This window comes from Glaciimonas sp. PCH181 (genome assembly GCF_003056055.1).
Classification (GTDB): domain Bacteria; phylum Pseudomonadota; class Gammaproteobacteria; order Burkholderiales; family Burkholderiaceae_D; genus Glaciimonas.
On sequence record NZ_PYFP01000006.1, the window covers coordinates 173015 to 230685 of the forward strand.

General features: G+C 51.5%; 49 protein-coding genes and 1 pseudogene (2 of these 50 running past the window's edge). 12 read left to right on the forward strand and 38 right to left on the reverse strand.

Annotated elements, in window-relative coordinates; all coding sequences use genetic code 11:
• The 6 genes from prmC to C7W93_RS23930 all read left to right on the forward strand — a co-directional run.
• Nucleotides 1-554, forward strand: the 3' portion of a protein-coding gene (gene prmC, locus C7W93_RS23905; protein WP_108442839.1) for a peptide chain release factor N(5)-glutamine methyltransferase. 346 nt of this gene lie to the left of the window's left edge; 554 of the gene's 900 nt are visible here — the last part of the coding sequence; the start codon falls outside the window, past its left edge; it ends in the stop codon at nt 552-554.
• Nucleotides 555-895: 341 nt separating this feature from the next.
• Entirely contained in the window at nt 896-3250 is a 2355-nt protein-coding gene (locus tag C7W93_RS23910) for a Tex family protein (RefSeq protein WP_108442840.1), read from the forward strand.
• A gap of 281 nt (nt 3251-3531) precedes the next feature.
• Entirely contained in the window at nt 3532-4482 is a 951-nt protein-coding gene (gene ispB, locus C7W93_RS23915) for an octaprenyl diphosphate synthase (protein WP_108442926.1), read from the forward strand.
• Between the two features lie 209 nt (nt 4483-4691).
• Nucleotides 4692-5987: an HlyC/CorC family transporter gene (locus C7W93_RS23920; RefSeq protein ID WP_108442841.1), complete on the forward strand. Its 1296-nt coding sequence runs from the start codon at nt 4692-4694 to the stop codon at nt 5985-5987.
• A gap of 223 nt (nt 5988-6210) precedes the next feature.
• Nucleotides 6211-7935: a type IV-A pilus assembly ATPase PilB gene (gene pilB / locus C7W93_RS23925; protein WP_108442842.1), complete on the forward strand. Its 1725-nt coding sequence runs from the start codon at nt 6211-6213 to the stop codon at nt 7933-7935.
• A gap of 152 nt (nt 7936-8087) precedes the next feature.
• Nucleotides 8088-9329 (forward strand): type II secretion system F family protein, encoded by a 1242-nt coding sequence (locus C7W93_RS23930; protein ID WP_108442843.1) that lies wholly within the window; start codon nt 8088-8090, stop codon nt 9327-9329.
• Nucleotides 9330-9550: 221 nt separating this feature from the next.
• On the opposite strand, the gene proC is transcribed toward C7W93_RS23930, so the two are convergent.
• The 7 genes from proC to C7W93_RS23965 form a co-directional block, all read right to left on the reverse strand.
• Nucleotides 9551-10369: a pyrroline-5-carboxylate reductase gene (gene proC, locus C7W93_RS23935; protein ID WP_108442844.1), complete on the reverse strand. Its 819-nt coding sequence runs from the start codon at nt 10367-10369 to the stop codon at nt 9551-9553.
• A 3-nt stretch (nt 10370-10372) separates the two neighbouring features.
• Entirely contained in the window at nt 10373-11248 is an 876-nt protein-coding gene (locus tag C7W93_RS23940) for an IclR family transcriptional regulator (RefSeq protein WP_108442927.1), read from the reverse strand.
• Between the two features lie 55 nt (nt 11249-11303).
• Entirely contained in the window at nt 11304-12905 is a 1602-nt protein-coding gene (locus C7W93_RS23945) for an AMP-binding protein (protein ID WP_108442845.1), read from the reverse strand.
• Between the two features lie 57 nt (nt 12906-12962).
• Entirely contained in the window at nt 12963-14687 is a 1725-nt protein-coding gene (locus tag C7W93_RS23950; RefSeq protein WP_108442846.1) for an ABC transporter permease subunit, read from the reverse strand.
• Between the two features lie 11 nt (nt 14688-14698).
• Nucleotides 14699-15751 (reverse strand): ABC transporter ATP-binding protein, encoded by a 1053-nt coding sequence (locus C7W93_RS23955; protein ID WP_108442847.1) that lies wholly within the window; start codon nt 15749-15751, stop codon nt 14699-14701.
• A 12-nt stretch (nt 15752-15763) separates the two neighbouring features.
• Nucleotides 15764-16825 carry an ABC transporter substrate-binding protein gene (locus tag C7W93_RS23960; RefSeq protein ID WP_108442848.1) on the reverse strand — a complete coding sequence of 354 codons (1062 nt, stop codon included), beginning with the start codon at nt 16823-16825 and terminating at the stop codon, nt 15764-15766.
• Nucleotides 16826-16888: 63 nt separating this feature from the next.
• Nucleotides 16889-17659 carry an enoyl-CoA hydratase/isomerase family protein gene (locus tag C7W93_RS23965; protein ID WP_108442849.1) on the reverse strand — a complete coding sequence of 257 codons (771 nt, stop codon included), beginning with the start codon at nt 17657-17659 and terminating at the stop codon, nt 16889-16891.
• Nucleotides 17660-18094: 435 nt separating this feature from the next.
• Here C7W93_RS23965 and C7W93_RS23970 point away from each other — a divergent pair.
• The 5 genes and pseudogenes from C7W93_RS23970 to yacG all read left to right on the forward strand — a co-directional run.
• Nucleotides 18095-18538 (forward strand): annotated as a pseudogene (locus C7W93_RS23970) (phospholipase D-like domain-containing protein); the annotation flags it as partial.
• A 486-nt stretch (nt 18539-19024) separates the two neighbouring features.
• Complete coding sequence (locus tag C7W93_RS23975) at nt 19025-19921, forward strand: A24 family peptidase (protein WP_108442850.1); 897 nt, start codon at nt 19025-19027, stop codon at nt 19919-19921.
• A 5-nt stretch (nt 19922-19926) separates the two neighbouring features.
• A complete protein-coding gene (gene coaE, locus C7W93_RS23980) occupies nt 19927-20568 on the forward strand; it encodes a dephospho-CoA kinase (RefSeq protein WP_108442851.1) in 642 nt (213 codons plus the stop codon).
• A 215-nt stretch (nt 20569-20783) separates the two neighbouring features.
• Entirely contained in the window at nt 20784-21539 is a 756-nt protein-coding gene (gene zapD / locus C7W93_RS23985; protein WP_108442852.1) for a cell division protein ZapD, read from the forward strand.
• A gap of 18 nt (nt 21540-21557) precedes the next feature.
• The gene (gene yacG / locus C7W93_RS23990) at nt 21558-21743 is read left to right on the forward strand and encodes a DNA gyrase inhibitor YacG (protein WP_108442853.1); all 186 of its coding nucleotides are present in this window, start codon (nt 21558-21560) and stop codon (nt 21741-21743) included.
• A 69-nt stretch (nt 21744-21812) separates the two neighbouring features.
• On the opposite strand, the gene C7W93_RS23995 is transcribed toward yacG, so the two are convergent.
• The 5 genes from C7W93_RS23995 to C7W93_RS24015 form a co-directional block, all read right to left on the reverse strand.
• Nucleotides 21813-22259, reverse strand: coding sequence for an NUDIX domain-containing protein (locus tag C7W93_RS23995; RefSeq protein ID WP_108442854.1), 447 nt, complete (start codon nt 22257-22259; stop codon nt 21813-21815).
• A 2-nt stretch (nt 22260-22261) separates the two neighbouring features.
• On the reverse strand, nt 22262-23137 hold the full coding sequence (locus tag C7W93_RS24000) for an ATP-binding protein (protein WP_108442855.1): 876 nt from the start codon (nt 23135-23137) through the stop codon (nt 22262-22264).
• 99 nt (nt 23138-23236) lie between these two features.
• Entirely contained in the window at nt 23237-24475 is a 1239-nt protein-coding gene (argJ, locus tag C7W93_RS24005) for a bifunctional glutamate N-acetyltransferase/amino-acid acetyltransferase ArgJ (RefSeq protein WP_108442856.1), read from the reverse strand.
• A 283-nt stretch (nt 24476-24758) separates the two neighbouring features.
• The gene (gene secA, locus C7W93_RS24010; RefSeq protein WP_108442857.1) at nt 24759-27524 is read right to left on the reverse strand and encodes a preprotein translocase subunit SecA; all 2766 of its coding nucleotides are present in this window, start codon (nt 27522-27524) and stop codon (nt 24759-24761) included.
• A 296-nt stretch (nt 27525-27820) separates the two neighbouring features.
• On the reverse strand, nt 27821-28774 hold the full coding sequence (locus C7W93_RS24015; RefSeq protein WP_108442858.1) for a M23 family metallopeptidase: 954 nt from the start codon (nt 28772-28774) through the stop codon (nt 27821-27823).
• A 45-nt stretch (nt 28775-28819) separates the two neighbouring features.
• Here C7W93_RS24015 and C7W93_RS24020 point away from each other — a divergent pair, with 45 nt between their 5' ends.
• A complete protein-coding gene (locus C7W93_RS24020) occupies nt 28820-29335 on the forward strand; it encodes a hypothetical protein (protein WP_108442859.1) in 516 nt (171 codons plus the stop codon).
• A gap of 130 nt (nt 29336-29465) precedes the next feature.
• Here the strand turns inward: C7W93_RS24020 and lpxC are convergent, their stop codons facing one another.
• The 26 genes from lpxC to tyrS form a co-directional block, all read right to left on the reverse strand.
• Complete coding sequence (lpxC, locus tag C7W93_RS24025) at nt 29466-30401, reverse strand: UDP-3-O-acyl-N-acetylglucosamine deacetylase (protein WP_108442928.1); 936 nt, start codon at nt 30399-30401, stop codon at nt 29466-29468.
• Between the two features lie 350 nt (nt 30402-30751).
• Nucleotides 30752-31255 carry a peroxiredoxin gene (locus C7W93_RS24030; RefSeq protein ID WP_108442860.1) on the reverse strand — a complete coding sequence of 168 codons (504 nt, stop codon included), beginning with the start codon at nt 31253-31255 and terminating at the stop codon, nt 30752-30754.
• Nucleotides 31256-31591: 336 nt separating this feature from the next.
• Nucleotides 31592-32782, reverse strand: coding sequence for a cell division protein FtsZ (gene ftsZ / locus C7W93_RS24035; protein ID WP_108442861.1), 1191 nt, complete (start codon nt 32780-32782; stop codon nt 31592-31594).
• Between the two features lie 234 nt (nt 32783-33016).
• Entirely contained in the window at nt 33017-34249 is a 1233-nt protein-coding gene (gene ftsA, locus C7W93_RS24040; RefSeq protein ID WP_108442862.1) for a cell division protein FtsA, read from the reverse strand.
• Nucleotides 34250-34259: 10 nt separating this feature from the next.
• Nucleotides 34260-35027, reverse strand: a complete 768-nt coding sequence (locus C7W93_RS24045) for a cell division protein FtsQ/DivIB (protein ID WP_108442863.1) — start codon at nt 35025-35027, stop codon at nt 34260-34262.
• An 87-nt stretch (nt 35028-35114) separates the two neighbouring features.
• Complete coding sequence (locus C7W93_RS24050) at nt 35115-36101, reverse strand: D-alanine--D-alanine ligase (protein ID WP_108442864.1); 987 nt, start codon at nt 36099-36101, stop codon at nt 35115-35117.
• A gap of 84 nt (nt 36102-36185) precedes the next feature.
• Nucleotides 36186-37595, reverse strand: coding sequence for a UDP-N-acetylmuramate--L-alanine ligase (gene murC, locus C7W93_RS24055; protein ID WP_108442865.1), 1410 nt, complete (start codon nt 37593-37595; stop codon nt 36186-36188).
• Nucleotides 37592-38683: an undecaprenyldiphospho-muramoylpentapeptide beta-N-acetylglucosaminyltransferase gene (gene murG / locus C7W93_RS24060; protein WP_108442866.1), complete on the reverse strand. Its 1092-nt coding sequence runs from the start codon at nt 38681-38683 to the stop codon at nt 37592-37594. The genes murC and murG overlap by 4 nt, the downstream gene beginning before the upstream one ends.
• On the reverse strand, nt 38680-39930 hold the full coding sequence (gene ftsW / locus C7W93_RS24065) for a putative lipid II flippase FtsW (protein WP_108442867.1): 1251 nt from the start codon (nt 39928-39930) through the stop codon (nt 38680-38682). The genes murG and ftsW overlap by 4 nt, the downstream gene beginning before the upstream one ends.
• Nucleotides 39927-41495 carry a UDP-N-acetylmuramoyl-L-alanine--D-glutamate ligase gene (gene murD / locus C7W93_RS24070; protein ID WP_108442868.1) on the reverse strand — a complete coding sequence of 523 codons (1569 nt, stop codon included), beginning with the start codon at nt 41493-41495 and terminating at the stop codon, nt 39927-39929. The genes ftsW and murD overlap by 4 nt, the downstream gene beginning before the upstream one ends.
• 8 nt (nt 41496-41503) lie before the next feature.
• A complete protein-coding gene (mraY, locus tag C7W93_RS24075) occupies nt 41504-42673 on the reverse strand; it encodes a phospho-N-acetylmuramoyl-pentapeptide-transferase (protein WP_108442869.1) in 1170 nt (389 codons plus the stop codon).
• Nucleotides 42673-44118 (reverse strand): UDP-N-acetylmuramoyl-tripeptide--D-alanyl-D-alanine ligase, encoded by a 1446-nt coding sequence (gene murF, locus C7W93_RS24080; protein ID WP_108442870.1) that lies wholly within the window; start codon nt 44116-44118, stop codon nt 42673-42675. Before murF ends, mraY begins: the two co-directional genes overlap by 1 nt.
• Nucleotides 44115-45695 (reverse strand): UDP-N-acetylmuramoyl-L-alanyl-D-glutamate--2,6-diaminopimelate ligase, encoded by a 1581-nt coding sequence (locus C7W93_RS24085; RefSeq protein ID WP_108442871.1) that lies wholly within the window; start codon nt 45693-45695, stop codon nt 44115-44117. Before C7W93_RS24085 ends, murF begins: the two co-directional genes overlap by 4 nt.
• Entirely contained in the window at nt 45695-47458 is a 1764-nt protein-coding gene (locus tag C7W93_RS24090) for a penicillin-binding protein 2 (RefSeq protein WP_108442872.1), read from the reverse strand. The genes C7W93_RS24085 and C7W93_RS24090 overlap by 1 nt, the downstream gene beginning before the upstream one ends.
• Entirely contained in the window at nt 47455-47727 is a 273-nt protein-coding gene (gene ftsL, locus C7W93_RS24095) for a cell division protein FtsL (RefSeq protein WP_108442873.1), read from the reverse strand. Before ftsL ends, C7W93_RS24090 begins: the two co-directional genes overlap by 4 nt.
• Entirely contained in the window at nt 47724-48710 is a 987-nt protein-coding gene (gene rsmH / locus C7W93_RS24100) for a 16S rRNA (cytosine(1402)-N(4))-methyltransferase RsmH (protein ID WP_108442874.1), read from the reverse strand. The genes ftsL and rsmH overlap by 4 nt, the downstream gene beginning before the upstream one ends.
• Before the next feature lie 10 nt (nt 48711-48720).
• A complete protein-coding gene (gene mraZ / locus C7W93_RS24105) occupies nt 48721-49149 on the reverse strand; it encodes a division/cell wall cluster transcriptional repressor MraZ (RefSeq protein WP_108442875.1) in 429 nt (142 codons plus the stop codon).
• A 424-nt stretch (nt 49150-49573) separates the two neighbouring features.
• Nucleotides 49574-50116 (reverse strand): crossover junction endodeoxyribonuclease RuvC, encoded by a 543-nt coding sequence (gene ruvC / locus C7W93_RS24110; RefSeq protein WP_108442876.1) that lies wholly within the window; start codon nt 50114-50116, stop codon nt 49574-49576.
• Nucleotides 50117-50272: 156 nt separating this feature from the next.
• Nucleotides 50273-51838, reverse strand: a complete 1566-nt coding sequence (gene purH / locus C7W93_RS24115) for a bifunctional phosphoribosylaminoimidazolecarboxamide formyltransferase/IMP cyclohydrolase (protein ID WP_108442877.1) — start codon at nt 51836-51838, stop codon at nt 50273-50275.
• Nucleotides 51839-52046: 208 nt separating this feature from the next.
• The gene (locus C7W93_RS24120; RefSeq protein WP_108442878.1) at nt 52047-52280 is read right to left on the reverse strand and encodes a Fis family transcriptional regulator; all 234 of its coding nucleotides are present in this window, start codon (nt 52278-52280) and stop codon (nt 52047-52049) included.
• A 170-nt stretch (nt 52281-52450) separates the two neighbouring features.
• Nucleotides 52451-53464, reverse strand: a complete 1014-nt coding sequence (gene dusB / locus C7W93_RS24125; RefSeq protein ID WP_108442929.1) for a tRNA dihydrouridine synthase DusB — start codon at nt 53462-53464, stop codon at nt 52451-52453.
• Nucleotides 53465-53574: 110 nt separating this feature from the next.
• On the reverse strand, nt 53575-54846 hold the full coding sequence (locus C7W93_RS24130; RefSeq protein ID WP_108442879.1) for a GGDEF domain-containing protein: 1272 nt from the start codon (nt 54844-54846) through the stop codon (nt 53575-53577).
• Between the two features lie 167 nt (nt 54847-55013).
• The gene (locus C7W93_RS24135) at nt 55014-55664 is read right to left on the reverse strand and encodes a histidine phosphatase family protein (RefSeq protein WP_108442880.1); all 651 of its coding nucleotides are present in this window, start codon (nt 55662-55664) and stop codon (nt 55014-55016) included.
• A 128-nt stretch (nt 55665-55792) separates the two neighbouring features.
• A complete protein-coding gene (locus C7W93_RS24140) occupies nt 55793-56437 on the reverse strand; it encodes a YbhB/YbcL family Raf kinase inhibitor-like protein (RefSeq protein WP_108442881.1) in 645 nt (214 codons plus the stop codon).
• Nucleotides 56438-56487: 50 nt separating this feature from the next.
• Nucleotides 56488-56949 (reverse strand): D-aminoacyl-tRNA deacylase, encoded by a 462-nt coding sequence (gene dtd, locus C7W93_RS24145; RefSeq protein ID WP_108442882.1) that lies wholly within the window; start codon nt 56947-56949, stop codon nt 56488-56490.
• A 29-nt stretch (nt 56950-56978) separates the two neighbouring features.
• Nucleotides 56979-57671, reverse strand: the 3' portion of a protein-coding gene (gene tyrS, locus C7W93_RS24150; protein ID WP_108442883.1) for a tyrosine--tRNA ligase. Its footprint extends 594 nt past the window's final position; 693 of the gene's 1287 nt are visible here — the last part of the coding sequence; the start codon falls outside the window, past its right edge; it ends in the stop codon at nt 56979-56981.

Consider the following 57671-nt stretch of genomic DNA (forward strand, 5'->3'; position numbering starts at 1 on the left):
AACGACTACCGGCTGGCGATCCGCATCCGACAGTATTAGATTTGGGCACCGGTTCCGGCGCTATCGCCATCGCCATTGCCCATACGCGCCCTGATGCCATCGTGACCGCGATAGACGTCAGTGCCGCCGCGCTGATCGTTGCACGCCGCAATGCCGAACAACATTTGAGCGCCAACATCGCCAGCTTTACGCTGTTAGAAAGCGACTGGTACGCAGCGCTTGGTGAGCAGCGTTTCGATCTGATCGTCGCAAATCCGCCTTATATCGTCAAAGATGACCACCACTTGTCGCAAGGCGATCTGCGTTTTGAGCCGATAAACGCGCTTACCGATCACGCCGATGGATTGAGCGCATACCGCATCATTATCAACGGTGCTCTACAGCATTTAAGTGCAGGCGGCTGGCTGCTGATGGAGCATGGCTACGATCAAGCGCCAGCGGTGCAAAAACTGTTGCAAGCGCTGCCGTTTGAGGCGATCCAGAGTTGGCACGATTTGGCCGGGATAGAACGCGTCACGGGCGGCCGGTTTCAGCCTGCAGTGCACCTCAGTTGAAATATCGCACGGCAGAAAACGTCCTTTAACAATCGTTTTCATTTTGATACTTCTGCACCCAAACTATAGCAATAACACTAACTTTAGCCTTTGCAAAGGAGGCGAAAATGATCAAAATCGCATGCAATATAGGAGGCGCATCACTGCTCTCGCAACACAAGGCAATGAATATGTCTTTAAAAAGTGATTTTTAAATAATGAAAAATTATTCACTTTCGTCAAATCCTCTGCTTTTCCGCATACACCTTGGTTTTTTTAGCTTGTCAAGACTGGCGCAATTATCTGAACTGCGTATGATCGCCTTCTTGTCCAACGCCTGAATCTGATTCTCTAGACTCCCCATGCTGCCTTCGATCGAACAACGTCTCGCCCTTGAACTCGCTGCCAAACCGGCCCAAGTCGCTGCTGCTGTCGCCCTGCTGGATGAAGGCGCGACCGTCCCCTTTATCGCCCGTTATCGTAAAGAAGCCACCGGTGGCCTCGACGACATTCAGTTACGCCTGCTAGAAGAACGTTTGCGCTATCTGCGCGAACTGGAGGCGCGCCGTGCCGCGATTCTGAGTTCGATTGAAGAACAGGGCAAAATGACACCGGCATTGCTGAGTGCAATCTCGTTAGCGGAAGATAAAACCCGGCTCGAGGATTTGTATTTGCCTTACAAATTAAAACGCCGCACCAAAGCACAAATCGCCGCCGAAGCTGGGCTGACTGAATTGGCCGACGCATTGCTGGCAAACCCGGAGTTGGTGCCCGAAGAAGAGGCAGTGAAATACTTCAAGCCCGCTTTCAGTACCGACAACGGTGACAATCCGGGCGTGGCCGATGCCAAAGCTGCGCTCGATGGCGCTCGTCAAATCTTGATGGAACGCTTTGCCGAAGATGCCTCATTGCTGCAAGCATTGCGCGAATACTTGACCGAACACGCAGTCGTCGAATCAAAAGTAGTCGAAGGCAAGCAAGATGCAGGCGAAAAATTTGCCGATTATTTTGATTACTCTGAAACCATCGGTACCATTCCATCGCACCGCGCTCTGGCGTTATTCCGCGGTCGCCGCGAAGAAATGCTGAACGTCGTTTTGCGGCTTGATACTGAAGAAGAAAAGCCAAAATGGGACGCGCCGCACAATCCATGCGAAGGCCGTATTGCTGCCCGTTTCGGCATCAGCAACAAAAATCGCCCTGCCGATAAATGGTTGAGCGACACCGTGCGCTGGGCCTGGCGCGTCAAAGTCTTCATGCATCTGGAAACAGAATTGATGACCAATCTGCGCGAAAAAGCAGAAGTCGAGGCAATCCATGTTTTTGCCCTCAATCTGAAAGCGTTATTGCTAGCCGCACCAGCCGGACCGCGCGCCACGATGGGCCTTGATCCAGGCCTGCGCACCGGCGTTAAAGTCGCCATCGTCGATGCGACCGGCAAAGTAGTCGGGACCAGCACGATTTATCCGCATCAACCGCGTAACGACTGGGAAGGCTCGCTGCACACCTTGTCGCAACTCGCCGAAAAGCATAACGTGTCGCTGATTTCCATCGGCAACGGCACCGCCTCGCGTGAAACCGATAAGCTGGCGCAAGACCTGATCAAACTCCGCCCGGAACTGAAGTTGACCAAAATCGTTGTCTCGGAAGCCGGTGCATCGGTGTACTCAGCATCTGAATTTGCGTCGCGTGAATTGCCCGATATGGATGTATCGATCCGTGGCGCGGTGTCGATTGCGCGCCGTCTGCAAGATCCATTAGCCGAGCTGGTCAAAATCGATCCTAAATCCATCGGCGTCGGACAATATCAGCATGATGTGGGCCAAACGCAATTGGCGCGCTCGCTCGATGCCGTAGTCGAAGATTGCGTAAATGCGGTCGGTGTCGATGTAAATACAGCGTCTGCACCGTTATTGGCGCGGGTCTCTGGCCTGAACTCCAGCGTGGCCCAAAGTATCGTGACTTACCGCGACATGAAAGGGATGTTTACCTCCCGTGCCGGTCTGCGCGAAGTGCCCCGTTTGGGCGATAAAACCTTTGAACAAGCGGCTGGATTTTTGCGTGTCATGAACGGCAGTAATCCACTTGACGCGTCTGCCGTCCATCCAGAATCGTATCCGCTAGTCGAAAAAATTCTGGCCGACATCAAAAAAGATGTCAAAGGCGTCATCGGCGACGACAAACTGCTGAAATCGCTGAATCCTGCCAAATACGCCGATGAAAAATTCGGTATACCGACCATCAGCGACATTCTGAAAGAACTGGAAAAGCCGGGCCGCGATCCGCGCCCGGAATTCACCACGGCGACGTTTAAAGACGGCGTTGAAGAGATGCGCGATCTGCGTCCAGACATGATTTTGGAAGGCGTGGTCACCAACGTTGCCGCATTTGGCGCGTTTGTCGACATTGGCGTCCATCAAGACGGTTTAGTCCACATTTCCGCACTCTCCAATACCTTCGTCAAAGACCCGCATAGCGTAGTCAAAGCGGGCCAGGTCGTAAAGGTCAAAGTGTTGGAAGTCGATGAAAAGCGCAAACGGATCGCGCTGACCATGCGTCTGGAAGATAGCGCGCCAGTCGCAGGCAGCAAGCCGGAGCAACGCGGCGATCGTAACGATGCCAAACGCCTGTCACAACATCAACAACAGCGATCTGCACCGGCGGCGGCCCCTGCCAATAGCGCGATGGCGGCGGCATTTGCCAAATTGAAAGGCTAACTGCAAGTCGACATTGCCACACCATAGTTCAGGCAGCGCGACCGTAACCGGACCAGCAGAGCAAAAAACAACGCACAGATGTAACCTTGCTCTGCTGTGCGAAAGCGCGACCCGAATAATGGATAAGTTCTTAAATTCAGTCAAAACGACGGTCAGGAGTATAAAACGCGGCTGGCATCACAGGCCGCCGTCGTATAATAATGACCACTTACGATTTTAACGATTCTGAACAGGTCTTTATCTTGTCCGCCGCCCTCAATATTCCATCTCAGCAATCCATCATGAAGCCGATCTTGACCGATCTCGACGCGGTCAATACAGTTATTCGTGGCAAGCTGCACTCAGACGTGCCTCTGGTCAACCAGATTGCCGAATACATCATTAGTGCCGGCGGGAAACGCTTGCGGCCGGTGCTGGTGCTCCTGATGGCTCAGGCGTTCGGCTACAAAGGCGAGAAACATCACGAACTGGCCGCAGTGATCGAATTCATTCACACGGCTACCTTGCTGCACGACGATGTTGTCGACGAATCCTCTTTGCGGCGTGGCCGAAAAACCGCCAACGCGTTGTTCGGCAATGCTGCATCGGTTCTCGTCGGCGACTTCTTGTATTCACGCGCTTTCCAGATGATGGTTGGGGTCAATAATCCCCGCGTCATGCAAATCGTCGCCGATGCGACCAACGTCATCGCCGAAGGTGAAGTGCTGCAATTACTCAACATGCACAATCCCGATATCAGCGAAGCGCGTTATCTGGACGTCATTCGCTCTAAAACTGCCAAGCTTTTTGAGGCGGCAGCACAAATCGGCGTATTAATTGCCGGAGGGAATGACGACGCGATTGATGCAGCAGGTGAATATGGACGCTCTTTGGGCACCGCCTTTCAGCTTATCGACGATGTCCTCGATTATTCCGGGAATGCAGCAGATATCGGAAAAAATGTCGGCGACGACCTGCGCGAAGGTAAAGCAACGCTGCCGCTGATCTATTTGATGCAGCATGGCACTTCGGAGCAACGCACACTGGTGCGCAGCTGCATAGAACATGGCGACGAGCAGCATTTTGATGCCATTTTGACAGCCATCACCAGCTCCGGCGCACTCGAATACACCAGAAAAGAAGCGCAAAAGTCGGCCGATACTGCCACTGCTGCAATCTTTTCATTGCCGAACAGCGAATATAAAGGCTCTTTGCTACAATTAGCGGCATTCGCCGTAGACCGAAATCATTAAGCGGTCTTGGTATTTAGCAAACGGTGAGCAATACCGGGCAATCACACAACATCACTCAGGAAATTAGGAATTCAGGAGATGGACTGAAAAGCACATTGCTTGTTCGCAATAGCTTCTCGGTTCAAGCGAAGGATAGCGCGAGCATTCTTCCCTCCAATTAAAAATGACAGACTCCGCCATTATTCCCACTTTCCTTTTACGGTGACCCGTTGGATACCGTTCCCTTATGGGTGCAATTTCTTGCACTTGCTTTACTAATATTACTGTCGGCCTTTTTCGCGATGTCCGAAACCGCGCTAATGGCTGCCAACAAGCATCGCTTACGGCACCTTTCCAAACGCGGCAGCAAAGCCGCCACTACCACGATGTGGTTGCTGGATCGGACCGAAAAACTGCTCTCCCTCATTCTGATTATCAATACGTTGGTCAACGCACTGGCGACCGCGCTGGTTACCGCCATTGCGATTAATACATTTGGCAATCACCAAAAAGTCATCACCATCGCCACCGCCGGCGTGGCGTTTCTGCTGATCGTATTTGGCGAAATCACCCCTAAAGTGATCGGCGCTACCTTCCCGGAGCGCATCGCCCTCACCGCCAGTTTTATCCTCAAACCATTAATGGGACTGGTCAAACCGGTGATCTGGTTCGTCAATTTATTTGTCTCAGCCCTATTAAAAATATTGTGTATAAAGACCGGCAAAAGCGCTCAAGACCTGCGTGTATCGCCCGAAGAGTTGCGCTCGATTGTTCTCGAAGGCGGCAATTTCATGCCGCAAAAACACAAAAGCATCCTGCTGAATTTGTTTGATCTCGAAAAAATTTCGGTCGAAGACGTAATGACGCCACGGGCCCAGGTTGAAGCACTCAATCTGTCGGTTTCCGTCGAAGAAATCCAGCATCAATTGACAACTTGTTATCACAATAAATTGCCGGTTTACGAAGGCGAAATTAACCAAATTGTTGGTATTTTGCACGTCCGCAAAGCGATGGCGCTGTTGAATCAGGAAAACGAACTGACCGTCGATCATTTTCGTGCCCTGCTGACCGCTCCATATTTCGTGCCAGAAGGGACGGATGTATTTACGCAATTGCAATATTTTCAGGAAAATCACGAACGCCTCGGCATCGTCGTCGATGAATACGGCGAAGTCCACGGCTTGGTGACGCTCGAAGATATTATTGAAGAAATGATCGGCGAATTTACGACATCCAAACCGGGTGCAGCCCGGGCCGATAGTTTTAGTTGGGATGAAAAAGGCGAATGTCGTCTGGAAGGCGTCACTTCGTTGCGCGATATCAACAAACGTCTGGGCTTAAATTTCCCTATTGACGGCCCAAAAACACTGAATGGCTTGCTGCTGGAATGGTTGCAGGATATTCCAGAAAATAATGTCAGCTTAAAAATTAACGGGTGTGTCATCGAAATCACGCAGGTGCAAAATCAGGCGATTAAAATCGTTAAGCTGTTCCGCCCCGCCAGCCACCGAGTGGCAAGCAAATAAAGTCAGCCGCAATTCTTGGCCGCACTAGTTTCTCTGAGGCAATCTTCGTCAATAAATGTTCTAGCGCAACGGTAGCAACTTTATAATAAGCTGTCTAATAGAGCTATTAAGTAATCGCCTACAATCGGCACCAGAATAGCGTACGGAGCCTTTACAGATCAGTTGCGTAAAGGCATCATCAATATTATTGGGATCACCCAATATCTTCCTTCTTCGTACTCCTATGGCTGCAGTCTTACCCAACATTAACTTGAACGGTCCAATGTCAGGACTAGCGCGTGCGCTGGTTCAGGCCGGGCGCCTGACTGTGGCCCAAGTTGACGATTTAAATAAAACGGCCAGCAAGGATCAAACCCGCTTCATTGATGCGTTGCTGAATAGCAAGCAAGTGGATGCGTCTAGTCTGGCCCTGTTTTGCGCAGAAACGTTCGGCTATCCGCTAATTGATCTTTCCGCTTTCAATTTAAGTTTATTGCCAGCGAAAGCAATCGACGCGAAGCTAATGGAAAGTCAGTCAGTATTGGCGCTGGCAAAACGTGGCAATAAGATTTACATCGCCATTTCTGACCCCACCAATACGCAGGCGTTAGACCAGATTAAATTTCACACCGAGCTAATGGTCGAGCCGGTCATCGTCGAACATCCGGCGTTGCTGAAAGAGATACAAAAAAATACCAAAAGCGCTGAGCAAAGCCTCAACGACATGATCGGCGACGATCAGGATATCAACTTCATCAACGAAGATGCGCCAGCTGCAACGGATCTGGGAACGACCGAAATTGATGATGCGCCGGTAGTCCGTTTTCTACAAAAAATATTAACCGATGCCATCACGCAAGGCGCATCGGATTTACATTTCGAGCCATTCGAGAAGTTTTACCGGATTCGCTTTCGTATCGATGGCGTGTTACGCGATATGGCACAGCCGCCACTCTCGATTAAAGAAAAACTGGCGTCTCGGATCAAGGTCTTGTCGAAGCTGGATATATCCGAAAAACGTGTACCGCAAGATGGCCGCATGCGGCTGATAGTTTCCAAGACGCGCGCCATCGATTTTCGTGTAAGTACGCTGCCGACATTATTCGGTGAAAAAATCGTCATGCGGATTCTGGACGCCACGCAGGCCCAGATGGGTATCGATGCGCTCGGTTATGACCCAGAGCAAAAAGAAATTCTGATGGATGCTATCCAGCGCCCCTATGGCATGGTGCTGGTCACCGGCCCAACGGGTTCTGGTAAAACCGTCTCGCTATACACCTGCCTGAACATATTAAATCAGCCCAGCATCAACATTTCGACAGCAGAAGATCCGGTCGAAATCAACTTACCCGGCGTCAATCAGGTCAGCATCAATGACCGTACCGGCCTGACCTTTCCGGTCGCGCTGAAAGCGTTCTTACGCCAAGATCCCGACATCATTATGGTCGGAGAAATTCGCGATCTGGAAACAGCGGATATATCAATCAAGGCCGCGCAAACCGGTCACATGGTATTTTCGACATTGCACACCAACGATGCCCCGTCGACCCTGACCCGGCTGATGAACATGGGCGTTGCACCGTTCAATATTGCATCGTCTGTAATTCTGATTACTGCGCAACGACTAGCACGCCGTCTATGTAGTTGTAAGCAGCCTGTTTCGATCCCGGATGAAGCGCTACTCGATGCGGGCTTCAAAGAAGACGATCTGGATGGCGCGTGGACGCCGTATAAACCCGTCGGCTGCGAACGCTGCAATGGTAGTGGTTATAAAGGTCGCGTCGGTATTTATCAAATCATGCCAATCACCGAAGCACTAGAAAAAATCATTTTGACCCACGGCACAGCGCTGGAAATCGAAGCACAGGCACGCCGCGAAGGGGTGCGCACGTTGCGGGAATCGGGATTGATCAAGGTCAAGCAGGGGATGACCAGTCTGGAAGAGATTCTCGGTTGCACCAATACATAGATAACGCTAGCTAGCTTACTGGCGCTTTCTCAAAATTGCGCTAGCAAGTTATGTCAAGATAATACAAAGATTCGGGCTGCTGAGGCGGCGGACATAATGTCGTTTAGGGCGATTTCGCAGCCCTGATAAAGAAATATAAAGGAACATCGGTCATGGCAACTGCTGCACCAAATGCACGCAACTCAGCAAGCGCACGCCAAGTCAAAGAATTTATTTATGCCTGGGAAGGCAGAGACAAAAAAGGACGTCTGGTAAAAGGAGAAATGCGCGCCAGCGGTGAAACGCTGGTCAATGTCACCCTGCGCAGACAAGGTATTTTAGTCAGCAAGCTTAAGAAAAAAAGCTTCCGTAGTGGCAAAAAGATATCCGAGAAAGATGTCGCCTTATTTACTCGCCAATTAGCGACCATGATGAAGGCGGGCGTACCGCTGCTGCAATCGTTTGACATCGTTGCCAAGGGCCATGCCAACCCGTCTGTCTCGAAACTGATTAACGATATCCGTTCCGATGTCGAAACCGGTACTAGCCTGAATCAGGCATTCCGCAAATTTCCGCTGTATTTTGATCCGCTATTCTGCAATCTGGTCGGCGCTGGGGAGCAAGCAGGTATTCTCGACGATTTGCTAGCGCGTCTGGCAACCTACAAAGAGAAAACGCTCGCCATCAAAAGCAAGATTAAATCCGCGCTGTTCTACCCAGTCTCGATTTTAGCCGTCGCCTTTGTTGTGACGGCCGTTATTATGATTTGGGTAGTACCGGCATTTAAGACCGTGTTTTCCAGCTTTGGCGCTGACCTGCCGGGGCCGACACTGGTCGTCATGGCGATCTCCGACTTCTTTGTTGCGAATTGGTACTTTATCTTTGGTGGCCTGTTTGGCGGACTATATCTGTTCTTCCACTCATGGCGTCGTTCGTTAAAGATCCAACGCTTTATGGACACAGCATTATTGAAAGCCCCGATCTTTGGCGAGGTAATACGCAAAGCCACTATCGCACGTTGGACCCGGACGCTGGCGACAATGTTTTCTGCCGGTGTGCCATTAGTGGAGTCGCTGGATTCGGTCGGCGGCGCTTCGGGCAATGCCGTGTATCTGGACGCCACCAAAAAAATTCAAAGCGAAGTCAGTACCGGAACCAGTTTGACTGTGGCAATGCAAAACTCTGACGTATTCCCAAACATGGTCACGCAGATGGTGTCGATTGGTGAAGAATCCGGCTCGTTAGACGAAATGCTGGGTAAAGTCGCCGACTTCTACGAAAACGAAGTAGACGATGCGGTGGCTTCAATATCCAGTTTGATGGAGCCTTTGATCATGGTGATTCTGGGCGTGATTATCGGTGGTCTGGTCATCGCCATGTATTTACCGATCTTCAAACTTGGCTCTGTGGTCTAAACGAATTGCAGGTTGCATTCATAGGTACTTAAAAGTACCGAAAAGGCACGAATTCTCGACGGCAATTGGCATGCGCTTCCAAAGCGTCAAAACCATGCCGTCCGATTTCAATAACCCCGGTAACAAGGTGATAGGGCAATCCGCGTTAGCGCAAAAGTGCTAATGCGGATTGCCCTATTACATTCAATGACGCCTAAAGCACGTAAAGCACGGTATCAGCGTTAATCAGCCTCGCCTAGTTCACGACTACGCATAGTTGCAGCCTTAATTGCGCGGCTAACCACTGCGCAGAAATCATCCTGCTGCAAACTGTTCAGACCGGCAAATGTCGTCCCGCCTTTCGAAGTAACCCGTTCCCGCAATAGTGCTACTTCTTCATCGGATTGCAATGCCAGCTCCGCAGCCCCGGCGACGGTTTCCAACACTAACAATTTGCTCTCAGCAGCACTCAATCCCACTTCCAGAGCCGCTTTTTGCATGGCTTCTATAAAGTAAAAAACGAAAGCCGGGCCGCTGCCAGAGACGCCCGTAACGGCATCCAGCGATGACTCTGTTTGCATCCACAGAGTTTTGCCAACGGCGGACATCACGGTGTCAGCATACAGCCGCTGCTCTGCGCTGACACCCGGCATCGCAAACATCCCGGTCATGCCACGGCCGATCAACGCTGGCATATTCGGCATAGCCCGCACTATCGATGTATAGCCTTGCAGCCCGGTAGATAAGTCCGCGGTGCGAATACCGGCAGCGATGGAAATAACTAATTGATGTTGAAGTTTCGCAGCGATGTCCCGCAATACCGATGTTATTTGTTGCGGTTTCACTGCCAAAATCAGGATATCGCAACCGGCAACTGCCTCGACCAGATCGCAATGGACTGTCACGCCAAAGCGCTGTAACAACTGTTCTAATGTTTGCGGATTGACATCGATGACATTGATATTGGCCGCCGATGTAAACCGATTCGCAAGTCCATCGATCAACGCCGCCGCCATATTGCCGCCGCCAATGAAGGTAATGTTGGGTTGTCGTATCGTCATCGCCTACTTTCTTTGTAATGAAATAGCACGGGCCGCTGACATCACCAGACTGGCGTAGCGGCTTTCGTCGCTATCAGCGCCCCAGCGCGCCTTTGTGACCGCGACGTTGACGGCACCGATACCGCGTCCGCGTGCATCTTTGACTGCGGCTGCGGTCGAGACGTCACCGAGAAAATACTCTTCTTTGATGTGGGCATATCCTTGCTCTCGGAAGGTGGCTAGCCGTTGCTTGATTTTTTTCGGATCGACGATCGTGAACGGTGTGTGTTGCCGTAATTCGGAGGCAGCCAATATGACATCGACTTCTCCATCGCCCATGGTTGACAACAATGCCAGACCGGATGCCGTGCAATATGCAGGGATACGGGTCCCGGTCACCACGGTCGGATTCAACACATGACGGCTGACGATACGTTGGACGAACACAACATCGGTCCCCTCTAATATAGTCAGATTGGTAGTTTCCTCGGTTTCCTGACTTAACTGCTGCAAATAGGGAGTCGCCCGGGTGACGAGTTCGCTGGATGAAAGATAGTGATAGGCGAAATCGAGCAATTTCGGCGACAGCTCATATTTGCGGCTTTCTTCGTCCTTATTCAGATATCCCAACACTGTCAGCGTGTAGGTGAAGCGTTGCGCGGCGCTGAGATCGAATCCAGTCAGCGCGGCAATTTGCGATAGCGAAAGTTGCCGCTGTTGTCCATCGAATGCCATCAGAACGCGCATCCCTTTTTCTACCGAATTCACGTATAGCGGGGATTCTGTCGCGCTGGCAATGATGCTTTCGGCGTTTGGCGCAGCACGGGCTTTTGCTAATGCCGGTTCCTTATCTGCTTTTTTCTTACGTGTTCCAACAACTTTGCCTGCGTCTGCACTCATGGGTTCAATCGCCGCCTGCCTGGCAGATCGGCCTTTTTGGGTAGGAAAGGATCTATTATCGCTGTTCATTGGATTTTTGCGCTATCTGGGTTATCACTCCGTTGTTTGCCGAAGATGGCTGGCTGCGACGATCCCATGCCGTATCGATATTACGCGGCAACAAATGCTTTTTAATCCGTTCGCTCAACGTCAATTCGAAAGCATCGATTTTCAGGAAATAGCGCGGCATCTGATAGCTGGCGAGCTTGGATTGCGCCCATTGTGCAAGATCGCTGAACGAGACGTCGAAATCCGGCTTAAATTGCACATATAGCATGATTTCTTGTTCGCCGATGGCGCTATCGATGCCCACGGCAGCCGCCGCAGCCACTGCCGGATGGGTAACGAAAACGCGCTCGATTTCCCACGCCGAGACGTTTTCTCCGCGCACGCGCATGCTATCGGTACGACGACCGACAAAAAACAAATCGCCTTCTGCATCCATCCGCGCAGAATCGCCTGTATATAGTTTTCCGTTCCGCACCGCAGCCGAGCTGGCTTCCGGGTTATCCAGATAGTGCGGCAAAAAGGTGCCGTCAATTGCGCTCGACACCACGATCTGCCCGATTTCGCCGACGGCCACTGGTTGATCGTGATCGTCTAGCAGTCCGACCTTAAGCCAGGGTAACGGGCGACCGATGGAACCCGGCTTTCCGCTAGCGTTGACCGTGGTAAAACTCGATCCTTCCGTCATGCCATAGCATTCGCGCAGATCCAGTTGCAAACGCGCAATCACCGCGTCCCAGGCTTTTACCGATACGCCAGCACCCCATGCGACGCGCAGCGTATGACTGGCGGGCTGCTGCGGCAACTGCATTAATATGTCCAGAATCCCGCCCAGATAATGCAAGTGGGTTGCCTGCGAAGTGTCTATTTGTTGCCAGAAGCGGCTCGCCGAAAAACGTTCGACGATGTGCAATTCGACTTGTTGCAGAAACGGCACCAACATCATCTGCGCGCCACCGATATGGCACAGCGGCTCCCAGACAAACATGCGGTCGCCCGCGCTGGCACCGGACACCATCAACGTCGCTTCGCTTGCAATGCGCATCATGCGATGGGTGAACACCACTCCCTTCGGCGCGCCAGTGGTGCCGGAGGTATAGATCAGGCACAAGGGTTCGTCGGCGCTGACCGACGCCGCCTGCGGCTGCCGGACTGCGGCTGGCATCTGCTGAAACCGCTGCACTTGCTCAATCCAGACCAGGTTGAATTGCACATCCGGCAGATCCGATAAAACCTCGGCAAATCCACGTTGCGCGATGAACAATGTCGGCTTGCAATGCGCTAACAGATAGCTGATCCCCGGCCCTTTCAGGCGCGTATTGACAGGGACCCACACCACCCCGCTTAGCATCAGCGCGTAGATCAACGCGATATGGTCCAAGCCATTTTCCAGCATTAGCGCTACCCGATCACCGCGAACGACCCCTTTTGCCTCCAACCAGCTTTGCATCGCGCCGACGCGTTGCGCCATATCGTCAAACGATGTCCTGGTGCCATTGAAATCGATCAACGTGCGTGAGCCCAGTTGCATCAGACCATCATGCAACAGCGGCACGACATCTAAATTGTCGCGTGATGAACGAACAGGGAAATAGGCGGAATAATTGTGCATGTTAATGTCTTAATTTCTATTGATTTGTCTTTATTAGAAGTGCGAAGGCACAGAATTTCATGCCCGCTCACCCCGTTTAAATAATGTCGGAATCAGTACCAGCAGCCCGATTACTACCACCATGACGAGCGATACCGCGGCCAGCGTCGGATTGACTTGCAAAGTCATGTCATCCCACATTTGTTTCGGCAACGTATTTGTGAGGCCGCCGCTGACAAAAATGGCGATCGTCAATTCGTCAAACGAAATGATGAAAGCGATCTGCAATGCCGCGACGACGCTGCCGATCATCATCGGCAGCTGGATGGTGCGCAGCCGTGCCCATGCTGATGCGCCGAGGATGCGACCGGCATCGTCGAGACGCCAGTCGAAACGCTTGAGTGCGGCCACCATGGTCACCACGACGTAGGGAATCGCTAGCACGGTATGGCCGATCACCAGTCCGATATTCGTGCCGACCATCCCGAGACGCGCAAACAGATAGAACAGGCCGACCGCAATCACAATACGCGGCACGATCAACGGTGCCAGGAAAACCGCAAACATAGGTTTGGTCCATGCTGCTGGCAAACGCGTCAGCGACAATGCCGCGCCCAAACCCAGCGCTGTGGCAGCAACCGCAGTCACCGCAGCCACCCCAAACGACCGCAACAATGCGGACTGCCAGACGGGAGAAAACATAAACGACGAGAACCAGCGCAGGCTGAAACCCTTAGGCGGGAAAGCCAAAAACGGCGAGTCCGTGAACGCAATCGGCAGTACCACCAGAATCGGCAACGACAACAGCGCGATCAGCAACACCGTATATGTTTTGAGGCCGCGAACACGGCCACTTAACGGCCCTAAAGCCGAATGTGCGCGCCCCAATGTTCTGCCGATGACGATCAGGAAGCCGTTCATACCGGGTAAATTTTTGTTACGTGTTGCGGGTCGCGACTCACCACTCAATGAAGATAAGCCGACCAATTTGTCGTAAAGGATAAATACAACAATCGCGCATACCAGCAACACCGTCGACAAAGCGGCAGCAAACGGCAGATTAAATAGTTCGTTGATCGCCGAAATAACCAACTGCGCGATCATGGTTTCTTGCGGTGTACCGAGCAGCGCTGGCAGGATGAAGAAGCCAAGGCTGGTGATAAATACCAGCAAGCCAGCAGCCGCCATGCCGGGTGCCGCCAACGGCAGAAATACCGAAAAAAAGGCTACCGTACGATTAGCGCCCAGTGTTTCCGCAGCCTGAAGTAATTGCGCATTGACGCCACGCATGATCGGCAGCATATTCATCACCGCCAGTGGCAACATAGCATGCACCATACCGATCATCACACCGGTCAACGATGGGGCCAAGGCTTGCGGATCATTGACCAAACCAAGCCCCATCGCGATGGAGGCAAGCACGCCGGTTTTAGATAGCACCAGAATCCACGCAAAAGTTTTTACCAGATAACTGGTCCAAAATGGAATCAGCACCCAGATCATCCACTTGCCGCGACGGCGGTCGCTGATCTGGCTGAGGAAATAGGCCACAGGAAAGCCAAGTACAACCGAAAACAACGCCGTCAGCAACGATATTTTAAAGGTGGTCCATAACACCTTTGCATACACGATATCGCCGCCGATACGCTGAAATTGCGCCAGACTCGCATGTCCATCGGCATTGTAGAAACCGGTCTGCAATATTTCGTAGACCGGCACGCCAAAAAAACATGCCAGAAATATGATCGACGGCAACGCTGGCAGCATCGCCTTGATCAATTTGTTGTTTGAGGAATTAAACATGATAGCCCCTGTCAAGCAGCAACGACGGTGGTCAGTTCACGCTGCCACCTGACGCCGACGACATCACCGACAGCAGGTGCTTCGCGGCGGCTACAACGCAGCAGAAAAGGCTCTGCTTCGCCGATGTCGATCAGTACGCGGATATCCGATCCGGCGAACACGACTTCGTTGACACAACCGCGCAGAAAGGCTGATTCGGCGTTCGCCAGTTGGGCGTTTTCCGGCCGGACAACCAACGTTCTGGTGCCCGGCTGACCAGCTTCCTGCGGCATCACAGGCAATGCGAAACGACCATTGCGCAACGTATCGAGACCATTTTCACCCTGCTCCAACGTCCCTTTTAGTAAGTTCGAATAACCGATAAATTGCGCCGAAAAAACCGTGGCAGGCTGGTCGTACATCGACTGCGGCGTGCCTATCTGCTCTATCTTCGATTGATTCATCAGGCATATGCGATCCGATAAATTGAGCGCCTCCTCCTGATCATGCGTGACGTAAATAAAAGTGGCCCCCAAATCCTTATGCAGACGACGGATTTCGGATTGCATGTGCTCGCGCAATTTTTTATCCAGTGCGCCCAAAGGCTCGTCCAGCAAGATGACCGACGGCTTGTAGACGAAGCAACGTGCCAGCGCAATACGCTGTTGCTGACCGCCAGATAATTCGCGCGGCAGACGATGCGCATAAGCGCTCATCTGCACCATTTCTAACGCTTCCTTGACCGCAGAATTCATCGCCGCTTTTCCCTCTTTGCGCATGCGCAATGGATAGGCGACGTTGTCCCATACGGTCATGTGCGGGAACAAGGCATAACTCTGAAATACCATGCCAATGCCCCGTTCACCGGCAGCCTTGCGGGTGGCGTCTTTACCGTCGATCAGCAATTTTCCGTCACTCGGTTCGACCAGCCCGGCGATGATTTGCAGCAGCGTGGTCTTGCCGGAACCGGAAGGTCCAAGCAGGGTCAGGAACTCTCCATCCTGAACCTGTAGATCGGTGGGTGACAGCGCGGTAACGTCCTGATAGCGCTTGCTAAGTCCAATTGTTTCTAATCTGGCGACCATTTTTCTACTCGCTTACGAAAGTAACCATGCGTTGAATCGATCCGATGCCAGATTGCGATTTTTGTGCCACCACTGCGCGTTGGGTGCGCGCATCAGTTTCAGATTGGCGGCATAAGTCGGCAAAATCGCGGCGCGCTTGGCGGGGATAGTTTGATACGCATTGAGATTGGTGGGGCCGTAGGCCAGCGTGTCAGTAAAACCTGCCTGACGCGCGGCATCGCCACAAAATTTCACAAACAATTTGGCTTCTTCGGCGCGTGGCGTTCCCTTCGGTACACCCCAGCCCTCGATCGAATACAACCCTTGATTCCACGCGATAGCGACGGGTGCGCCGCCTTCAATCGCCGTTTGCGCACGCGCATTCCAGGTTGAAATCATGTCGACTTCTCCGGACTGAATCAGCTGCATCGCTTGCGCGCCGCTGGTCCACCACACGGCCACATGCGGCTTGATGCGATCCAGACTTTTGAAGGCCCGATCCAAATCCAGCGGATACAGTTTATCGATAGACACGCCATCCGCCATCAAAGCCTGTTCCAGCGTATCGATAGCATTCCGGCGCAATGACCTGCGCCCTGGAAATTTTTCGACATTCCAGAAATCGGCCCAGCTGGACGGCGCATTTTTTGCATATTTATCGGTGCGATACGCCAGCACCGTCGAATAGACATCAACGCCCAGAAAATTCGGCGCGACCGAGTCCGCCAGCATGTTCGGGAATTCGCTCACTTTCAATCCCAGCGGCTCCAGCAAACCGGCCTCTTCCAGAATAGGAATATCCTGCGCCACGGTCAGGGTTGTCACGTCCCAGACGAAATTTTTCGTCTTCACCATCGCCGTCAATTGCGCCACCGGTTGCGCCTCGCGTGCCACATTGATGACACGGATGCCGGTAGCCTTTTCAAAGGGGTCGTAAAAAGCCTTTCGATATGCAGCGGTATAAGGACCGCCGGGATCGGCGACCACGATCCGCTTAGTCTGAGCAAATACTGTTGCTGGAAAAGCGCCTGCAACTGCCAGCCCTCCAGCAAGCTTTAGCACGCCACGGCGTGTGGTATCGAAACGGTTTTTCATACGGCCTCCTTATGCGATAGAAATGTAAGAACGTTTATTGGGACAACCCTCATTGGGGTCTTATTAAGCGATGCTGCGTCCGCGTTTGCGGAAAAACTCTTCCATCATACGGGCCGGTTCGCCGGTGCTGTAGGCCTCTATCTGTATCCGGCGGCCAGCGCTGATAGCTTCGTGGAAACCGGACTCCGACATCTCGCAAAAGCGTTGCTTATCCAGGCGCATCGCTACCGGTGGTTTGGCTGCCAAGTCGCGTGCGATCTGCAACGCTTTCGGCATGACCTGATCGGCGGCAACCAGATGGTGAATCAAGCCGATCCGATGACATTCTTCCGCTTCCATCATGCGGCCGGTCAGGGTCAATTCTATCGTCCGCGACAAGCCCAACATCTGCTGCATGATCCACGGGCCGGTGACGCTAGGAATCCCCGCATTTATTTCCGGCTGACCCATGCGTGAACCGGCGTGACCGACACGGATATCGCCCAGCAACGCGACTTGAAATGCGGAGCCGGCGGCGGTGCCGTTGAGCGCCATCACTAACGGCTTCGACAAACCACGCAGCACGGCGTAGTAGTTTTCCCATTCGCTCATCCACTCATTGACGCGTGCAGGATCGAAGCCGTGCGCCTCTTCCAGATCTTGTCCCGCGCAAAATGCACGTTCGCCAGCGCCGGTCATGATGATGGCGCCAATCGCCGCATCGGCATTGAAATCCGTCAGCGCAGCGATGATCTCGTTACGCATTTCGGTATTCCAGGCATTCAGTTTTTCAGGACGATTCAGGGTGATGACACCGACGTTTTCCTTTGTTTCTAAAATGATATGCTTTGCCATAACTATTCCTATGTAATAAGTAATGTTTAATTGCGATAGTAAGTATTATAGGAAAAAGAATGTCTGTCAATGCGCATCGCACAAGAAGTTTTTGCATAGTATGGGCAGCGCGTTACTGCACAAAAACGGTGCGATGCAGCATGGGAATAAGTAGATTTAATGCGCAAGGGGAAGAAAACAACCATTGCAGAAAGGCAATGAAGGCTGGGAGAAGGTAACTATTTATTTTAAAAATATAGCAGGCAGTGGTCGCCGTAAACAACCGATAGCGCGACACCTCTCGCAGACTGAATTGTCATTGAGAGGACCGCGATCTTGTGAAACACTCTGACATTTCCTCAACGTCCGCATTGCACGGAATTAAGCACAACAAAGGCGACAAAAAATCGACGCCGTTGTTGCCTGAATCATTTAGCGTCGCGGATAGCTTTCATAATGCTTGGCGAATCAGTCCACGCGAAATATATGGTGATTGATGGCGAGACCGCCTTTGTCGGCAGCCAGAATTTCGACTGGCGCTCTTTTGCGCATATCCACGAAACCGGATTGCGCATCACTGACAGCGCCATCGTTATGCAACTACAGCAGATTTTTGAGCATGACTGGCGCGCGCAGGAACTGATTGCACAGGGTATACCAGTGCCACCTTTGCATCAGACAGCGGCAACAACTGACGACACGCAAGCAAGCTTCCTCGTTGCCAGCCCTAACGCCTTCAATCCGAGTGGCGTCGGTGACTCTGAAACCGAATTACCCAAGCTTCTGGCGGCGGCCAAATCCGAAGTAAGAGTGCAACTGCTCGACTATGCACCGCTGAGCTACGGCCCCAATCGCACCCGTCCTTACTATGCGGTGATAGACAATGCGATCCGCGCCGCGCTAGAGCTTATAGATCATGCGGCGCTGGCCTCACCAGATGTTATAGCGCCCTCGCAAAATGCCACAAACGCGCAGTCTCAGCAATGCGCGTTTGCGCTTTCTCATGGCACTTTCGGTATCGATTCACCGTTACTGATAGCGGTCTAAATGATTTGCATCCTTTCCGTTGGTCGCAGTTCCTTCAATCGCAATAAGTGACATTATTTCAATAGCGTTTTAGCCTTATTCGCATGAGGAAACATAAGGAATCAGTATAAAATTGCGCTTCAAAAGGTTTTATACGACTCGCCCATGTTGTAATAAAGAACAAATCCCGCTACGCAGCGCAAAACTGCATTCCTCATTCATAGGTGGCTTATTATTGCGTGCGCGATGGCGTGTCAAAACACGTTGCTGCAAGCAGAAAACAATGATGCAAACGACAACTGAAAGCATGTATTTGTCTCAGCAAAACAGCCTTAATAATCAATAAAAGCGACCGATCAGATGAATGAGTTTTTACAGAATGGAGCTAACGTTTTTGGTGGCTTGCTGTTTGCACCCGGCGGAAGTCTTATCCCGGCGATATTTGCGATTATCTTCGGCTTGCTCATCGGTAGTTTTCTAAACGTGGTGATCCACCGTTTACCGTTGATGATGCAACGTGAATCCGACAATTATGTGGCACAAGAAAGCGGTCAGGAATTACCGCATACTGACCGCTACAATCTGACCGTGCCGCGCTCCGCATGTCCGCAATGCCACCATCAAATCGGCGCATTAGAGAATATCCCAGTCATCAGTTATCTGGCGTTAGGCGGGAAATGCAAGTCTTGCAAAACGCCTATTTCGTCGCGTTATCCCATCGTCGAACTACTCACAGGTGCGCTCTCCGGCTTTCTGATCTGGCAATTTGGCAGTGGCTGGATAGGAATGGCGACTTTGTCGTTCACCTATTTACTGATCGCCATGACCTTCATTGATGCCGACACACAATTGTTGCCGGATGATCTGACGCTGAGCTTGTTATGGATTGGTCTTTTGATCAACATCGGCGGTACTTTCGTCCCTCTGACGGATGCCGTCATAGGCGCGGCAGCGGGGTATTTGGCGCTGTGGTCGATATATTGGTTATTCAAACTGGTAACCGGCAAAGAAGGCATGGGTTACGGCGATTTCAAGTTATTGGCAGCGCTGGGCGCATGGTTAGGCTGGAAAATGCTGCCGATCATCATTTTGCTCTCGTCGATGGTCGGTGCGGTGGTGGGCATTGCGTTGATTGTTTTCAGCCGCCGTGGACGCGATAAACCGATCCCGTTCGGTCCCTATCTGGCCGGTGCCGGGATGCTGGCTTTACTCTATGGCAAACCTATTTTGTCCATGTATTTCGGTTTTGTCCTATAACGACTATGTCTCCGCTCTCACCATCAGATGCCAAACCTTCCACCCCCTTTACCGTTGGCTTGACGGGTGGTATCGGCAGCGGCAAAACGACCGTCGCCGATCTATTTGCTGAACGCGGCGTGGCGGTAGTCGATACCGACCTGATTGCGCATCAATTGACCGCCCCCAATGGCATTGCAATAGCGGCCATCCGCGCCGAATTTGGCGATGCTTTTATTGATACCGGCGGGGCAATGGATCGTAAGAAAATGCGTGAGTATGTGTTTTCCGATCCACTTGCAAAACAGCGTCTGGAAGCAATTTTGCATCCACTGATCGGAACCGAAACTGCGCGCGCAATCGCGCAAGCGAACGGACACTATGTGATGCCAGTCATTCCGCTATTGGTCGAATCAGGCAAATGGCAACAACGATTTACACGCATTCTGGTGATCGATTGCGATGAGCAAACACAAATTCAGCGCGTAATGCAACGCAATGCCATGAACGAAACGCAGGTACGCGCTATTATGGCCGCACAAGCAACCCGACAGCAGCGTCTGGAAGCAGCCGACGATGTCATTGTTAATAATGCCGGAGTTGACGCATTAGCCCCGCAGATTGAAAGATTACACGCGTTTTATATGTCGTTGGCAGCATGTCATTAGTATCGTGTTTTAAAGAAAAATGGCTGAGCGTTTGTAATTTAGCTTCGCTTCGTTCAGAATTAGGACTTATGCAAAGTTGCTTCAGCAACGAACTTGTCAAAACCTGCCGATAAAGACAGCAAGAATAGTCGGCCAGAAGGCATGACTCCGCTGCTGCAGTGTTGTGTAAGGCCTAAGAATTACTACTTGTCCGGCCCACCATAAGGGATGTCACTTTGATCGTCTACGAATATCCTTTCAACGAGCGCATTCGTACGTTGCTGCGGCTAGAGGATCTGCACGAAAAATTCGTCTTTTTCGTTCGTCAGGAAAGTCCGCTGCAACATCACATCGCGCTATCCACCATCTTTGAGATGCTGGAAGTTGCAGGACGTGCCGATTTAAAGCTCGATTTGCTGCAAGAACTTGAACGCCAGCGACAAACCCTTTTAGGCTTCCGGTCAAATCCAAATGTTCAGTCGGAAATGCTGGACGCGGTATTACATGAATTAGACGAGACCAGCACTGCGTTGATGGGCATGCAGGGCAAGACCGGCCAGCATATCCGTGAAAACGAATGGCTGATGAGTATCCGGGGTCGCACCATCATCCCCGGTGGCGCTTGCGAATTCGATCTCCCATCATATTATGCGTGGCAACAACATTCAGCAGATAAGCGCTACGCGGATATTGTGGGTTGGTTTGCACCGTTGGCACCGTTGTTTGATGCGATTGGGATTGTATTGCGACTGCTGCGCGAAACCGGACATCCGGTCAAGATCAGCGCCGATAACGGTAGTTATCAGCAAATGCTGCAAGGTAAGTCTTATCAAATGCTACGAATCATGCTGGATGAACAACTCGGCGCGATCCCCGAAATATCGGCAAATAAATACATGCTCTGGATACGTTACACATCGCAGGGCGGTGACCTCAAACCCAAGGCGTTCGAAGGCGAAGTACCGTTCGAACTGACCCTCTGCAATTTTTGATTTAAGATTTTTGACACTATGGCTATTGTTGATTGCCCTACCTGCGGCACAAAAGTTGAATGGACCGAAGCAAATAAATTCCGCCCTTTTTGCTCTGAACGCTGCAAGCAGATTGATCTGGGCGCATGGGCCGAAGAGAAATATACCATTCCAGCGGTCAATCCGCCGGATGATATTGATGATGACAACAAGTTGCAACAATAACCCATCGCGCGCAGCCAATTTTCGCTACCATTGAAATAAGATTTTTTACGACGTTCCCGCTACCCGGTATCAGGCGGCTGGGCAACCTTCCGCCTGGTTAATAACCCGCAACTGATCCAACCAGGCAATCAGCGGAATCGTCGCTTCCAGCAATGGTTCCACCGCGACGCTTCCCTGCCACGCAAACGCCTGCCCTTCCAGACTTTGCGGTTCTCCGCGCCATTCTCTGCTGATGTAAAAGTGCAAACGCACGTTAGCGTGAGGATATTGATACTGCACGCCACACCACGGCTCGGCCGAGATAATGTCGATTCCTAGCTCTTCCATAAACTCACGCTGTAACGCAGCAAAAATCGCTTCGCCGCTTTCTACTTTTCCGCCCGGGAACTCCCAATAGCCGGCATAAGGTTTGCCAGCAGGTCGTTGCCCCAACAAGACATCGCCATTAGGCCGTAACAGAATGCCGACGGCGACGTTGATAGGGGCTGCGCTGGATGCGGTATTGGCTGCCGTCATGTTTATGGCGTCATCCGACCAGCATGATCCTTGGCAAATTGCCAAGCTACCCGGCCTGAACGGGAACCACGCTGCAAAGCCCAACGCAGCGAATCACCCTGCGCCTCGGCAATTTGCGCCGCATTACAACCGAAATGCCCAAGCCAATGCGCGACGATATCCAGATAATCGTCTTGCTTGAATGGATAAAATGTCACCCATAAACCAAAGCGTTCGGAGAGTGAAATTTTTTCTTCGACGGTTTCGCCGGGATGCAAATCACCATCTTCCGTGGTTTTGTATGACATGTTATCGGACATTTTTTCTGGCAACAAATGACGCCGATTCGACGTCGCGTAAATCAGCACATTATCGGATTGCGCGGCGATACTGCCATCCAGCGCCACCTTAAGGGCCTTATAACCGCTCTCGCCTTCTTCAAACGACAAATCGTCACAGAAAATAATAAAGCGCTCTGCACGACCTGCAACCAGATCGACGATATCCGGCAAATCTGCCAAATGGTCTTTATCGACTTCAATCAAACGCAAACCTTGCGGCGCATATTGATTCAGACAAGCCTTGATCAACGACGATTTTCCGGTGCCACGTGCGCCCGTCAGCAATACATTGTTGGCAGGTTTACCATCGACGAATTGACGCGTATTTTGATCAATCTGTGACTTTTGCGGGCCGATATTATGCAGGTCGGACAAACCGATATCGGACATATGACGCACTACTTGCAAATAGCCGCCGCCTTGATTGCCATTGCGTTGGCGCCAGCGGAACGCGATCCCTGCCCGCCAGTCTGGCGCTGAATTCGGGTTAGGCAAAGTCGCCTCAAGTCGTGCCAGAACAGCTTCAGCACGGATTAAAAAATGGTCTAGTTGTTTCATGTAAAGCCAATCAATCTGATTATTCAAACAGCAAAGAATGATACCCGCAAGGCAACATTACGAAATAGCGCATATTGCCGCTTGAACATTATGCATCAATCAAGAACGGTAATCGGCATTAATCGTTACATAGTCGTGCGACAGATCGCAGGTCCAGATCGTGGCAGCAGCATCGCCGCGTCCCAGTTTGACGCGTACCGTGATTTCACTTTGCTTCATGACACGTTGTCCATCGGCCTCTTGATAGTCGACATTGCGTCCACCATTTTTGGCAACCCAGACATCGTCCAGATACAGGTTGAGTTTGCTTACATCCAGATCATCCACACCCGCATACCCAATCGCCGCCAAAATTCGCCCGAGGTTAGGATCAGATGCAAAAAATGCCGTTTTAACCAGTGGAGAATGACCAATCGAATACGCTATTTTGCGGCATTCCTCAACATTCAGCCCGTCTTCAACGGTGACGGTAATGAATTTGGTTGCGCCTTCACCGTCACGGATAATGGCTTGCGCCAGGTGCTGCGACAATTCAGTCACGGCTGCTGCCAGCGCCGTATATTCGGGAGAATCAATACTATCGACTTCGAGTGGACCGACGCCAGTGGCAATCAGCATGAACGAGTCATTAGTCGATGTATCGCCATCAATCGTGATGCAATTGAAGGATTGATCGGCAGTTTGCTTGACCAAGTGATCCAGCACCGGCTGCGCAACTTTGGCATCAATTGCCAGAAACCCGAGCATGGTCGCCATATTTGGTCGAATCATGCCAGCGCCCTTGCTGATCCCAGTCATGATTACCGGCTTACCGGCGATCGTGACCGTCCGCGACGCCGCTTTCGGCTGAGTGTCGGTAGTCATGATCGTTTCTGCTGCATTAAACCAGTTATCGGCTTGCAGATTTTTTAACGCGCCGGGTAAGCCAGCCTGAATCCGCTCAACCGGCAATGGCTCCAAAATCACACCAGTTGAAAACGGCAAAATCTGTTCCGCAGCGCAACCGAGCAACTCGGCCAAGGCGACGCAGGTGGCGTTTGCCGCAGCCAAACCGGCTTCACCCGTTCCTGCATTTGCATTGCCGGTATTTACCACCAGCGCTCGAATCGGCGCGCCAGAAACCCGTGCCGCCTCCAGATGCGCCTTGCAGACCTGCACCGGTGCAGCGCAAAAACGATTTAACGTGAACACCCCGGCAACCGTTGCCGTGGGTGCCAGTTTCATGACGAGCAAGTCCTTGCGATTGGCTTTGCGCACACCAGCCTCCGTGTGGCCAAGTTCGATACCGGTAACAGCCTTCAGATCAGAGGCAACGGGAATGGGGGAATTAACGGCCATGAATATCTCTCGGAAAATAGGAAAAAATGACGCATGAAAATGGGTAAAGGCAACGATCGCCGGGGAATCGGGTAAAGATCATTGAGGGATCAATGACTGATCATTTAGGGATCCTATTTTTATCCAATTGCGGTCGCTATTTTAAAACGGATAAGCACGTATCGGGGAATTCGGTGCCAATGATCGCGGCTCACCACAAAAAAAAGCGGAGCTGGTTTCCCGGCTCCGCTTTCATTTCTTAGCAACTTGATCAGTGACTTAGTAGCTGTTCACCAACAAATTTTTACGCCAACTGCCCATGACACTGTTTGTACTTTTTGCCGCTGCCGCATGGGCATGGATCGTTACGTCCGACTTTAGGCACTGCATCGAAAGGCGATTGAAATCTCACCTCATCCGGATGCGCGGTCGGCGCTAACAACTCTTCTGCGGCAGCATTAGGATTGAATTCGGCATGTTGATAATGCACGTTTTCCAGATGCGATTGCGACAGCTCTTCTTCCACTGCCTCAATCTCTTCGCGGTTTTCGATACGCACCGTCATCACTACGCGCACAACTTCATTCTTGATCAGATCAAGCATTTGACCGAACAACTCAAAGGCCTCGCGCTTGTATTCCTGCTTTGGATTCTTTTGTGCGTAACCGCGTAAATGGATACCCTGACGCAGATGATCCAGCGCTGCCAGATGCTCACGCCAATGGCTATCAACGCTTTGCAGCATGACGCTGCGCTCAAAACCGGCAAACGATTCTTTGCCAACGACTTCCGATTTAGCGGCGTAATCAGCGTCAGCAGTGGTCAAAACGCGATCCAGCAACTCATCATCGGTTAGATTAGGCTCAGCTTCTAATGTCTTTGCTAACGGGACTTCAAGATGCAATTCGTTGACTAATGCGGTCTCCAGCGATGGGATATCCCACTGCTCTTCGAGCGATTCTGCAGGCACGTAAGTACGGAAAGTATCGTTCAACACGCCGTGACGCAATGAACCGATCATCTCCGACACATCGGTCGATTCCAGCAATTCATTACGCTGTTGATAAATTACTTTACGTTGATCGTTGGCGACATCATCGTACTCCAGCAATTGCTTACGAATATCGAAGTTACGCGCTTCAACTTTACGCTGCGCGGACTCAATCGAACGAGAAACAATACCAGCCTCGATAGGCTCGCCTTCCGGCATTTTCAGACGATCCATAATGGCGCGTACACGGTCACCGGCAAAAATACGCAGTAAAGCGTCATCCAATGACAGATAAAAACGCGACGATCCTGGATCGCCCTGACGCGCTGCACGACCGCGCAACTGATTATCGACGCGACGCGACTCATGGCGCTCTGTACCAATAATGTGCAAACCACCCGCATTCGTCACATGGTCATGCAGTGATTGCCATTCATTGACTAACTTGGCCGATTGCGCTTCCTTCTGGCTATCAGTCAGGCTGTCATCCGCATCGATAAACTGAACTTGTTTTTCTACATTGCCGCCCAGCACAATATCCGTACCGCGACCTGCCATGTTGGTAGCGATGGTGATCGCCTTCGGGCTACCCGCTTGGGCAATAATTTCTGCCTCGCGGGCATGTTGCTTGGCGTTCAACACGTTATGCGGCAACTTGGCGTTGGCCAAAATGCCAGACAATAATTCTGAGTTTTCGATAGAAGTTGTACCAACCAGGACCGGTTGTCCGCGCTCGTAGCAATCCTGGATATCGTGCAACATTGCGTTGTACTTTTCCATCGACGTTTTATAGACCTGATCCTGACGGTCTTTACGCTGATTCGGTCGATTTTGCGGAATCACGACGGTTTCCAGACCGTAAATTTCTTGGAATTCGTAGGCTTCAGTATCAGCCGTACCCGTCATCCCGGCCAGCTTGCCGTACATACGGAAATAGTTCTGGAAAGTGATGGATGCCAGCGTTTGATTCTCGTTCTGAACCTTCACGCCTTCTTTCGCTTCCACCGCCTGATGCAAGCCATCCGACCAACGACGCCCTTGCATCATCCGGCCTGTGAATTCATCAACGATGACGACTTCACTGTTTTGAACCACGTAATGCTGATCCTTGTGATACAGCGAATGCGCGCGCAACGCAGCGTACAAGTGATGAATCAGGCTAATATTGGCAGCGTCATACAATGATGCGCCTTCTGCCAGCAATCCCATACTTGTCAGGATTTGTTCAGCTTTTTCGTGGCCAGCTTCTGTCAACAATACCTGATGGGCTTTTTCGTCCTTGGTGTAATCGCCAGGAACTTCAACTTTACCTTTACCATCCGGTGTTTCTTCGCCCACTTGCATGGTCAGCAGCGGCGGTACAGCATTGATTTTTAGATAAAGATCGGTATGATTTTCGGCTTGACCGGAAATAATCAGTGGCGTTCGCGCTTCATCGATCAGGATCGAGTCAACTTCATCGACAATCGCGAAATTTAGGACACGTTGCACGCGGTCCCGCGCCTCGAACACCATGTTATCGCGTAAATAATCAAAGCCGAACTCGTTATTGGTGCCATAAGTAATGTCAGCCGCATACGCAATTTGCTTATCATCGTGCTCTACAGCGGACAAATTCACACCCGTAGTCAGACCTAGCCAGCTATATAGGCGACCCATCCAGTCAGCATCGCGCTGTGCCAGATAGTCATTGACGGTCACGACGTGTACGCCCTTGCCAGCCAATGCATTCAAATACGCTGGCAGCGTTGCCATCAGCGTTTTACCTTCACCAGTACCCATTTCAGCAATTTTGCCGTAATGCAGGACCATTCCGCCAATCAACTGCACATCGAAGTGGCGCATTTTGAGGACGCGCTTACCGGCTTCGCGACAAACTGCAAACGCTTCCGGCAACAAATCATCCAGTTTTTCGCCCTTGGCGATGCGCTGCCTGAATTCCGACGTTTTAGCTTGTAACTGCTCGTCCGACAACTTTTCCATTGTCGGCTCGAGACCATTAATTTGGCTTACAGTTTTTTGGTATTGCTTGAGCAGTCGCTGGTTGCGGCTACCGAAAATCTGGGTCAGTAATGACATGCTTGGATTCTAAAAAAGGTATCGGAGGTATTTCGCGCTTCCATTGGACAACGCTATTTTTACATCAACCATAAACGTAAAATATAAAGCATGGGTCGGTAACAAGGAAAGCGAAACGAACAAAATGCTTAGAGGTCTGGAAATGCAGTAACACAAAACCGGACTACCACTAATTAAGTAACGGATTTTATCATGCGACCTTCGACAGGTTGGGGTTATGCATCAGGAAACAATACCTAACGCGCCAATTTGTAAGGTTTGATGCATCTTTATAACGGATAAAAAAGAAATGTGTGTTATTTAATCATCAACTCCGCCATTTTCGCCTGATCAGTCCCCGCTGCCAGAAATTTACGCGGATCTTGCGCCACATTTTTTATTCTGACCTCAAAATGCAGATGCGGCCCAGTTGAACGCCCCGTGCTGCCAATATCTGCAATATGCTGACCGCGCCGCACGATGTCACCTACTGTTACCAATAGTTTCGACGTATGTGCATAACGGGTAATGATGTCATTGCCATGATCAATGTCGAGCATGTTGCCATAAGCGGGATGATACTCGGCAGCGATCACCACACCGGCAGCAGCGGCGACGATAGGCGTGCCGGTCGCGGCAGGAAAATCCAGCCCTTCATGAAACGCGCTATGGCCGGTAAAAGGATCTAGTCGCCAGCCGAAACTGGATGAGTTGTAATTGACCGCAACCGGTTGATTGGTTGGCAACAATTTGCCCTTGATTTTATCGTTCATTAACGTGGTTTCCACCACATTCATATAATCGGCGCGATAGCCTATATCGCGTGACATGCCAGCCAGTGCCTGTTGAAATTCATCCATACTCAAAACGTGGGACGTCCGTTCTTTGACGTTGCTTGGCTCGATGCCGCCGGTTCCGGGTATTTCCTTGAAATTAAATTCTTCCGGCTTGACGCCTGCCAAACCCTGAACGCGCTCTCCAAGTGCATCCAGTCGTAACAGTTGGGCCTGCATCTGGCCTAATTTGACTGCCATTGCGGCTAAATTTTCTTTCAAGTATTGATTACTGTCCGGTGCATTACCGGCTGGTTCAGTCGAATACTTTGATAAAAAGGGGATGCTACCTGCATAACGAAAAGTGATTAAATAGACCAACGCCGTTGCGCATAGGACTGCGCCCAGAAAAATGGCCCCCATCAACGCAAAATGGCGCACGCCCAACGTAATCGATTTGGCTCTGGCAAAGCGTGCATGCAGCAAAATTACTTGCATCGTCGCGGTCTGGGCTTGGCGGTTACGTGATATGGTTTCGTCATCATGCGCAAACTCTCATTTTCCTCTTCGTTTGGGCAAGCGAAGACAGGCTCAAAATTTTCCAGGGCGGTCTCTCGCGACGCCTCCGATTTCCTGCGCGGTGACGACAAAATGGCAGCGTTATTGCCAACTTTGGGCCGCATGGCAGCATTGCAAAAACAATGTGGAATTGGATTGCCAAGCATGTTTGCGGCCTGCGAAGTCCTGCATTTTGACGCTGGGCAGTTAGTCTTGTCTGCTCCAAATGCCGCATTGGCGACCAAGCTGAAACAGCAATTACCGAAGCTACAGAGCTATTTGCTGGCGGAGAACTGGCAGGTTAATGGAATCCGAATCAAAGTGCAAGTTAGCCAAAACCTCAAAAAAATCACCCCAGTCAAGCAATTTAGCCTGACCCCGGAAGCGGCTTCTGCATTCTCCAATCTGGCCGTATCGCTGGAGGAATCGCCCCGTAACGAAGCATTGAAGGCTGCTCTTGCAGCGCTGGTTGGCCGCTATAAAGAGCAATCTAATAGATAAATCAACGTTGCGAGAGACGGTAAAGCCGCGATTATTTAAGATAATCCCGCAGTGTCGCAACTGATAACGAATGCAAAGGAAGCTGTGAATTGATATACGCCCTAAACTTAGCGGCCCACAAGACATTAGCTTAATTCAACGCCCATTCCTCAGTTGCCTGCCGCTGATACGTATCCGGCGCTAACGCCAAATCATCAAAGCTGACAATTTCATAGGCATCCGGCTGCGCAAGCAATGCCCGCAACAACTGGTTATTCATAGCGTGCCCGGACTTATGCGCTACGTAACTGGCTAGCAGAGGATGGCCGATCAAATATAAATCACCGATGGCGTCCAATATCTTGTGCCGCACGAACTCATTCTCATAGCGTAAACCATCGCTATTCAGAATCCGATACTCATCCATGACGATCGCATTTTCCAGCGAACCGCCTCGGGCCAAACCCATCCCGCGCAAAGTCTCAACGTCCTGCATAAAGCCAAAAGTACGCGCACGGGCGATCTCTTTGACATACGACTCAATACTGAAATCGACTTCAGCAGTCTGGCCGGTGCCGTCGACGGCAGGATGATGGAATTCAATAAAAAACTTTAACTTGAAGCCGTTACATGGCTCAAGACGCGCCCATTTTTCCTTGTCGCCCTGACCTTCGCGTACTTCAACAGTCTTTTTGACACGGATAAATTTCTTGGCAGCGCCTTGCTCTTCCAAGCCCGCTTGTTGTAGCAGAAATACGAATGAGGAGGCGGAGCCGTCCATGATCGGAATTTCTTCTGCAGTCAGATCGACGTATAAATTATCGATCCCTAAACCGGCGCAGGCTGAGAGCAAATGTTCCACCGTGGATACGCGCTCACCATCTTTGGATAGCACCGACGCCATGCGTGTATCGCCAACACTGTTCGCCGAGGCGGGAAAATCAATCACCGGATCCAGATCAATACGCCGGAAGACGATCCCGGTATCAATTGCAGCCGGGCGTAAGGTCAATTCAACCTTGGTGCCGGAGTGCAATCCGATTCCAACAGTTTTGACAAGTTTTTTGATAGTGCGTTGTTTTAACATGTTGTCATTATAGATGTTACCCAAAAGTTCGACTGTAACGATGTGTTGCCGTGTGGGGAAAAAAATACGGATCGGTATTTCATCCCACTCTTTGCCGGATTTAGTGGGGAACACCCAAAATAAAACGACGCTCAAGGCTTAATGCCACTCAGTTAACGCTGAACGGCATTCTTGTTTTATGGCAGTTGTATGCGATGGTGCAGAGGTTGGTAATTTACGCATAGGTTAACAGCTGGCACGAACGTTACAAGAAAAATAAAAATGCCGTCCAGTCTTAACTGAACGGCATTTGCGCTCAAGGCACCGTTTTATTATCAAATCGATCATGCAATCAAAGATTGCAACGCGATTTAGATTTGTCCCAACAAGACTTCTGCTTTCGATACTTCAAAAGTGCCACCTTGCTCGACGTTCAATTGTTTGACCACGCCGTTATCGATGAAAGCGGAGAAGCGTTGCGAACGTGTGCCCATGCCGAACTTACCGAAATCTGCTTCCAGACCCAGAGACTTGACGAAATCGGCATTGCCATCAGCCAATAAACGTACGATACCTGTGGCTTTTTGATCGCGGCCCCATGCACCCATGACGAAAGCATCGTTGACCGAAATTGCCCAAATTTCATCTACGCCTTTAGCTTTGAATTCAGCGGCAAGCTGAATATAGCCTGGCAAATGCTTGGCGGAGCAAGTTGGCGTGAATGCGCCCGGTACGGCGAACAAGGCGATTTTCTTGCCTTTGACTAAATCACTAACGTTAAAAGTATTTGGTCCAAGCGAACAACCTTCTGTTTCATTTTCGATGAACTCTGCTAATTTGCCTTCTGGCACGGTATCGCCGATTTTGATTGTCATGATGACTGTCCTTTTATCTAATTAATATGGTTTGCATGATGAAAATGGTGAAAACTGCTACTACGCGTTTAACATTTTTATCGTTACGTCGAATAATGAAAAGCCGCTTCGTTTACCGACGTTTCTACTCGCCGAAAATGATCGCCTTCTTGGTTTGTGACAGCAGAAATGTTACTTTCCAGCCGCCCAAAGAAAACGCCGCGCCAGAGCGACGCGGCGTTCCGAAGTATGCCCTGTTCCACGTTGTTTTGCAGGGCATCCCTCGTTTACACTCGTTCGCGGAAAGTATTCTGTGGCGACTTAGCCGCCATAAAATATCCCCGCTAGTTATTACTGTTAGTCCGCTTGCTTACGCAGGAAAGCCGGAATGTCATACGTTTCCATGCCATTCTTTTCCAATGCCCGAACCGTATCCGAAGCCGACTCACGACGCCATACTGCTGGCGCTTTCATGCCTTCGAATGACGAACTACCATGGCCGGAATGCGCGCTGGAATGACCATGACCATGCTGCATCATCGGTTCATTGTGCGTTCCAGTACGCAGCATTTGCGGCTGAACCAATTGCACCGATTTGCGAGCACGACCAAGGCCGGTTGCTACTACGGTGACACGGATGTCGTCGCCCATGGTTTCGTCGTAGGCGATACCTTGCGCAATCGACGCGTCCGGTGCTGCAAACGCACGCACAGTTGCCATGACTTCCTTGATTTCCTTACCCTTCAGGCTGCGACTTGCGGTCACATTCACCAACACGCCACGCGCACCGGACAAATCGATACCATCCAGCAACGGCGACGCGACAGCTTGTTCGGCCGCCAGACGAGCGCGGTCAACGCCGTGCGCTGTTGCCGTTCCCATCATCGCCTTGCCTTGTTCGCCCATGATCGTCTTAACGTCATTGAAATCGACGTTGATATGACCCGGTACGTTAATGATTTCTGCAATCCCGGCTACCGCATTGTTGAGCACATCATCGGCGTGTTCCAGCCATTCAACCATGCTGTCGTCTTCGTAAATCTCTTCCAGCTTTTCGTTAAGAATAATAATCAACGAATCAACGTGTTGAGACAGCGCTTCCAGACCTTCATCAGCGAGGTCCATGCACTTCTGACCTTCGTAAGAAAATGGTTTGGACACCACCGCAACCGTCAGCGCGCCTAGTTCTTTAGCGATCTGTGCGACCACCGGCGCAGCGCCAGTACCAGTACCGCCGCCCATACCGGCTGCGATAAATACCATGTGCGCACCGCGCAGTGCATCTTCAATCCGCGCCCGGGACTCTTCCGCCAATTGACGGCCGACTTCCGGCTTCATCCCTGCGCCCAGACCGGTATCACCGATCTGAATCACGTTATGCGCTTTGGATTGCTTCAGCGCCTGGGCATCGGTGTTGGCAGCGATAAACTCGACTCCCGAAACACCCTTATTGATCATATGCTGAACCGCATTGCCGCCAGCGCCACCGACGCCAACGACTTTAATCACGGTACCCAGCGTTGCATTGTCAAGCATATCGATTTCCATGATGTTTCCTCATAAAGTTGCAGCATCCAGTCAATAGGCATCACGCGGTGTGAGGCCTAGCAACTGAGAACTGCGCGTTACATTAACAACAAAAAACAACCATAAACATTTACCAGCCAATTTAATAATGTCCTGCTACATCTGCTGCGTTTGTTCTATCGCCGTTATTAGTAACTACTCGTACAGCAATATTGATGCCATCGGTTCATTGACTGCTACGTCAACGATTGACGTTTAAAAATTACCTAAAAACCATTCCTTCATGCGCTGCCAGACAGCCTTTGCAGAACCCTCCTGACGCGTCACGATATAACCGCGCAGATACTGTTTTTTTGCTTCCAGCAGCAAGCCCAGCACTGTTGAGTAGCGTGGACTCCGCACCACATCGGCCAATTGACCGCTGTAATGTGGCGTTCCCAAACGTGCTGGCTTCAGGAAAATATCTTCGGCTAATTCGATCATGCCGGGCATCAATGCAGAACCGCCAGTCAGAACGATACCGCTCGATAACACCTCTTCGTAACCGGACTCACGCACGACTTGATGCACCAAAGCGAACAACTCTTCGACACGTGGCTCGATCACAGCGGCTAATGCCTGCCGCGACAGATTGCGCGAGCTGCGATCACCCAGGCCGGGCACTTCCAACGTTTCACCAGGATCAGCCAGAATCTGCTTGGCGACGCCGTAGCGCAATTTGATTTCTTCTGCTTCTGCAGTTGGCGTACGCAATGCCATCGCGATATCGTTGGTAATCTGATCGCCAGCAATCGGGATCACAGCGGTGTGACGAATCGCGCCTTCTGTGAAAACCGCGACGTCGGTCGTGCCGCCGCCGATATCCACCAAGACCACGCCGAGTTCTTTTTCATCGGGGGTCAGCACAGCGTCGGCCGAGGCCATTGGCTGCAAAATTAAATCCGATACTTCCAGCCCGCAACGACGAACGCACTTGACGATATTCTGTACCGCAGAGACCGCGCCGGTGACGATATGCACCTTTACTTCTAGTCGGATACCGCTCATGCCGATTGGTTCACGCACGTCTTCCTGACTATCGACAATAAACTCTTGCGGCACCGTGTGCAGCAATTGCTGATCGGTCGGGATGTTCACTGCTTTAGCCGTTTCGATCACCCGCGAGACATCCGCTGCGGTGACTTCCTTGTCCTTGATAGCGACCATACCGCTGGAATTGAAGCTGCGAATATGGCTGCCGGCGATGCCGGTGTACACATTGCGAATCTTGCAGTCTGCCATCAGTTCTGCCTCTTCCAGCGCACGCTGGATAGACTCGACGGTGGCCTCGATGTTGACCACGACTCCCTTCTTTAATCCCTTGGATTCATGTTGACCAAGTCCGATCACTTCATGGCGTCCGTCAGGCAGAATCTCGGCCACCACCGCCACCACTTTAGAGGTGCCAATGTCGAGGCCAACGATCAGATTTTTTGCGTCTTTAGTCATAATGTTTCGCTTATTTTTTCTTATTTCCCAATCCCGCGCCAAGGCCACTCGCCTTTAACGCCAGACCATTCGGATAACGCATATCCACACTTTCAATGCGGTCCTGCAAACGCGACAACAACTGCGGGTAAATCTCTACCAGTCGATCAACGCGCTCATGCAAAGTCGTCTTGCTTTGCTCTCGCCCCAGTGCCACGGTCATACCGTTATCCAGCTTTACGCTCCAGGCATAGCGCGGCGACAATTCCACGTCAACCGGCGTTAACTTGAGCGGAGCGAACCATTTCTGAAATTCTGCAAAACGTGCCAGAACATCTTTCTCGCTACCAGTAGGACCACCAAATTTCAAGAGATCGCCATCCTCTTCCGCCTCGTCCAGATTGGCGATAAACAAATCGCCTTTGGCCGACAACAAGCGACCATCGTCATCCCAAGTGCCGAGCGGTTGATGCTCTTCAATTGTGACCACCAACTGATTCGGCCATTCACGTTGCACCGAAGCTTTGCGCACCCAAGGCACCGACTCAAACGCTGCCCGCACCGAATCCAGATTAGATGTAAAAAAATTGCCCTTGATACGCGGCAATGCACTGGCGCGTATCGTCAATGGATTCACCCGGCGCAGTTCACTTTGGTCTACGCCCTCAACCCGAATTACCTTCAACGTAAACATCGGGCGCTGTGCCAGCCACCACACCCCGGATGCCAGCAAGACGAGCAAAACCAGCCCAAACAAGGCATTGGAAGTTGCATTCAATATTTTGATGTCTTGCCACATAGTTGCTATCTTTATCGCTAATGCTTACACCGTTTGCTAATGCAAAACCTTGCTGGAACACACTACTAAGCCGACCTCTGGCACTACTCAGTCAGGAGTCCATTCTTTAGTCGGCTTCAAATCAAGCGCCGCCGACGCCAATATCTCGACACACAATTCTTCGTAGCTAGATCCCGCCTGTTTTGCCGACATCGGCACCAACGAATGGCCGGTCATTCCGGGAGAAGTGTTAATCTCTAACAGAAACGGTGCGTTATCACTGGCCCGCAACATAAAATCGACCCGCGCCCAGCCTTTGCAACCAATCGCATTGAAAGCCTGTACGGCCAGCGCCTGTATCCGCTGTGTCAACGCTTCATCCAACGGCGCGGGGCATAAATATTTGGTGTCATCGGTGAAGTATTTGTGCTGATAGTCGTAATTGCCATCCGGTGCACGAATCTCCACGATAGGCAGCGCCCGCGCAGTACGACCAGCGCCCAATACCGGTACTGTCAGCTCACGTCCGGCGATAAATTCCTCCGCCAGCACGACCTCGTCATACTTCGCACACAAAGCGAAGCCATCATCAATATCTGCGTAACTATTTACTTTGCTGATGCCGATAGTCGAGCCTTCATGCGGCGCTTTAAGCATCAACGGCAAACCCAGAACATCCGGCAATTGACGCAATTCTTCAGCCGATGCACTAAGAGAATCCAGCACCAGAAAGCGTGGCGTAGGCAAACCGGCGCTTTGCCAGACATGCTTACTCATCACTTTATCCATCGCAATCGCCGAAGCCATCACGCCAGGTCCGGTATAAGGAATACCGAGTTGTTCCAACGCACCCTGAATAGTGCCGTCTTCGCCGTACCGCCCGTGCAGGGCGATAAATACGCGATCAAATTTTTCTGCCGCCAGTTCCGCCAGACTACGCTCAGCCGGATCAAACAAGTGCGCATCGACACCTTGGTTTTTCAATGCCTGCACGACGCCATTGCCGGACATTTTTGAGACTTCGCGCTCAGCCGAACGCCCGCCGAACAGAACGCCGACTTTTCCGAATTGGGTGTTGATATTTTGCGTACTCATATCTTATTCATGCCTCATTTGCTTACGTTTGCCTAGGTCTGCTTGCGTTATTTACGCATCGTGCCCAACAACTCTGTCTTGTCTTTAATCCGGTGCTGCCTGATTCACCAACTGGGCAGGCACACCGCTGATCGATCCCGCGCCCATGGTCATAACAACGTCGCCATCACGCACTATGTTGACAATTGCTGCATGCATATCGCTGATATTTTCGACAAAGACCAGTTCGCCCATTCCAGCAACGCGCAATGCGTGTGCCAAGGCCCGTCCATCCGCAGCGACGATCGGCATTTCACCGGCGGCATACACCTCTGCCAAAACCAACACATCAACGCTGGATAAAACCTTGACGAAATCTTCGAACAAATCACGTGTCCGCGTGTAGCGATGCGGCTGAAACGCCAACACCAGCCGACGTCCCGGATAGGCGCCTCGTGCGGCAGAAATCGTCGCTGCGGTTTCGACCGGATGATGTCCATAGTCATCTACCAGCGCGTAAGTACCCGCAGACTTGGTATCCGTTGCCAGCACAGGGATTTCGCCATAGCGGGTAAAGCGGCGACCAACACCATGGAACTCGGTCAGCGCTTTTTGAATCGCGGCATCGGCAACCCCAAGTTCACGCGCAATCGCCACGGCGGCGCAGGCGTTTTGCACGTTATGCATGCCGGGTTGATTTAAGCTGATCGGCATTGGTGCATAGCCTTCTTGCACCACGGTAAATTGCATATGACCAGCCACCGCTTTGGCGTCAATCGCCCGCACTTGCGCATCTTCACGAAAGCCGTAAGTCGTAATCGGCTTAGAAATTTGCGGCATGATTTCACGCACGTTAGCATCGTCGATACAAAGCACCGCGACGCCATAAAATGGCAGACGGGTCGTGAATTCCACAAACGCTTGTTTCAACTTGCCGAAGTCATGATCATAGGTTTCCATATGATCAGCATCGATATTCGTAATAACTTCGATTACTGGCGACAGATTGAGAAACGAAGCGTCTGACTCATCCGCCTCGGCAACAATAAAATCACCTGAACCGAGCTTGGCGTTTGCCCCTGCGCTGGTCAGACGGCCACCGATCACAAACGTTGGATCCAGTCCGCCTTCAGCCAATACGCTCGCCACTAAACTGGTCGTCGTCGTTTTGCCATGCGTACCGGCAATCGCAATCCCACGCTTCAGGCGCATCAATTCGGCCAACATCATTGCGCGCGGCACGATCGGAATATGTTTTTCACGGCCGGCGACAACTTCCGGGTTATCCGCTTTTACCGCCGTCGATGTCACGATAGCGTTGGCGTTCAGAATATTTTCCGCAGCGTGACCCAATGTCACTTTGGCACCTAGCTTTGCCAGACGGCGGGTCGCAGCATTAGACCCAAGATCCGAGCCGGACACGGTATAGCCGAGGTTCAACAACACTTCAGCGATCCCGCTCATGCCGGAACCGCCGATACCTACAAAATGAATATTTTTAACTTTATGTTTCATGACGACTTTCCACCTGCTAATTCTTCAAGGACCTGCGCGATAGTTTGATTGGCATCGCGCCGACCGTTTTCATACGCTGCCTGTGCCAAAGCCTGACAATCCTGCCGTGTCATACTGGTCAACAATGCAGACAAACGCTCTTTATTTAACTCACTTTGCGGCAAATGAATCGCCGCCTTTTTTGTCGACATCCAGCGCGCGTTATCGCGTTGATGCGAGGTTGTTGACGCAACCAACGGAATCAACACACTGGCAACACCTGCCGCGGTTAACTCAGAAACCGTGATCGCACCGGCGCGGCATACCACCAAATCGGCATCGGCATAACGGCGCGGCATATCATCAATAAAAGCGACTACTTCTGCCGCGACCCCGGCCGCTTTGTAGGCGGCCTGCAATGCTGCTATATGTTGCTTGCCGGATTGATGCGTCACGCTTGGCCGTAATTCTGCAGGCATCAGCGCCAACGCTGCTGGCAAACAATCGTTAAGCGCTTTTGCCCCCAAACTACCGCCGACCACTAACAATCGTAATGGCCCGATACGCCCATTGAAACGCTGCGTGGGCAACGGCAATTGCATGATTTCCTCACGCACGGGATTGCCGGTGACTTTTGCCTTCTTACCGAGATTACTCAAAGCAGCGGGCAAACCAAACAACACGCGTTGCGCTAACGGGGCCAATACTTTATTCGACAACAGCAACGCAGCATCTGCATTCACTAATACCAGCGGCACGTTACGCAGCCGCGCCATGACACCACCGGGGACGGTGACATACCCGCCCATGCCGAGTATCACGTCAGGTTTGCGCCGACCAATAACGCTAAAGCAAGCGGGAAAACTCACCAGCAACCGCCACACGCCGCGCAATGAATGCGCAAGACCTTTGCCGCGCAGACCAGAAAACGTGATGCGGTCCATCTCAATATTGTGGCGCGGCACCAGATCGCCTTCCATCCCATGCGTCGTACCAAGCCAGGTCACATCCCAGCCACGTTGCCGCATGGTGTCGGCAATTGCCAGACCTGGGAAAATATGTCCGCCAGTACCCGCCGCCATAATCAATAATTTTTTCGAAGGCATCATGAACGCCCTCCGCGCATCATGACGCGATTCTCGTAATCGATTCTCAACAAAATCGCTAATCCAACACAGTTAATCAGTACGCCCGAACCGCCGTAACTCATCAGCGGCAAGGTCAAACCTTTGGTCGGCAACAAACCCAGATTGACGCCCATATTAATAAAGGTTTGGACCCCGATCCAGATGCCGATTCCCTTAGCGGTGAGACCGGCAAAAACCTGCTCCATCGCAATCGCCTGACGGCCAATCTCAAAAGCGCGCTTGATAATCCAGTAAAACATGATGACCACTGCCAACACGCCAACGAAACCAAGCTCTTCACCAATCACTGCCAGCAAAAAGTCGGTATGCGCTTCTGGCAAGTAGTGCAATTTCTCAACACTTGCGCCAAGTCCAACACCAAATATTTCTCCGCGTCCGAAAGCGATCAGCGAATGCGAAAGTTGGTAAGCCTTGCCCAACGCATTATCTTGATCCCATGGATTCAGATACGCAAAAATCCGTTCTCTGCGCCAAGGCGATAACCAGATCACCAGCGAAAACATCACGGATAACATCGCCGTGATGCCGCCAAACCAAATACCGTTAATACCGCCCAAAAACAAAATGCCCATGGCGATGCAGACAATCACACCGAGTGCGCCAAGATCCGGCTCTAGCATCAACAGCAATCCGACTAATCCGACTGCTGCTGTCATCGGCAAAAAGCCCTTGGTCAACTTGTGCATCACTTCTTGTTTACGGACGGTGTAATTGGCCGCATATAAGACGATGAACAACTTCATTAATTCCGATGGTTGCAAATTAAAGACGTGGAACGATAACCAGCGTTTGGCACCGTTCACGCCCTTACCTAAACCGGGCACCAACACGAGCGCCAGCAATACCAACGTGCCAACAAATAAATACGGTGCCCAACGTTGCCAGGTGGCGATGCGTATCCGGAAAGTCACCAGTCCAGCAACAATAGAAACACTAATAAATATCGCCTGACGCAATAGAAAGATGTAGCTTTTATAACTAGCGTATTTAGGCGAATCCGGTAATGCAATCGAAGCCGAATACACCATCACCAGGCCAAGCAGCATTAACAATATGACGACCCATACCAACGGCTGGTCGTACTCCATCATCTTCGAGCGCTGCACCCCGGGCTTGGTACCATCGACCGAACGTGGCCGCGCCTGCGCCTGCGGTTTTTCCGCAGCTTTATCGCTACCCCCTGAGAAAAATGGGAACGCGAATTTCATATGCTGACCTCGCCGCGTGAGAGCGCCAATTCACGTACCGCAGCACCGAATGTCTCCGCCCGATGAACATAACTGCGGAACATGTCGAAACTGGCGCATGCAGGGGATAACAGTACGGCATCGCCAGCGTGGGCAAGTTCAGCGCCGCGTTGCACCGCTTGCTCCAGCGTTTCGCAATCGACGATATCGATACCAGCCGCCAACAAAGTGCTGTTCACAGCGTGGCGAATAGCATCGGCATCGCGCCCGATCAATATTAATGCGCGGCCATAATGTGCCAACGGTTCTGCTAAGGGCGTGAAGTCCTGCCCTTTGCCATCACCGCCAGCAATCAGCACCAACCGATTTGGCGTAGCACCGCCATCCGGACCGCGGCCTAAACCATTCAGCGCAGCGACTGTGGCACCAACATTTGTGCCTTTGCTGTCGTCGTAATATTCGACGTTATCAATCGTCGCCAACAATTCCACCCGATGCGGTTCACCACGATATTCTCGCAAGCCGTGCAACAACGAGGCAAATGGCAAGCCGATGGCACGCCCCAAAGCTAACGCCGCTAAGGCATTAGCGGCGTTGTGCTGACCGCGAATCCGCAGTGCATCGGCGGGCATCAAACGATTGATAACAATCGGCAATGCTTCAACTTGCTGTTTTTTACCGCGTTTTTTCTCTAACTCTTCCTCTACCTCGGCAGCCACCGCTAACCATTGCATGCCGTTGTCATGCGTCAGGCCAAAGCAGTCTGCGTGATGCGGCTCATCGACGCCAAAAGTAATGGTTGTTACAGGATTAGTCACTGGGTTCGTCACGCCCGTCCGGGGAGCCAATTGCATGACCAGTGGATCGTCACGATTCAACACCCGCGTGGTATTTTCACCAAAAATCCGTGCTTTGTCAGCAGCGTAGGCGGCCATGTCGCCGTGCCAGTCAAGATGATCCTGCGTCAGATTTAATACCGTCGCTGCATCTGCTTGCAAGCTATACGTCGTGTGCAACTGGAAACTCGACAACTCCAGCACCCAGATTTGCGGCAAGGCTTCTGCATCCAGCGCGCTACGCAACACATCCAGCGCTGCCGGACTAATATTGCCCGCGACCTGGACGGTGAAACCTGCGCGCTGACACAGCAAGCCGGTCAGACTGGTGACGGTGGTTTTACCATTAGTGCCGGTGATGGCGATAATTTTCGGGTTGTAATCCTGACTTTCGCGTAGCGCAGCCAGACCCTGTGCGAAAAGTTCGATTTCTCCCCAGACGGGAATCTCAGCAAGTGCTGCCGCTGGAATAATTTCCTTCAGTTCCCGGATCGGTGCCAGTCCCGGACTGACCGCGACAAAGGCGATGCCGTCCAGAAGTGAGGCATTAAAAGTGCCATCTTCACTACCATCATTGCCACCGATAAATTCGACATCAGGAACAACCGCAAGCAATTGCTCCAAACGTTCTGGTGCAGCGCGCGTATCGGCCACGCGCAGTGTCGCACCGCAGCGTGCCAGCCACAGAGCCATTGCCAGTCCGGATTCACCCAAACCCAGCACCAGAACATGTTTACCGATGTATGTCATTACCACTCTTACCTTAACTTCAACGTTGATAATCCAAACAGCACGAGAATCATCGTAATGATCCAGAAACGCACGACGACTTGCGTTTCTTTCCAGCCTTTTTGCTCATAATGATGATGCAGCGGCGCCATTAGCAATACCCGGCGCCCTACGCCGAAACGCTTCTTGGTGTATTTAAAGTAGATCACTTGCAGCATCACGGATAAGGTTTCGACTACAAAAATTCCGCCCATGATGAACAGCAATATTTCCTGCCGCACAATCACGGCGATCGTGCCAAGTGCGCCACCCAAAGCCAACGCGCCAACATCGCCCATGAAGACTTGTGCGGGATAGGCGTTGTACCAGAGGAAAGCCAATCCGGCCCCGGCCATCGCGCCGCAGAAAATCAACAACTCACCAGCACCCGGAATATGCGGAATCAGCAAATATCTGGCGAAAGTAAAGTTACCGGTCAAATAAGCAAATAATCCCAATGCAGCGCCGACCAGCACGGTTGGCATAATCGCCAAACCATCCAGGCCGTCGGTCAGATTGACCGCATTGCTAGTACCGACAATCACGAAATAGGTCAGCGCCATAAAACCCCAGACACCTAACGGATAGCTGACGGTCTTAAAAAATGGCACGATCAAATCGGCTTTCGGCGGCAAATCCATGCTGAAGCCAGATTTAATCCAGGCGACAAACAAATCCCAGACCTGCATATTGGTTGCGCCAGAGACTGAAAATGCCAGATAGATTGCTGCCACTATGCCGATCAGCGATTGCCAGAAATACTTCTCACGCGAGCGCATGCCATTCGGATCTCTGAAAACCACTTTCCGATAATCATCGACCCAGCCAATCGTGCCAAAGCCTAATGTCACCAGCAATACGATCCAGACAAAACGATTGCTAAGATCACTCCACAACAATGTCGAAATACCAATTGCAATCAGAATCAACACGCCACCCATTGTGGGAGTGCCGGTTTTGATTAAATGTGTTTGCGGGCCATCAGTGCGAACCGCTTGTCCGACTTTAAGACGCGCCAGCATGCGGATTACCGCAGGACCAGCGATCAGGCCAATAGCTAAAGACGTCAGCGTGGCGAAAACCGCCCGAAACGTCAGGAAATTAAAAACGCGCAGAAAACTATGATCCTGCTGAAAATTTTGCGCTAGCCAAAGCAGCATTAGTGCGACTCCTGTGATGATGGTGATGATGTTGACAAATTCCCTACCGCGGCACCGCTCACCAGATGCAAAACCACGCGCTCCATTTTCATGAAACGAGAGCCTTTTACCAATACCGTCATGGACGGCGTCATATGTGAATCAACCGCAGCAATGAGCGCCGTGATGTCATTAAAGTGTTGTGCTGAGGCGCCAAAAGCTTGACTGGCATCGATTGCCAGCGCGCCAAATGTCAAGAAATGGGTAATCCCCTGCTGCCGTGCATAAGCGCCGATTTCTTGATGAAACTTCGGGCCATCGTTGCCGACTTCGCCCATGTCACCCAACACCAATAATCGCGGAGCGGCGGATTGGGCCAGTACGTCTATTGCTGCGCGTACCGAATCCGGATTGGCATTGTAGGTATCGTCGATCACTAACGCGCCTGCATAGCCAGCGCGTTGCGCCAGTTTGCGTTGCAAGCGGCCATTCACCGGCGCAAAGGATGTCAGGCCGCGCTGAATGGCATCGACCTCAATGCCAATTGCCAACGCGCAGGCAATTGCCGCCAGCGCATTGCGCACATTGTGTTCGCCAGCAGCCTCAAGCCGCACAGCGAAAATTTGCTTAGGCGTAGTAACTTGCATGTCACTGCCAAACGCGGTTGGCTGATAAGTACAGCGTACATCCGCGTCATCGGATAAGCCAAACGTCAGGCAAGCACCTTTATTCTCAGCATAGCCGCGCCACAGCGCGGTATAAGGATCGTCCGCAGGAAATACGGCGATTCCGTTATCCGATAATGCTTCGATGACGCTGCCATTTTCTATCGCAACAGCCTCAACGCTGGCCATAAATTCCTGATGTTCGCGTTGCGCGTTATTTACCAGTGCAACGGTCGGCGCGGCAATGGCTGCCAGCACGGCGATTTCACCAGGATGATTCATGCCGAGCTCAATCACTGCGGCCTGATGATTCGCATCCAGTCGTTGCAGTGTGAGCGGTACGCCGATCTCGTTATTCAGATTGCCGCGTGTCGACAGATAACCGTCTGCACCAAACGCCGCGGCCAGAATAGCGGCGATCATTTCCTTCACCGTAGTTTTGCCATTGCTGCCGGTAACGGCGATCAATGGCACAGAAAATTGTTGACGCCAGCCATTGGCAATTGCACCCAGCGCGTTACGCGTATCGGCAACGACCAATGCTGGCACGGACGTATTTGTCGGCGCATGTTCCACCACCAACGCGCCAGCGCCTTGGTCTGAAACCTGATCGAGAAAGTCGTGTGCATCGAAGCGCTCGCCGCGTAGCGCGACAAACAGATTACCCGGCGCGACCGCACGGCTATCGGTTGTCAAGCCTTTGATGACGACAGCATTTGCATCGCTCACATTGACAAGCGTGGCCTGTTGATGCCCCGCTTCTAGCCAGGATTGCAAATCTTTTAGTGAGGCCTTAATCATGCTGGGCCGCCTTTCATCGTGGCGCGCGATGCCAGCGCCAATGCGGCATGGTCGGCATCCAGAAATGGCATTTTTTTGCCTTTTATTTCTTGATAAGATTCGTGACCTTTTCCGGCCAGCAACACGACATCGGCTTTACCGGCCTTGCGTACCGCCCGCAAAATGGCTGCGGCGCGGTCTTCTTGCGTTTGTGCGTTTGCGGCTAATGTCATCCCGCCTAGAATCTGCTCGATAATGACAATCGGGTCTTCGCCACGCGGATTATCGCTGGTCAAAATCACGTGATCCGCCAGCTCCGCAATGGCACCCATTTGCGGCCGCTTGCCCGGATCGCGATCGCCGCCACATCCAAAGACACACCACAACTCGCCGCCGCGTTGCTGCGCGACCTGACGTAGCGTCAATAATGTTTTTTCCAGTGCATCCGGGGTATGCGCGTAATCGATCACGATTAATGGCGCATCATGCCCACCGAATTGCTCCATGCGTCCCGGCACTGCCGTCAGACGCTCTAATGCATGGACCGCCGTATCCCAGGCAACTTCTTTAGCAAGCAAAACGCCCAGAATACCCAGCACGTTACTGACGTTAAATTGCCCGACTAAGTGAGTTTTTATCTGACCGCTGCCAAATGATGAGTCGACGTGAAAGACAGTCCCGCTAGCACTGGTACGCACTGCGGTCGCGTGCAATATTGGAAACTCACCACCCAACCCCTTCGCGCTCTCAACCGCCGCATCCGTCAGCGCGTAACCGATAATTGCCGTCGATTGGCCATTTTGTTGCAGATGACTCACCAGACGTAAGCCCATTGGATCGTCAAGATTCAGCACTGCATGCTGCAAACCCGGCCAGTCAAATAAAGCGCGTTTGGCGGCTTCATAAGTCGCCATATCGCCGTGATAATCAAGATGGTCGCGGGTCAGATTGGTAAACAAGGCGATATCGACATGCATGCCATTCAGACGACCTTGGTCGAGTCCGATGGAAGATGCCTCAATCGCCAACGCTTGCACGCCTGCCTGCTGCAACTTCACTAACTCGTTCTGAAGCAGCACGGCATCTGGCGTGGTGTAGCCAGTAACATCAAACTCAACTTGCTGACGCGGCACAAAAATACCGACGCCCAGCGTGCCGATGACCCCAGCCGTTTGCCCCAATTGCGCAAATGCGTGCCCCAGCCATTGACTGCATGAGGTCTTGCCGTTGGTGCCGGTGATCGCGATGATACTCATATCGCGGTCGGGGTAATGATAAAACTTGTTCGCTATCGGGCCAGCGATTTCTTTCAGCCCCTTGACCGGCAGATGCGGCACAGTTTGCGGCAGCTTTGAAAGATTTTCGGCTGAAGTCCAGCTGAATTGCTTGGCTTCGTAGACCACTGCGGCAGCACCATTTTCCAATGCCTGCGCTATATAGTCACGGCCATCGGTTTCGTCACCGGGATAGGCGAAAAATACATCGCCAGCCTTAACTTTGCGCGAGTCTGAGACCAGACCGAAAGTCGGCCTGGTCACCGTTGCAAGTCCTTGCAACCATGTCTGGATATGCGTCAGCTCAGAAACCTTGGCAATCATCAGAAGCTCTCCTTCGGGCCATCGGCAGGGATGATGATGTCGGTAATATTTGAGTCAGGCGGCACATTTAACGTGCGCAAAGCATTTGCCACGACATTCGCAAAAACAGGCGCGGCGGAGTCTCCGCCATAGCGGTAAGCCATACTAGGTTCATCAATCATCACGGCAACGATCAAACGCGGATCGGAAGCTGGAGCGAAACCGACAAAGTCGGCGATATATTTTCTGACGTACTTACCATTTTCAATCTTGTAAGCCGTACCGGTTTTACCGCCCACGCGATAACCGGGTACCTGTGCTTTAGGCGCAGTCCCGCCGGGTGCAGTCACTCGTTCCAGCATGGCGCGCATGGTTAAGGCGGTTTTTTCAGAAACGACGCGCTGACCGACCGGTGGCTCGGTCACTTTCTGAAATGACAACGGGATCAGGTCGCCGTTACGGGCAAATATTGTATAGGCGTGGGCCATCTGGATCAGTGAAACGGATATTCCGTGGCCATAACTCATCGTAGCTTGCTCAATTGGGCGCCATGATTTGAACGGGCGCACACGACCGGCGACTGCGCCGGGGAAGCCAAACTTTGGTTGCTGACCGAGACCAACCGTGGTGAACATCTCCCACATTTCTTCAGCAGGCATTTGCAGCGCAATTTTGGCGGTGCCGAGATTAGACGATTTCTGGATAATCTGGGCGACACTCATCGTGATCAATCCATGTGGATGCGAATCGCCGATGGTCGCGGTGCCGATCGTCATTTTGTCTGGAATCTGAAAGGTCGTAGAGGGCTGAATGCGGTTAGTGTCCAGTGCCAAAGCGACAGTAAAAGGCTTCAAAGTCGAGCCGGGCTCAAAAGTATCCGTCATCACGCGGTTACGCAATTGTGCGCCGGTGAGGATCGAGCGATCATTTGGGTTATAACTAGGCAGATTCGCCAACGCCAGTACTTCACCACTTTTGGCGTCGACCACAACAATAGCGCCCGCCTTAGCGTTGCTCTTTTCGACCATCTCTTTGAGTTGGGTAAAAGCAATGTACTGAATCTTGCTATCAATCGACAGCGCCAGATCACGGCCATCATGCGGCTCTTTGACGGCTTCGATGTCTTCGACAATGCGACCTAAACGATCTTTAATAACGCGACGGCTTCCGGTAGTTCCCGCCAGCGACTTTTGCTGTGACAATTCCATGCCATCCTGACCTGCATCTTCAATATTCGTAAAACCAACGACGTGCGCGGCGACTTCGCCCTCTGGATAGAAGCGCTTGTATTCAGGCCGCGTTTCAATACCGGCAATACCCAGTTTGATGATTTGATCCGATGCGTCTTTTTCAACTTGTCGCTTCAGATAGACAAAACTGCGATCGGAATCAAGTTTTTTTGTCAACTCGGCATCGGTCATATCCAGCAACTTAGCCAGCGCCTGCAACTTTTCTTTCGGCGCATCCTGCACGTCTTCAGGAATCGCCCAGACGGCTTTGACCGGCACCGATGATGCCAATACCTGACCGTTACGGTCTGTAATTTTACCCCGCGTTGCAGGCAATTCCAACGTCCGGGCATAGCGCGAAGCGCCCTGCTTTTGGAGAAAATCGGTAGACACTCCCTGAAGCCACAATGCTCTTACTACCAACGCCAAAAAAGCAGCGAACAACAAAAATAATACTGTGCGCGAGCGCCACGCAGGAAGCTTGACCTTCAACACCGGACTGGCGGAAAAAGGCACACCTTTGGAGGCAGCGGTACGTGGCGGGTTACGTGTCATTTGGCACCCATCGTCAGATATTGGGTGCGTTGCGGCGTCAGCGGTACCATATTCAGGTCACGCCGCGCACTGGCTTCAATTCTTGCGTTTTTACCAAGCGTCGATTGATCGAGTTGCAATTGCGACCACTCGATATCCAGTTGCCGCCACTGACTTTGGGCGCGGCCTAACTCAATGAATAATTGACGCGCCTGATATTGCGAGTTCACTAGCGCCAACGCGCATAGAACCAATATCACCGTCAAAACAGCATTGATACGCCCGATCATGGCCGATCTCCGGATGTCACATCAATCAGCGGGCTGCCAGCAAGACGCTCGCCGACGCGCATGATGGCCGAGCGTGCGCGCGGATTAGCGGCAACTTCAGCATCGGAAGGTTTAATCCGCGAGACCAGCTTTAACTGCGGTTGCGGTAAATCGACTGCACGAATGGGCAGGCGACGATCAGGCTGCGGTAACTTGGCTTTAGAGGCCATGTACTGTTTGACGATCCGATCTTCCAGTGAATGAAAGCTGATCACGACCAATCTCCCCTGCAGAGACATCTGTTCAAACGCCTGATCCAAGACTATTTTGAGTTCTTCAAGCTCTTTATTGATGAAAATGCGTATAGCTTGAAATGTGCGAGTGGCCGGGTCTTTGCCTTTCTCGCGGGTTTTGACAGCGTTTGCCACGATCGCGGCAAGCTGTCGTGTGGTTGAAATTGGCTGGACTGCCCGGCCAGCAACAATCGCCTTTGCAATCTGAACAGCAAACCGTTCTTCCCCATAATCGCGTACTACCTTTCCAATTAATTGTTCATCGGCTGTTGCCAGCCACGCCGCTGCGGACATTCCACGCGTCGTATCCATGCGCATATCTAACGGTCCATCTGCGCGAAAACTAAAACCCCGGCTGGCATCATCGACTTGCGGCGATGAAATCCCCAAATCCAGCAACACGCCGTCGACCTGCGCAATATTGCGTTCGCGCAAGGCCTCTGCCATCGTCGCAAAACTATCGTGAACGATTTCAAAACGCGGATCGACGATCGTATTTGCGGTCGCAATCGCTTGCGGATCCTTATCAAATGCAATCAGGCGACCACGCGGTCCCAGACTAGCTAAAATTTTTCGGCTATGACCACCGCGGCCAAACGTGCCGTCGACATAAATCCCGTCTGCACGCTCGCCGATAATATTCAATGCATCTACAGCTTCATCCAGCAACACCGTGCGGTGCTGGAATTCGGGCACCGATTGTTCAGTCATCTTGGCGCCGTCAGAAGGAAAAATTACTTAATACATCGGGCATGCCAGCAGCAACTGCTTGCGACTCGCTTTCAGCCAACTTGGCTGCGTCCCAAATCTCGAAATGGCTACCCATTCCCAACAACATCACTTCGCGTGATAAGCCAACGGCCACGCGTAATTCCGGAGCGATCAAAATCCGCCCGGCAGAATCGAGTTCAACATCAGAAGCATTTCCAAGAAAAATACGCTGCCACGCGCGCGCGGACATAGGCCAGGCCGCGATTTGCTCGCGATGGCTTTCCCATGTCGGACGGGGGAACAACAGCAGACAGCCGTGCGGATGTTTAGTGAGGGTCAGGCGACCTTCACACTGAATGGTCAGCGCGTCACGATGCTTGGATGGCACAGACATCCGTCCTTTTGCATCGAGATTTAATGCTGAGGCACCCTGAAACACCGCAGACTCCTATTGAATTATGTGAAAGTTAAGGAAAAATGTTTTTGTGATAATGGCAAAATGCCCCACAAAAAAACACTTTTTCACACTGACACCCACTTTAGAGGATGCATTATCCGCGGTCAAGCCATTCGTCCATATGAATTGCAAATTTTTGTGTAAAGTCAATGACTTAGCGCGTTTTTGTCAACTAAGTATCGAATTGGTCAAATCTCAAAATCTGTGATAAATGAAGGACTTACCAAAGACTATAAAAGCGACATGTGAGCTATACACATGTGTTTTATGTCGATTAGACATCGAAAAATAGTAGGTTTATTCCAGAAGAGAATTCGAATTTAACAACAGAAGAGAGGGATGCTTAAGAGGAGTGGCGGAGATTATGGCGGTTATCGCGATATTAACGCCGGACTTGGTTTACAACTTAGCCAATTAAACGACCACCCTTAACGCGTAAGCCTTTTTTCGCAAGCGCGGGCGCTAACGCTGCCAGCGCCGCTAACGCCTCGCCGCTATGCGCATGACAAATTGCCACAGCGAGAGCATCAGCGGCATCGGTGCCGGGCAAACCTGGCAAAGACAACAACCGCTGGACCATATCCTGGACTTGTTGCTTTTGCGCTTTGCCGTGCCCTGCTACTGCTTGCTTGATCTGCAACGCAGTATATTCAGCTACCGGTAAATCGGCACTGACCAGCGCGCAAATAGCCGCACCTCGGGCTTGACCTAGCAATAGCGTGGATTGGGGATTTACATTGACGAAAACAATTTCGATTGCTGAGCAATCCGGCGTATAGGTCCGCACCACTTCCGAAACGCTGCTCAAAATAACCTTCAGGCGTTGCGGCAAATCGGCGTCGGGCGTTTTGATTGTACCGGAGGCAACATAGGTCAGTTTATGGCCTTGCTTGTCAATTACGCCAAAGCCTGTCGTGCGCAGACCGGGATCGATACCGAGGATTCTCATAGCGTATTAATGATCTCGGCGTAGTGGTCGCTGGCGGATAAGTGCCCCATCGCAACCAGCCCAAACCGTCGTACACCTGCTATGCGACGACCATCGAAGTTTTTGAGTAAACAAGAAGAAGCGATAGCCGTCTGCTGCATATTTGTTGTTTTTTGCTTAGTGACGGAAATGACGTGCGCCAGTCAACAGCATGACCACGCCATGCTCGTCAGCTGCATCGATAACTTCTTGATCGCGCATTGAGCCACCCGGCTGAATAACGCAAGATGCGCCAGCATCGACCACAACATCCAGACCATCGCGGAACGGGAAGAATGCGTCGGAAGCCACCGCCGAACCGACCAGCGATAAGCCAGCATTTTTCGCTTTGATCGAGGCGATACGTGCTGAGTCGACACGGCTCATTTGACCGGCACCAACGCCTAATGTCATGCCATTGCCACAGAAAACGATTGCGTTTGACTTGACGAACTTAGCGACGCGCCAGGCGAACATCAGGTCTTGCAGTTGTTGTGGAGTAGGTTGTTTTTTGCTGGCTACCGTGATTTCAGCCAATAAGACGTTTTTAGCATCCGGTGCCTGCACCAGCAAACCGCCGCCAACGCGTTTGAAGTCGTGCGCATTGCGGCCATTGCCGAGCGCTATTTCCAACAAGCGAACATTTTGTTTGCCAGCGAAAATTTGCTTAGCTTGCTCAGTGAACGATGGCGCAATGACTACTTCGACGAATTGTTTGGCAATGGCTTCAGCAGCATTGCCGTCGATCTCGTGATTGAAGGCGATAATGCCGCCGAAAGCCGACGTAGGATCGGTTTGGAACGCTTTGCTATAGGCCTCTAAGACCGTCGGCGCAACAGCAACGCCGCAAGGATTCGCATGCTTGACGATGACGCAGGCAGTCTCGTCGAAAGTTTTTACGCATTCCCAAGCAGCATCTGCATCGGCAATGTTGTTGTAGGACAGTTCTTTACCTTGCAATTGGCGATAATTCGCCAGTGCGCCGTCTATCGTATTCAGGTCGCGATAAAAAGCGGCCGATTGATGCGGGTTTTCACCGTAACGCATTTCTTGTACTTTTTCGAAATGCAGATTCAGCGTAGTCGGATAAGCGCTACGGGTTACGTGTTGCTTATCTTCGCCCAGCGAAGTGAAATAATTAGTGATCGCGCCATCGTATTGCGCGGTATGCGCAAAAACTTTCTTCGCTAAAGCAAATTTAGTTTCGTAAGCCGCTTCGCCCTGATTCGCTTTCAGCTCAGCCAGCACTTTGGCGTAGTCGGACGGATCGCACAGTACGATCACATCTTTATGATTTTTAGCCGACGAGCGCAGCATCGCAGGGCCGCCAATATCGATGTTCTCAATCGCATCTTCCAACGAGCATTGCTGCTTGGCGATCGTTTCCTGGAAGGGATACAGATTGACTACGACCATGTCGATCAGGGGAATCTGATGCTGCGCCAATGCGCTCATGTGTTCAGGAAAATCCCGACGCGCCAGAATTCCGCCATGCACTTTCGGGTGCAATGTCTTGACACGCCCATCCAACATTTCCGGAAAACCAGTGTAGTCAGCGACTTCGGTCACATGAATACCGTTGTCGGCGAGAAGTTTGGCGGTGCCGCCGGTCGACAAAATATTCACACCCAGCGCGACCAGCTCGCGGGAAAATTCGAGAATACCGGTCTTATCGGAGACGGAAATGAGGGCTTGTTTAATCATGGTGGGAAACTCGGAAAAGATGCATTACTAATGACAATGAACAATCAACTGGCGTGATAGCTAACAGACGTGTGGAACGCGTTGCTGCGTCATCAATAGCGCGCTGTCAGACAATTAAGGGGCAGTTAAAGGGGCAGATACGGATGTAATTAAAACCCACTAAGCGATCGGCCCGACACACCTTTTGTATTGTTCGTTCGAGGTTAAATTACAATAAACCGTGTTGCTGCAATTTCTTGCGTAATGTGTTGCGATTAATTCCCAGCATCTCAGCTGCATGTGACTGATTGCCTTCGGCACGCGCAATGACGGCTTCCAGCACCGGCTTTTCAACCGTGGAAATCACCATGTCATAGACATTTGAGGGCGGCTGCTCGCCTAAATCCTTGAAATACTTTTCAAGGCTTTTCTTGACTACATCCTGGATACTTTCTTTGCTCATTCTTTACTTTGCTATTTTTTTAATTTGAGATTGTTTATCTGACCAAAGCACGTATTCCGGTGCGAGCCGTTCTACGCCCCAGCTTGCCCTAATCGATATTTTCTACTGCAATTCATCATGTTTTTTCACGCGCTTTTAGTTCGCCTGTTATACACATGACAATCTTTAACTTAAGCTGCCAACTGCGCAACGACCCCGTATTGTAACCGTTCGCCATGCGCAAACTGCATTTCAAAAAAGCTATTTACCGCGGCGAGTTGCTGGTCGCAATCTTCTAGCAGATTCATACGCTGCCGAAATTCTTCGCCACCCGGCAGATCGCGGACGTACCAACCGATGTGTTTACGGGCGGTTCGTACGCCTAAATAGGTGCCGTAAAAATGGTAATGCGCACGCAAATGTTCTGCCATTAACTGTTGTACTTCGGAGACTAACGGCGCAGGCAAATACGTACCGGTTCGTAAAAAATGTTCGATTTCACGAAATATCCATGGACGCCCTTGCGCAGCGCGACCAACCATGATGGCGTCGGCTTTCGTCATCTCCAGCACTTTGCGCGCCTTTTGAGGCGTCGTAATATCGCCGTTCGCGACTACTGGAATCGACACCGCCGCCTTGACCGCCGTGATGGTGTCATATTCCGCATCCCCACGATAAGCATCAGCCCGGGTACGACCATGCAGTGTCAACATAGCAATACCACTGGCTTCTGCCAGACGGGCGATATTCAATGCATTTTTGTTCAGACGATCCCATCCGGTGCGGAATTTCAATGTCACTGGCACGTCCACGGCGGCCACTACCGCCTCCAGAATCCGGGCGACCAGTTTTTCGTCTTGCAACAGAGCCGAACCACACCAGCTATTGCAGACCTTTTTTACCGGGCATCCCATGTTGATATCGATAATTTGGGCGCCATGGTCAACGTTGAATTTCGCACACTCCGCCAACATGGTTGGATCAGCGCCCGCGATCTGAACGGCCCGCGGTGCCATCTCGCCATCATGGTTGATGCGTCGCGCAGTTTTTTCAGTTTTCCACAACCGGGGGTTAGAGGCGGCCATTTCAGATACAGCGTAACCGGCCCCCAGCTCTTTACAAAGCTGGCGAAAAGGACGGTCTGTGACACCAGCCATCGGTGCCACAAAGACATTGTTACGGAGTAAATAAGGGCCAATATTCACGGCAATATGGAAAACACAGAAAGGGGGTTTAATCGGAAAAACCACGTATTTTATCGCGAATCAGAAACGCCAAGAAAAATGCCCCGTTGGCGACCGGTTTAATACCGCATTTAATTCATCTCATTCGGGCTACGCTGACCACCAGATAAATCATTGAGAGCCTTTGCCGATGTGCGCCAGCGCGCCACATCTTTATAGGCAGGACTGTCGTAGACCACCGTCGGCGCAATCGAATTGCGCATATTCTGGCTGACGTAATGTAGCAACTCGTCCAAACCATTGCCATCAACCCCGTAAGTTGCGGCGCCAATCGAAAATCCAATCCGAATCGACCAATCATCGGCAATCACGGGCGATTGCTTAAAATGTCCGAGAAATGATTTCATCAAATCTTCTGCGAGATCGGCATCGGCACCCGGCAATACATACAAGAATTCCGTGCTGCTCCAGCGCCCGCCTTTATCCTGCGGTCGTAATTGCGCACAAGTTGCGCGGGCAAACGCTGCCAGCATGTTATCGGCGGCAACCCAGCCGTACAAAGCGCTCAACTTGCCGAAATCTTGCAAGCAACAATAAATGATCGATAACGGTGACGCTGGATCAATCTTTTGCGCCGCGGCAGCGCTAAGTTCAAATTCACGCGCAATCCGCTCTCGATTCAAACATCCGGTCAAATGATCGACCCGTGCCTGCTGCCGCAATAACTGCGCCAAATGCGACTGCTTCCAGACTACTTCACATACATGGCCGAAAGCCTGAAACGTCGCCAGACCGGTTTCTTTAAAGTAGGCCGCGTCATCGGCATAAAATACTGCCATACCATACACCGATGCATTTTCTACACACAACGGAATCGCCAGCGCATTGGTGACAGAACATTGCTGCTGCGTGTTTTTCCAAGGGCTAAATAATGCGTGAAATTCGTGTTCCTGCGACTCTTGCCAATCGACTATCTGCGTATAAGGCGCGATAAAATCGAAACTATCTCTTGGCAAAAGCCATGCCGCAGCCTCAGGCAGTGCGGCACCCAAGACGACATTGGGCAAGATATCGCCGCTGACATTCTCGTTGTCATCATGGCCTTCCGCAGGGAAAAATCCGACCCACACCAGACGCAATTCGGGCGTTGTTGAAAGCATAAGTTCACATGCGCGTTGCAAACTCTGGCGATCCCCGTTCCCTTCCGATAGTTCGCGTAATAACCGCTGTAATTGCTGCAATTGCGGGAATAAAGGCGCGGTCATAATCGACTCTGAAAGTCCGCCATTAACCACAGAAATCACGGGAGGCGCATCGAAAACCGCGCTCTCGGTCACTGCTGCAACATCCATCGATTCCACAGAGGATGGTTGCGCGCGAAATGAAGGGAAAGGAAATTTCATGCAAGCTCCGCGCGATCCGAATTGGTCGCTCTCGAAGCAGACTAGCACAAACAGTTACACTTTATAGCGGTGTTTTTTCAACTAGACTTATACACTTATTTCATAGCAATCGCAGGAAATCGGGACCACACATCCATAGCGTCATGCGGCACCGAAAACTGTTGCATTTAACGATCTACTTCATCCAGAGAAATTGCGTTTAGATGACTGACGTCAGCCCACTCGATCAATCTTAATTGCGTGCCATTCCAGGTAAAACGATTAATGCTGGCATTAAAAATATCGAAATCCCGGGCCTGTCGCAGATCGATATTTTCAGCATGACGATAAAAGCAATCCAGCACACCGCCGTGACTAACAATTGCCACTCGACGATGCCTGGTGTTGCGCACTATCCGTTGCAGCGCGCCAATTGCACGCGCCGAAAATTCGCTAAGCGTCTCGGCCACGTTGACACCAGCTGGATAGCGGACATCGAGATCGCGATTATTCAACGCGGCAAAATCAAGGGGGAAACGTTCTGCAATTTCGGGACGACGCATGCCTTCCATCACACCGAAACAACGCTCCCGCAAATCAGAGTCAATTTGCAGCGTTAATCCATTTGCCATCGTTAGCGGTTCAGCAGTTTGCCTGGCACGCAGCAAATCGCTGGAAAATACGGCATCCAGAGCGACTTCAGACAACCCTGCCCGCAAAGCCTGCGCCTGAAGAAAACCTTCCGCATTCAATGGAATATCAAGATGTCCTTGCAGACGTTTTTCTTTATTCCAATCAGTTTCACCATGACGAATCAAAAAAATTTCTGTGGTCTGCATTAAAGTCGATTAAAGTTTTACTGTTGGAAAGAAATTTTTGCAGGCAATAACGATCAAGGTCGACATCCGATGAAGTCATTATCAAAGAACAATCGACAACCGCCGTCAAATCGCATCAAGGCTGCAAGTTAAGGCTGAAACAATACCGGATTTAACGTATATGTTCCCGTAATCGCAGCTTGCCCGACTATATGGTCTTGCAATACTGCCAATGCTTGCTGGCCGTTAAATTTGCCATCAATCGGCAAGCGGGCAACGTCCAACGCATATAACGTAAACACGTAATGGTGCAGGATCGCATCATTCCAAGGCGGACAAGGGCCATCAAAGCCAAAGTAATCTCCCGACATATCCGGGTCTGCGGCGAACCAACCAGTGTAATCGTTCAAGCCGTGGCGCGCGCCTGCAATCGGGCTGTTACTAATCGCTGGACCGGACTTTCCCCGTGGCGTCACACCAGCGCTGAATGTCGCTGCGGTGATAGCGCCATCGTGCGGCGGCAGATCGACTAAAACCCAGTGAAAGAAGTCAACACGTGGCAAATTCGCCGAAACTGTTTTCCCCTCCTGATTGACGTCATCACCGCGTGATGGCACATCCGGGTCGTGGCAAATCAGCGCCAGCGACTGGGTGCCAGCAGGCAAATCGCTCCAGCCGAAGTGCGGATTATGATTAGTCGATAAGGCAACATGGGTAATGGGATCGATGACGCCGAAAGCAAACTCCCCCGGAATTACCGCCCAATCTTTGAAAGATTCACTCCAGAATTTCATGCTTTTCTCCTGTCAGGATTGATCAGAATGCTGGCTAAATGATAGGTGATTCAAGCTTTCGCCGCTGCCGATGGCTTAATTTGCAGCCAAAATGTGACGGGGCCATCGTTGGTCAGCGTTACTTTCATGTCAGCACCAAATTGCCCGGTAGCGACCAACGGATGTTTGGCCGCAGCCTGCGCGACAAAGTAATCAAACAAACGACGCCCGTCTTCCGGCGATGCGGCTGGCGTAAAAGAAGGACGTGTGCCGCTGCAAGTATCAGCCGCCAGCGTGAATTGCGGCACTAGCAGCAATCCGCCCACGACATCGGTAACGCTGCGATTCATCTTACCCGCATCATCTGAAAATACGCGGTAACCGAGCAATTTCGTTAGCAATGCATCTGCCTGTTTTTCGGTATCACCGCGCTCGGCGCACACCAACACCATTAAACCGGTATTAATCGCGCCGATGGTCACTGCATCGACCACCACGCTGGCCTGCGTCACGCGCTGGATTAGCCCGATCAATTTACGATACCCACATTAAAGCTTGCATATCAGGACAACGTCACGCGGGCAAACTTGCGCTTGCCGACTTGCACCACCAACGTTCCGGCTTCGACTTTCAAGGCTTTATCGCTGATGACGGTGCCGTCAATCCGCACGCCGCCCTGCTCTACCATGCGTAACGCTTCTGAGCTGGACGGGCAAAGATTGGCTTGTTTCAGCAGTTGTCCAATTCCCAGCGGCGCACCGCTTAAACTGACTTCCGGGATATCGTCGGGAATCCCGCCTTTGGCGCGATTATTAAAATCGGCTAGCGCCTCTTCCGCAGCTTGCTGATTGTGAAAACGCGTGACAATCTCTTGCGCCAGCGCCACTTTGATATCACGCGGATTTTGACCATCGGCAACCTGCTTTTTATACGTAGCAATATCAGCCAGTGATTTGAACGATAGCAATTCAAAATAACGCCACATCATGACGTCGGAAATACTCATGATCTTGGCAAACATAGTGTTGCCGGGTTCGGTAATACCGATGTAATTACCCTTAGACTTCGACATTTTATCGACGCCATCCAAGCCCTCTAACAGCGGCATGGTAAGGATACATTGCGGTTCCTGACCGTAGTCTTTTTGCAGCTCGCGTCCGACTAGCAAATTGAATTTTTGGTCGGTGCCGCCCAACTCCAGATCAGATTCCAGTGCGACCGAATCGTAACCCTGCATCAGTGGATACAACAATTC

What these genes read in the sequence shown, in the direction of transcription:
- C7W93_RS23910 (WP_108442840.1), top strand. Translation starts at nt 896, where the DNA reads ATGCTGCCTTCGATCGAACAACGTCTCGCCCTTGAACTCGCTGCCAAA.
- ispB (WP_108442926.1), top strand. Translation starts at nt 3,532, where the DNA reads ATGAAGCCGATCTTGACCGATCTCGACGCGGTCAATACAGTTATTCGT.
- pilB (WP_108442842.1), top strand. Translation starts at nt 6,211, where the DNA reads ATGGCTGCAGTCTTACCCAACATTAACTTGAACGGTCCAATGTCAGGA.
- C7W93_RS23930 (WP_108442843.1), top strand. Translation starts at nt 8,088, where the DNA reads ATGGCAACTGCTGCACCAAATGCACGCAACTCAGCAAGCGCACGCCAA.
- proC (WP_108442844.1), bottom strand. Translation starts at nt 10,369, where the DNA reads ATGACGATACGACAACCCAACATTACCTTCATTGGCGGCGGCAATATG.
- C7W93_RS23940 (WP_108442927.1), bottom strand. Translation starts at nt 11,248, where the DNA reads ATGAGTGCAGACGCAGGCAAAGTTGTTGGAACACGTAAGAAAAAAGCA.
- C7W93_RS23945 (WP_108442845.1), bottom strand. Translation starts at nt 12,905, where the DNA reads ATGCACAATTATTCCGCCTATTTCCCTGTTCGTTCATCACGCGACAAT.
- C7W93_RS23950 (WP_108442846.1), bottom strand. Translation starts at nt 14,687, where the DNA reads ATGTTTAATTCCTCAAACAACAAATTGATCAAGGCGATGCTGCCAGCG.
- C7W93_RS23955 (WP_108442847.1), bottom strand. Translation starts at nt 15,751, where the DNA reads ATGGTCGCCAGATTAGAAACAATTGGACTTAGCAAGCGCTATCAGGAC.
- C7W93_RS23960 (WP_108442848.1), bottom strand. Translation starts at nt 16,825, where the DNA reads ATGAAAAACCGTTTCGATACCACACGCCGTGGCGTGCTAAAGCTTGCT.
- C7W93_RS23965 (WP_108442849.1), bottom strand. Translation starts at nt 17,659, where the DNA reads ATGGCAAAGCATATCATTTTAGAAACAAAGGAAAACGTCGGTGTCATC.
- C7W93_RS23975 (WP_108442850.1), top strand. Translation starts at nt 19,025, where the DNA reads ATGAATGAGTTTTTACAGAATGGAGCTAACGTTTTTGGTGGCTTGCTG.
- coaE (WP_108442851.1), top strand. Translation starts at nt 19,927, where the DNA reads ATGTCTCCGCTCTCACCATCAGATGCCAAACCTTCCACCCCCTTTACC.
- yacG (WP_108442853.1), top strand. Translation starts at nt 21,558, where the DNA reads ATGGCTATTGTTGATTGCCCTACCTGCGGCACAAAAGTTGAATGGACC.
- C7W93_RS23995 (WP_108442854.1), bottom strand. Translation starts at nt 22,259, where the DNA reads ATGACGGCAGCCAATACCGCATCCAGCGCAGCCCCTATCAACGTCGCC.
- C7W93_RS24000 (WP_108442855.1), bottom strand. Translation starts at nt 23,137, where the DNA reads ATGAAACAACTAGACCATTTTTTAATCCGTGCTGAAGCTGTTCTGGCA.
- argJ (WP_108442856.1), bottom strand. Translation starts at nt 24,475, where the DNA reads ATGGCCGTTAATTCCCCCATTCCCGTTGCCTCTGATCTGAAGGCTGTT.
- secA (WP_108442857.1), bottom strand. Translation starts at nt 27,524, where the DNA reads ATGTCATTACTGACCCAGATTTTCGGTAGCCGCAACCAGCGACTGCTC.
- C7W93_RS24015 (WP_108442858.1), bottom strand. Translation starts at nt 28,774, where the DNA reads ATGCAAGTAATTTTGCTGCATGCACGCTTTGCCAGAGCCAAATCGATT.
- C7W93_RS24020 (WP_108442859.1), top strand. Translation starts at nt 28,820, where the DNA reads ATGCGCAAACTCTCATTTTCCTCTTCGTTTGGGCAAGCGAAGACAGGC.
- lpxC (WP_108442928.1), bottom strand. Translation starts at nt 30,401, where the DNA reads ATGTTAAAACAACGCACTATCAAAAAACTTGTCAAAACTGTTGGAATC.
- C7W93_RS24030 (WP_108442860.1), bottom strand. Translation starts at nt 31,255, where the DNA reads ATGACAATCAAAATCGGCGATACCGTGCCAGAAGGCAAATTAGCAGAG.
- ftsZ (WP_108442861.1), bottom strand. Translation starts at nt 32,782, where the DNA reads ATGGAAATCGATATGCTTGACAATGCAACGCTGGGTACCGTGATTAAA.
- ftsA (WP_108442862.1), bottom strand. Translation starts at nt 34,249, where the DNA reads ATGACTAAAGACGCAAAAAATCTGATCGTTGGCCTCGACATTGGCACC.
- C7W93_RS24045 (WP_108442863.1), bottom strand. Translation starts at nt 35,027, where the DNA reads ATGTGGCAAGACATCAAAATATTGAATGCAACTTCCAATGCCTTGTTT.
- C7W93_RS24050 (WP_108442864.1), bottom strand. Translation starts at nt 36,101, where the DNA reads ATGAGTACGCAAAATATCAACACCCAATTCGGAAAAGTCGGCGTTCTG.
- murC (WP_108442865.1), bottom strand. Translation starts at nt 37,595, where the DNA reads ATGAAACATAAAGTTAAAAATATTCATTTTGTAGGTATCGGCGGTTCC.
- murG (WP_108442866.1), bottom strand. Translation starts at nt 38,683, where the DNA reads ATGATGCCTTCGAAAAAATTATTGATTATGGCGGCGGGTACTGGCGGA.
- ftsW (WP_108442867.1), bottom strand. Translation starts at nt 39,930, where the DNA reads ATGAAATTCGCGTTCCCATTTTTCTCAGGGGGTAGCGATAAAGCTGCG.
- murD (WP_108442868.1), bottom strand. Translation starts at nt 41,495, where the DNA reads ATGACATACATCGGTAAACATGTTCTGGTGCTGGGTTTGGGTGAATCC.
- mraY (WP_108442869.1), bottom strand. Translation starts at nt 42,673, where the DNA reads ATGCTGCTTTGGCTAGCGCAAAATTTTCAGCAGGATCATAGTTTTCTG.
- murF (WP_108442870.1), bottom strand. Translation starts at nt 44,118, where the DNA reads ATGATTAAGGCCTCACTAAAAGATTTGCAATCCTGGCTAGAAGCGGGG.
- C7W93_RS24085 (WP_108442871.1), bottom strand. Translation starts at nt 45,695, where the DNA reads ATGATTGCCAAGGTTTCTGAGCTGACGCATATCCAGACATGGTTGCAA.
- C7W93_RS24090 (WP_108442872.1), bottom strand. Translation starts at nt 47,458, where the DNA reads ATGACACGTAACCCGCCACGTACCGCTGCCTCCAAAGGTGTGCCTTTT.
- ftsL (WP_108442873.1), bottom strand. Translation starts at nt 47,727, where the DNA reads ATGATCGGGCGTATCAATGCTGTTTTGACGGTGATATTGGTTCTATGC.
- rsmH (WP_108442874.1), bottom strand. Translation starts at nt 48,710, where the DNA reads ATGACTGAACAATCGGTGCCCGAATTCCAGCACCGCACGGTGTTGCTG.
- ruvC (WP_108442876.1), bottom strand. Translation starts at nt 50,116, where the DNA reads ATGAGAATCCTCGGTATCGATCCCGGTCTGCGCACGACAGGCTTTGGC.
- purH (WP_108442877.1), bottom strand. Translation starts at nt 51,838, where the DNA reads ATGATTAAACAAGCCCTCATTTCCGTCTCCGATAAGACCGGTATTCTC.
- C7W93_RS24120 (WP_108442878.1), bottom strand. Translation starts at nt 52,280, where the DNA reads ATGAGCAAAGAAAGTATCCAGGATGTAGTCAAGAAAAGCCTTGAAAAG.
- C7W93_RS24130 (WP_108442879.1), bottom strand. Translation starts at nt 54,846, where the DNA reads ATGAAATTTCCTTTCCCTTCATTTCGCGCGCAACCATCCTCTGTGGAA.
- C7W93_RS24135 (WP_108442880.1), bottom strand. Translation starts at nt 55,664, where the DNA reads ATGCAGACCACAGAAATTTTTTTGATTCGTCATGGTGAAACTGATTGG.
- C7W93_RS24140 (WP_108442881.1), bottom strand. Translation starts at nt 56,437, where the DNA reads ATGAAATTCTGGAGTGAATCTTTCAAAGATTGGGCGGTAATTCCGGGG.